Below are 57,671 nucleotides of genomic sequence, written 5' to 3' on the forward strand. Positions count from 1 at the left end.
ATCTAAACCTGAAGGGAGGCTCTGATGGCCACACTAGAACAAATCCAGGCGCGACTGAAAAAGCTCCAGGCGCAAGCTGATGCCCTCATTGCGCGCAAGGCGCAAGTGGCGGTGAACCAGATTCGTGAATTGATGCTGAAGCATGGCTTGACGACTGCGGACATTGAGGCAAAAGCGAAAGCACGACGCGAGGCAAGTGCCTTAAGCGGCCGCGCAGCGAATGGCAAAGCAAAATCTGCTGGCGCTGCAAAGGGCAAACTTCCGCCGAAGTATCGCGATCCGAAAACCGGCGCTACGTGGAGTGGTCACGCACGTCCGCCGGCCTGGATCAAGAACGTCAAAGACCGCACGAAGTTTCTGATTGATGCAGCGAGCGATGCTGCTTCCGCAGTATCGACTGCTGCTGCCGGAGCGAAGGCCGCTGGCAAGCGCGGTGCTGTTGCGAAAAAGGCTGCGGCCAAAAAGGTCGTTGCAAAGAAGACAACGGCCGCAAAGAAGGCCACCGCGAAGAAGGCTGCGGGCGTCAAGGCGGCAGTGAAGCGTACTGCTACCGCCGCGGGTAAAAAGGCAGCTGTCAAAAGGACGGCGGCTAAAAAGGCCGTGGCTAAAAAGGCAACGGCAGCGAAGAAAACCGCGGCTAAAAAGATTGCGGCGACGGCGGGTGCTGTTTCGGCGGCTTGAGCTTCGGGTACGCGTCGTTGGGTGAAAATGTCTCGACGGCGGCGGACACGATCAGGACAGGAAACGGTCTTCCTGTCCTGATCGCGTCCGCGCGATCCGCGTCATTGGTGTTGAAACGCATCCCCGCTCTCTGCAAGCTTGAGCGCCTCGGGACACAGGCGTAGGGCGTCGAACGTATCGATGTCGGGGCACGAGTTCGTCATGTGCGAGCGTCTCGATGCCGGCATTTGCAACCGGCACAGGCGTGCAGCGTTTCGGCGACGTGGCCATCCAGCGCCACCCGATATGCGCCCCGTCGTCCATATTCATTCTTCGATTTCTTGAGCGGACCGCATGCGTCTATGCTGAAGTAAGGCTGAGTGGCGCACGTCGGCAATCCGGTTTGCCGTCCTGCGTAAAACCATGTTCCCGTGGGGGATCGAATGAAGCGCGACGAGACATCCGGGCAGGGCTCGGGACCTGAACCACAGGGAGACGCCGCGGCCGCATTCTCATCGCTCGCGTCGCCTCTGGTTGACGAGGCGATCGCTTTCGCCGCTGAACTCGGCGAGGACGCTGATCCCGAATCGTTTCACAAGCTTCGCGTTTCGCTGCGACGGTTACGCTCGCTCTGGTGGGCGTACAGCCCATTGCTGGATAAAGACAGCAACACGCGTCAACGCGCGCTCTTCAAGTATCTCGCCACGGCCGCCGGCAAAACGCGCGACTGGGACATCCTGCTTCAGCTGCTTTCCGACGAGATCGCTGCCGAATCGGCTTCTTCGAGCGAGTTAAGGGCCGCGCGCGCGCAGGCGCTTGCAACGAGTCGGGAGACCCTTTCCAATGCGAACGTGAAGGACGTCCTGCGCGAAACGCTGTCGAGTTCGACAAAAGCGCTGAACACCGCGCATGACCGCGTATCGATCAGGAAGTTTGCAGAGCGTCGGGTGTCGGCTTCCGAAAAGGCCTTGCGCAAGCGGATGAAGCGTGCGGCGCGCGCGAAGCAGTCGGATTACGCGTCCTTTCACGAGGTCCGCAAGGCGGGCAAGAAGCTTCGCTATCTGCTGGATCTGTTTGGCCCTGTATTGCGTGACAAGCATCGCCAGACGATCAAGCGTCTTAAAAAACTCCAGAAGCGGTTTGGCGCGTTGAACGATGTAGTCGCGAGCGAAGCGCTGCTCGGTCAGAACGCAGATCTGTTTGCGGGCAGCGGTGCCCGCGATTCCGTTTTGCAATGGCTTGAGAAGGAGCGCAAGCGTCGCCTGCGCTCTGCGGGGAAACTGCTGCGCGACGCGTAGACGTACGCGAAACGTACGTCATGCGAAGCGATATGGCGCAGGCTGGATCAGCGCGGGCGCGCTACGTTACGTCGATCACCTGCCCGGTGATATCTCCAGTCAGGCTGCGTTTATACGCGAGCGCCACGACTGCCGCAGGCTTTCCATCGGCAGGGTTGCGACCCATCGATTGAAGCGTTTCCGCGACCCATGGGGGACTGACCGCGTTCACCCGCGCTTTTCCCTTCAATTCGAGCGCAGCGGACCGGCAGAACGCCTCGACGCCCGCATTGACGATACTCACCGCCGCGCTGCCTTCCACTGAGTGCCGGGCGAGTATGCCGCTCGTCAACGTGACGGACCCACCTTGCGAGAGGTGCGCGGCGGCGCAGCGGACCAGATTGACCTGGCCCATCAATTTGTTGGCGAGACTGAATTCGAAATCGGCATCCGACAGCGCGCTCAACGGCGCGAACTTCGCGGCGCCAGCGGTGCAGATAACCGCGTCAACGGTTCCAAGGGTGTCGAACATCGCGACGATGCTCGCCTTGTCGGAGAGATCCACAGGGACTGCCGACCCTTTTCGGCTTGCGGTGATCACCTCATGTTCAGGCGAAAGCAGCCGAACGACGTGTGTTCCGATCAGGCCAGTAGCACCGACAACCAGTACGCGCATAAGTCCTCCGGGCGTCAGCAGCAGGCTTCCCGGGCAAGGACGAATGACGCGGACACGTAAGCTGTCGAGAAGCGGTCAGCACCGTGGTGTGAGTCGACGCACCGCGGCGTCAGCGCGGTGCGGACGGGATGTCTGCGGCGTTGTGCCCGCACAAGCGCACGAACAACCGCCCGGCAGCGACCCGATCGCTGTCGTCAAAGTACGAATGGCCCGCGAGGGCGGGCCATTCGTAGTCGCAAAACCGACCCGTCCAGCTGCTTACAGCGGCTGGATGTTGGCGGCTTGCTTGCCCTTCGGTCCTTGCTTCACTTCGAAGCTAACCTTCTGATTTTCCTGCAGCGACTTGAAGCCGCTACCTTGAACTTCAGAAAAGTGTGCGAACAGATCTTCGCCGCCGTCGTCCGGCGTGATGAATCCGAAACCCTTCGCATCGTTGAACCACTTCACGGTACCAGTTGCCATTTTTAATCCAGTAAAAGTTGTGTTCCATCGCGCCCGCCGTATTTCTCGATCGACAGACGCGAAGATAGAGTTGTACCACGCCTTTATGAAAACCGCCTATCAGCAAGTACACGGGGTCATGAATTTTGCGTGATCCGGGCGGCCCAAAAAGCGTCCCCGGGGGCGAAAAACGTTGCCAGAACGTTACCAGGGTAAACTGGACCCACACATTCCAGGAACTACATGACACATTACTTGCAAGATGAATTAACCGCCTTTTGGGGTCGACTCGCCCCTTATTTCGTGATTCTGGAGTCAAAACAGGGCAATGGAACCGATCCCATCGGGCGGGTTACCATCGATAAAGACGATCATCAGGCCTTCGCGCTTCATACGACTGACGTGAAACCGGAAGGCGATATGTCCGAAAATCCGACCGGCCACAGCGCGACCTACACGCGATTCAAGACCGAAGGCGCCGAATGGGGCCCGTGGCAGCGGGAAGCCTGGCAGTAACGGCGCCTGACGCCAGTCCCACCAGCCGGCGGCGCGCAGCGAGCGAAACTTCGCGCTGCATAGCCGCCTGGCGCTGCAATTCACACGCCAGTTATGTCGACGTTCAAGTTTATTCCCAGCCTGCCCGCCACGTCGGAAGACGATTTCGATGTCTTGGCGACAACGAAGCTCGCCGGCTATCGGCGGTTTTTCGGGGTTTTGAGGGTGGTTCGAAAGACGGACGGGAAGGTGTTGTTTCCGTTCGACGGCGCGCCCGAACTCGGCCCTTTCGCGACGAAAAATGAAGCTTTGGCGGAGGCCCAGGTGCACGGCGAGCATATTGTCGCCGGCGACCTGGCGCATCCTGAGCTATAGCCAGCGGCGCATTGCGCGTCCGCTGGCCGGTCGGGATCAGACAATCCCGGTTGTGTAGTACACCGTGATCACAAAGAACACTGCCAGCGTCTTGATGACGGTGACAGCAAAAATGTCACGATACGACTGACGGTGCGTGAGGCCGGTCACCGCGAGCAGCGTGATCACCGCGCCGTTGTGCGGCAGCGTGTCCATGCCGCCGCTCGCCATCGCGACCACGCGGTGCAGGACTTCCATCGGGATGTGCGCGGCTTCCGCGCCCTTGATGAACAGATCCGACATCGCCGCCAGTGCGATACTCATCCCGCCTGACGCCGACCCCGTAATCCCCGCCAGCGAACTCACCGACACAGCCGCATTGACGAGCGGGTTCGGGATGCTCTTCAGCGCGTCGCTGACGACGAGGAAGCCAGGCAGCGCCGCGATCACGCCGCCAAAGCCGTATTCCGACGCCGTATTCAGCGAAGCGAGCAACGCGCCACCGACCGCCGCCTTCGTGCCGGTCGCGAAGCGTTCACGCACGCGGCCGAACGCCGTCAGCACGACGAGCAGGATGCCGAGCAGCAGCGCGCCTTCCACCGACCAGATCGCAACCACAGCTTTCACCGACGTCGTCACCGGCGCGTGCACGCCCGGCAGGATTTCCGGCGCGACCGTGTAGCTTGCGCCGTACCACTCGGGAATCATGCGCGTCAGCGCGAAGTTCGCGACACCCACGAGGATCAGCGGCGCGACAGCCAGCAACGGATGCGGCAGCGCCTTCGATTCGACCCGCTCCGGCTCATTCACAAGCTCGGTGCCGTAGCCTTCGCCCGTCGCCATGGCCGCACGGCGACGCCATTCCAGATACGTCAGACCGACCACCACGATGAAGACCGAACCGATAACGCCCAGCCACGGCGCGGCCCATGAAGTCGTCTTGAAGAACGTCGTCGGGATGATGTTCTGGATCTGCGGCGTACCCGGCAGCGAATCCATCGTGAACGAGAACGCGCCGAGCGCGATCGCGCCCGGCATCAGGCGTTTCGGGATGTTGCTCTGGCGATACAGTTCAGCGGCGAACGGATATACCGCGAACACGACCACGAACAGCGACACGCCGCCATAGGTGAGCAGTGCGCACACGGCAACGATCACCGCATTCGCCCGCGAGCGGCCGATGTAGCGGATCGCCGCTGCGACGATCGATTCGGAGAAACCCGATAGCTCGATCACCTTGCCGAACACGGCGCCGAGCAGGAACACAGGGAAGTAGAGCTTGACGAAGCCGACCATCTTTTCCATGAAGATGCCGGAAAAGACGGGCGCGACGGCAGCGGGATCGGTCAGCAGCACGGCGCCGAGCGCGGCGATCGGCGCGACCAGGATCACGCTGTAGCCCCGATAGGCGGCGAACATCAGAAACACCAGGGCGGCGAGGACGATTACAAAGGACATTAAGTCTCCAGAGCTTGGTTTGTTGTACGCACGCGCGCCCGGCGGTCAAACCGGAAGCGAAGCGAGCCGGCGCTCGCGTACGCAGCTTTTGTGCCACCCGCCATTTGACGGCGTGTTGGCCGCGTGATCGGCCCTCCGTCCAGCGCGCGGTGCGACCGATTGTACATAAAGTCTCGACTTTGAGACGAAAAGAGGCACGCTGAGGTGCTCCGACTTCAATCACGCCAGAACCGACGGCCTTGCTGGCGATCTCGCCATTGAGATAAGCTGTCCATGATTAGAGACGGCGGCAAACATAAAACGATAATGGGAGACAGCGACACCATGATGAACGACTGGGCGGGCCTGCCCGAGAACTATAGCGACGTACTACGAAGGGCGATGGATTCGCTCTTTCGCACGTTCGAGAACTTCAGCGAAGGGACGTTTATCGTCGACGCCGACGCGCGCGTCGTCTGGATCAACAAACGTTACGCGGCGCGCTTCGGGTTTTCCGATCCGCAGCAGGCGATCGGCCGCGACTGCGAGGCGGTGATTCCCAACAGCCTGATGCGTGACGTCGTTACGACAGGCAAGCCGATCCTGCTCGATATTCTGGAGACCGACCGCGAGCCGCTTGTCGTCACCCGTCTGCCGCTGAAGGACGATGCGGGCGTGACCGTCGGCGCCGTCGGCTTTGCGCTCTTCGACGAACTCAAGGCGCTTACGCCGCTTTTTTCGCACTACTCGCGCGTCCAGCAGGAACTGATCGCGACGCGTCAGTCGCTCGCGCAGGCGCGGCGTGCCAAATATACGTTCGCGAGTTTCGTCGGCACGAGCCCGGCGAGCCTCGAAGTCAAGCGGCAGGGGCGTCGCGCGGCACTGGTCGAGTCGCCAGTCCTGCTGCTTGGCGAGACGGGCACCGGCAAGGAACTGCTGGCGCATGCGATTCATGGGGCGTCGTCGCGGGCGAACAAGCCGCTGGTGACGGTCAACGTTGCGGCGATTCCCGATACATTGCTCGAAATCGAATTCTTCGGCGCGGCGGCGGGCGCCTATACGGGCGCCGATCGCAAGGGCCGGGTGGGCAAGTTCGAACTCGCCGACGGCGGCACGCTCTTTCTCGATGAAATCGGCGACATGCCGCTTCCCCTGCAGGGCAAGCTCCTGCGCGTGCTGCAGGACAAAGAGTTCGAGCCGCTCGGCTCGAACCGGATCGTGCGCGCGGACGTGCGGATCATTGCGGCGACATCGGCGGAATTGCCGGCGCTGGTCGCCGCCGGCCGCTTTCGCGCCGACCTGTTCTATCGCCTCAACGTGCTGACGATCCACGCGCCGCCGCTGCGCGAACGCGTGTCAGATATCGAAGCGCTGGCGTACGCGATACTCGAGGATCTGTCGTTGAACGTGCCGGGCGCGCACTTCGAGTTGCAGGAAGACGCGCTGCGTCTGTTGTGCGTGCATGCGTGGCCGGGCAACGTGCGCGAACTGCGCAACACGCTGGAGCGCGCGGTGATGATGTCCGATAGCGAACGCATCGACGCCCGCGCGCTCGCGCCGTTCCTGGGTCCGGTGAAGGCGCCTGCCATGCCACGCGAAGCCGTAGCCGCGCGCGGGGATGCGACGGTTGCAGACCAGCAAACATGGACTGACGCGATGGCCGCGTTCGAAAAGCGCTTTCTCAGCGATGCGCTCCGCGCAGGCGGCGGCCGCGTGACGGAAACCGCGACGCGAATCGGTATGGGACGCGCGACGCTCTACAAGAAGATCGCGGCATACGACATCGAGGTGTGACATGAAGCACTGGCGATTCGCTGCGGTGCTGCTCACGATGAGCGCATCGCTCCATGCGCAGGGAACGGCTGCGCAGGCGGCGTCATCGGCTTTAACCCCATCTGCACCCGCGGCTGCCGCGGTCGAACGCAAAAACTGGTACAACGATCCGTTTTTCACGCTGTCGCGAGCGGCGGCGGATTGTCCGGTGCCGCTCGGCCCACTGATGACAAAGGCGCAGATGGAAGACGACGCGCACTACCGCGTCGAGCGCGGGACGACGTGCTGGCTTGCCCATCGATGCACCAAACCGAATTCCTATATGTACGATCCGGAAATCGCCGAAGCGATCCGCGCGCAGTTCGCCCAGCCAAAGGGCTTCGACGGCGCGAGCATCTGGATCACCGTGCAGCGACGGTTCGTTTATGCGGAAGGCTGTGCGCCGGCATCGTTCGATGTGGGCGCATTGCAGAAGCGTCTCGCAGCGATCCCCGACGTCGAGCAGGTGTTCATGCGCGTGACCGCCAGTCCGCGCGGGCCGCTTCCATACAAGACACTTGCCGCGCCGGACTGACGCATCGTCGCGGTCGCGTGGCAAAATCCAGGGATTGACATAACAAGAGACCAACCGGGGTTTTCAATGAAACGCAATCGTCTGTTCCGCGCGCAGCCTGGCTTTGCCGCACGCGCTGTATTCGCCACTGCCGCCACGTGCGCCGGCATTGCGCTTGCCGCGCTCGCCGGCTGCAGCAGCGCGCCGCCACTGTTCTCGCCCGACGGCCTGCCTACGACACAGGTTCAGTGTTCCGCGGCCGGCGGCGACGGTTGCGAGCAGCAGGCACGCGGCATGTGTGGCGGCCCGTTCGAAATCGTGCGTCAGACGACTGTCAACGGCGTGCGCAACCTGCTCTTCGCGTGCAAGGCGAGTTGAGCCGGGTTGAGCAGGTCACACCGTTACTGCCCGCCGCCGTTTCCCGGTAAATGCAGCAGCAGACGGATCAGATCCGGCTGGCGGTTCGTCGCCGTCTTCTGATAGATCGACTGCAACTGTTTGCGTACCGTGTCGTGCTGTACACCGATGCGCGCGGCGACTTCCTTCGGCGACATGCCTTCGGCCAGAAAATGCGCAACGCGGCACTCGGCTGGTGTCAGGTCGAAAGCGGCGGCGAGCAGGTCTTCGTCGACCGGCGGCGCGGAAGGCGGATGGTAGAAAATCAGCATCACGATCGCGCGCAGCCCGAACACGGCGGACACATCGCCTGGCGGGATCAGGTTGTAGAACGCGTAGAGCGTGTCCTGCGGGAACGGGCTGGTCTCGTCCTGGATGCGCATCACGCGATAGCGCGCCGCATCTGCATGCACGTCCGCGTTGGCGACGCGCAGGTGCGCCTCCGTCGTCGCGCAATCGTCGAGAAAGCGTTGCTGGAACGGCTGCGGCAGTGTCACCTTGCGATCGTTCGTGCGCACCATCATCGTCGTTTGTAACAGCCGCTCGGCGGCGCCGTTGAGCCGGAGCACGTCGCCCTCGGTACTCGCGAGAATGACCGGCTGGCGCCAGCGGTTGACGAGCGCATGTCCGACAAGCGCGTCGGTAGAAAATACGAAGCGCTGCACCTGAAATTTCGCGGCGCGCGCCAGATGCGGCGTCAGCCTTTCGAGCAGCGCCACGGCGTCTGGGTCGAAAGGACCCTGATCGCTGGTTCTCAGGCAGGCGAAGAAGACTGTAACGGTTTCATCGTCAACGAGTTTTACGCATGACGCATAACGTCGTCCGCCTGGTAAAAGGAATTCCTGAAAAAACGGGTTATTGCGAACAAATGCTTCGTCAAAATGCTCGTGACAATGTAACCACTTGAGTACCGGTTGAGACCACACCATCGCAAGTCGCGGATCAATGTGGTGATAACGGCGGATGTAACCGAGTTCCCGGCCTGGAAGCAGATTGAAACCGTCGCTAAATGAAAGCGCGTTATGCTTTTTATCGAAACCGACAAGATGAATGGTTTTCGCGCCAATGAGACCGGCAAGCTCTGCGTAAAGGACGTGCCAGGTTTGCGATTCCGTGACGGTGTCATATATCCGATGCACCAGCCGGTCATACTGTTCTTCGCCCGATTCCACTGCGCCCCCATGTCGTCGCGGCCAGCCGCGGATGACGATTATTCAACCGGCCACGCATTTCATGCTCTTCCGCAAATGAGGAATATACAGTCCAATTAGCCGCCGTTAATCTGGCTTCTCTGCCGCCAATCTCTCGCAAAGAGCGGCTTTTTTCCGTGCGGCGGCTAACGGATGAATGGAAGAGGTACGCTTTATAGTCTTCATCCATGTCGCACGGTATTGCCGTAACATGCGTTTTCCCTGATTTTTTCCGATCGACGCCAGCAAGAGCGCCGGGAAGCAGGATTTTCCTTTTTCAGGTAGAACGCGCGGTTGCGGCACATTTCGTGCGGAGATAGCTGGGACCGAAAACAGCAATTCCGGGGAAAGCAATGAATCATCACCAACTCGAAAAAGACATTGAGCATCTGGAGCATGTCATCTCGCGCCTCACGGATCAGGATCGCATCCCGCTGTCGTACTGGCGGGGCCGGATCGATCGCGTTCTGGGCGCTGCGCTGGTGCCCTCGCAGGCCAGCCGCGTGAAGCGCCTGTGCGAGGCCCTGCGCGCGCTCGAAGCGCGCATGCAGGTCAAATGACAGCGCCGCGGGCCTGGCCGATTCTCCTGCCACGTTGTAGTTTTATAGCTGCGTGACACGCTTCAGGTGGCGCGGCTGCGCGGAATCAGGCCGTTTCTGGCTCGCGTGGGGTCCGCAGGGTCCACGACGATGCAGCAGGCGTCCGTCGCCCGCATCACGCGCGTGCCGCCTCTATCGGTGCAACCAGGACAACCTATGACGCAGGCAGGATTTTCATCCGCGCGGCTGGCCAGGCTGACCGCGGCCATGCAGGGCTATGTCGACCGGGGTGAGGTGGCCGGCGTCGTGACGCTGATCTGGCGGCACGGCGAAATCGCACAGATGGACACGCTCGGCGCGCTCGACGACATGTCGCAGCAGCCGATGGCGCGCAACACGCTGTTTCGCATCGCGTCAATGACGAAGCCTGTGACCAGTGCGGCGATCATGATGCTGGCCGAGGAAGACCGGCTGACGCTCGATGCGCCCGTTACGCGCTGGCTGCCGGAACTGGCTGACCTGCGGGTGCTGCGCGATCCGGCTGGCCCGCTCGACGACACCGTGGAAGTGCGAGCGCCGATCACGATCCTCGATCTGCTGACGCATCGCGCGGGCTTCGCCTATCACTTCACCGCGCTCGGGCCGCTTGCGGAGGCCTATCTGACCGCCTTCAACGGTTTCGAGTCGGCGGTCGGCCCGGACGGGTGGATCAAGCGCATTGCCACGTTGCCGCTGATGTTCCAGCCCGGTTCGCGCTGGCACTATGGTGTTGCGACCGACGTCCTTGGCGTATTGATCCATCGCATCACGGGCATGTCGCTGGGCGAGTTCTTCCGTACGCGCATCTTCGGGCCGCTTGGCATGCGCGATACGGCGTTCTGGGTGCCCGAGGCGCAGCTTCCGCGCCTCGCCACCGCTTACGCGATCGATCCGGCGACAAGGCAGCGTGTGGTCGAAGATCATCCAGACCGTAGCCGCTGGGCCAATCCGGAGCGGTTTCACAGCGGTGGCGGCGGGCTTGTCTCAACCGCTGAAGACTATCTGCAGTTCGCCCGCCTGCTGCTGGGGCGTGGCCGCGTCGGTGAAACGCGCCTGCTGTCGCATCGTTCGGTCGACCTCATGCGCTCGAATTTCCTGAGCCGCGACCAGCGCAGGCTGCCGTCGTTCGGACATATCGTATGGGCTGGACAGGGCTTTGGTCTGGGACTTGCAATCGTCGACGATCCCGCGCAGCAGTTGCCGCTCGGCTACCGGTCGGCCGGATCGTTCAGCTGGCCTGGCGCTTTCGGCACCAGCTGGCTCGCCGATCCGGTCGAAGACATGATCGCGATGATGCTGATCCAGCGGCGTGGCATCGAGCCGTTCCCGATGTCGGTCGAGTTCGAGCGCCGGCTGTACGACGCGATCGACGACTGACGCTCGCAGCGGCGGCTAGCCGCGCGCAGGCAGCACGGCACGAGTGCGCTGTCCGGGCACCACGTGGCCGGCACTTTTTCGGACTGGTAGAGTCACACCGTCGTCGTTACCGATACTGACTGGAGACCTTTCCTCATGGCCAGCTACAAGCAGTTGACTGCGCAGCTCGAGAAGCTCCACAAGGAGGTGGAGGTGGCGCGCGAAAAGGAGATGGCGCAGGTCATCGCGGAGATCAAACAACTGATCGACGAATTCGACATCACGGCCGAAGAGCTCGGGTTTGCGACGGCCGGCACGAAAGGCGCTAAAACAAAGGGCCGCAAGTCCGCCTTGCCGCCGCGCTATCGAAATCCGAAGACGGGCGAAACGTGGAGTGGACGTGGCCGCTCACCAGGGTGGCTGGCCGGCAAGAACCGCGAACGGTTTTTGATCGAAAGCTGATGCGCCTGTTGCGGGTGGCGTGTTCGCGCTGACGTCGAATTGTCGTTCCGACGCAGGTGAGTCTCGATGCGTCGTATCTCGCACCGCTCCTCAAGTCCCGAAAACTCTCACCTTTCGTCGTTCGGACGTCTCCGTTCAAACAGATGTGACGTTGTTTTGTCGAACGTCCATGTCGTGGTGACCCCATCTCCCTCTTTCAGGCGACGCCGCCCGGCGTGCAAGTGTCGATGCATGAAGCGTCGCGTTGAGAATGCCTTCACGAAACGACGGAAAGCCTTATACAGGAAGGCTTTTCGGCGATCTTGAAGATTCACTTTCAGGAGCCGCAAGCGGTGTCGCGAGGTTGTCTATCGACATCGCTTCGCCTGCTGATCGTGTGCTGACGCGGGATGTGGCAAGCATTGCGAATCACAGAAAGATCACGTTGCGATATACCTCGCGCAACAGGTCCCGAAAACCCTCACCCTTCGCGCGCCGGGCCCCGGGTCAGCAGTTGCCCTCGGTGGAAACCCGGAAATGAGTCCGTCTCATACCCCGGATCAAAAATCATCGATTCATGGTCCCGCGTGGCTCGCCGCACAATCAGCCATCGACTAACCCCCACTTCCGACGGGACAGACCATGAGCGCAACAGCGGACAAGCAACTCTATATCGGTGAAGGATTCGAAGGCCCGGGCGTGAACCTCGCGCACATCAACGTGCTGGTCGGCCCGCGCAGTGGTCCCGCGGGTCAGGCCTTCGCAACCGCGCTTGCCACGCCTTCCAGCGGTCATGCGCCGTTCGTCGTGATCGCCCGTCCGGGTGTCCCGACCAAGCCGCTCACGCTGTATGTGAACAAGGCGCAGATCGATGGCGACTTCCACGGCAACGCGACGTGGGGCGCTTCGCAGGCCGGCATCGCGCGTGCGGTTGCCGAGTCGCTCGAAAACGGCACGTTGCCGCCGGAAGCGGAAAACGACTGGGTCGTTGTGTCGGCGAACTGGGTCAATCCAGAGACCGATGACCTCGACGCCGTCTACGAAAACAACTATCACGCATGCCGGAACGCGATTCTCGCCGCCATGAAGGGCTTGCCGCATCGCGACGAAGTATTCGCTGCCGCGCGCGACGTCTCGAATCCGTTCTACACGCCGAAACAACGCTAATCGATATCACGTGATCCGCGCGCCACGACGGAGATCTGACGTCGCGCGATCCCGAACTCAGGAGACAGATTCATGGAATACGTTCGTCTGGGCCAGTCGGGCCTGAAGGTGTCGCGTCTGTGCCTTGGCACGATGAACATGGGCACGCCGCAATGGAAGCCCTGGATTTTCGACGAAGCGCAAAGCGAACCGATCGTGCGTCACGCGCTGGAAGCGGGCGTTAACTTCATCGATCTCGCCGATTTCTATTCGACCGGTGCTGGCGAAGAGGTCGTGGGCCGCATTCTCAAGCGCCTTGCGCGCCGTGAGGAAATTGTCGTGACGACCAAGGTCGGCTACGACATGGGCACGTATCAGAACGCGGGCGGCCATTCGCGCAAGCACATCATGGACGGCATCGACGGGTCGCTTACGCGGCTCGGGATGGATTACGTCGACGTCTACATGCTGCACTACTTCGATGTGAACACACCTGTCGAAGAGACGATGGGCGCGCTCAACGACATCGTGCGTGCGGGCAAGGCGCGCTATATCGGTGTGTCGACGATGTACACGTGGCAGTTCGCGAAGATCATGCAGGTCTGCGACCGCAACGGCTGGCACAAGCCGGTCAACATGCAGTTGCAGCTGAACCTTGCATATCGCGAGGAAGCGCGCGAGATGATTCCGTACTGTATCGATCAGGGCGTCGGCGTGTCGGTGTTCAGCCCGCTCGCACGCGGTCTGCTGACAGGCGATCCGGGTTCGACGCGTAACCAGACCGACTTCTTCACCGCGCAGATGTATGGCGACGTGGCATCGCGAGAGATTGCCGCTTCGGTGGCGCGCGTCGCCGCGCGGCGCGGCGTGAGCGCCGCGCAGATCGCGCAGGCGTGGGTGCTGGGTCATGGCGGCGTGTCGAGCATGCTGGTGGGCGCGGATACGCCTGCGCAGTTCGACAGTGCGCTTGCCGCACTCGATACGAAACTAGACGCCGACGAACGCTACGAACTCGAACGCAACTACACGCCGTGCGATCTGATCAACGATTACACGGCGGGCCGCCGCGTTGCGCGTGAGCCGCGTGCCGCACAAGGCGTTTTCGTCGACACATTGGGAAAGGCAGCATGAGTCAGTTTCTGCGTGAAGGACATTACATCGGCGGTGAGTGGCATGACGCCGGCGCCGGGGAAACCTATGCCGTGTGCAATCCGGCTACGGGCGATGTAATCGCGAACGTCGCGAAGGGCGGCGCGGCCGAAACGGCACACGCCATCGCGGCTGCGGCAAAAGCGCTGCCCGCGTGGCGTGCATTGACCGCGAAGGAACGCGCGGCCCGCGTGAAGCGCTGGGGCGAGTTGATGCTCGAAAACCGCGATGCGCTTGCTGAGCTCATGGTGCGTGAACAGGGTAAGCCGCTCGCCGAGGCGCGGGGTGAAGTCGGCTACGCGGCGAGCTTCTTCGAATGGTTTGCCGAAGAAGCGAAACGCAGCTACGGCGACGTGATTCCGAGCCCGAATCCGAAGGCGAAGATCATCGTGACGCGCGAGCCGGTTGGGGTCGTCGCGGCGATTACACCGTGGAATTTCCCGCTCGCGATGATCACGCGTAAAGCGGGCCCGGCACTCGCGGCAGGGTGCACGATGGTGCTTAAGCCTTCGGAAGAAACGCCACTGTCGGCATTTGCACTGGCGATTCTCGCTGAACAGGCTGGCATTCCGGCAGGCGTATTCAACATCGTTTCCGGCGACGCCGTCGCGATCGGCGGCGCGCTCACGCAATCGCCGGTCGTGCGGAAGCTGTCGTTCACCGGCTCGACGCGTGTCGGCAAGCTCCTCGCGAAGCAATCGGCCGACACGCTCAAGAAGCTGTCGCTCGAACTCGGCGGCAATGCGCCCTTCATCGTGTTCGACGATGCGGATATCGATGCCGCCGTGCAGGGCGCGATGGCATCGAAGTTCCGCAACACAGGGCAGACGTGCGTGTGCGTGAACCGCTTCTACGTGCAGGACGGCGTCTACGACGCGTTCACGCAGGCACTCACGAAGGCGGTGAAGGCGATGCGTGTCGGCAATGCGCTGCAGGGCGAAGTCGAACAGGGTCCGCTGATCAACGAAGCCGCGCTGAAGAAAGTCGAAACGCACGTCGCCGACGCGCTGCAGAAAGGCGCAAAGGTGCTGACGGGCGGCAGCCGTCACGCGCTGGGCGGCACGTTCTATGAGCCGACGGTACTGGTGAACGCAACGAAATCGATGCTGATCGCCGGGGAAGAAACCTTCGGCCCCGTCGCCGCCTGCTTCCGCTTTACGACTGAAGAAGAGGCGGTCGCTGCGGCGAACGATACGCCGTTCGGTCTGTCCGCATATTTCTACACGCGTGATCTGGGCCGCTCTTGGCGCGTCGCGGAAGCGCTGGAAAGCGGCATGGTCGGCATCAACGAAGGCATTGTGTCGACCGAAGTCGCGCCGTTTGGTGGCGTGAAGGAATCGGGGCTCGGCCGTGAAGGCTCGAAGTACGGTCTCGATGAATACACCGAACTGAAGTACATGATGATGGGCGGTCTCGGCCGCTGACCCGCAAGGGTGCTCGCCCGCCCGTGCCATCGATGCACGCGGCAGGCGGATCTGTTACACGCGTTTGCCCGACCACGGGCAACGCATCGCCCAAAAAACAGGGAGACACATGAGCAATCAGGATATCCAGGCGGGCACGCTCGGGCTTGCACCGGCTTCTTCCAAATCGCGCGCGGCAACCGCTGGCGCCCCGGCGCCGGCGCAAGCCCGTGTTGGCCTTGACGACGTGCCGCTCAACGCATTCCACGTCAAGATTGCGGGGCTCACCTTTGGCGCGCATTTCACCGAAGGCTATGCGCTCGGCACGATCGGCTACGCGCTCGCCTCGTTGAACCGGCAGATGCCGCTCGACGCGTTCTGGACCGGCATGATCGGCAGTTCGGCGCTGATGGGGATTTTCGTCGGCAGCCTGGTGTTCGGCTGGCTGTCGGACCGCCTTGGTCGTCAGAAGATCTTTTTGCTCAGTTTCCTCATCATCACCGTGGCCGCGTTAGCGCAGTTCTATGTGGCTTCGCCGTTCGCACTGTGCGCGTTACGGGTGTTGATCGGCTTCGGGATGGGCGGCGATTTTGCTGTTGGCCACGCGATACTCGCGGAATTTTCGCCGCGAAAACATCGCGGCACCCTGCTGGGCTCGTTCAGCGTGATCTGGACGATTGGCTATGTCGTCGCGAATGTGCTTGGCATGCACTACGCGGATGCTTCGCCGGATGCGTGGCGCTGGCTGCTCGCATCGGCGGGTGTGCCCGCATTCCTCGTGCTGCTGATGCGTATCGGCACGCCTGAGTCGCCGCGCTGGCTGGCCGGTCATGGACGGATCGCCGAAGCGAAAGCGATCGTCCTGAAGCACTTTGGTCCAAATGTCACGCTCGACGGCAGCGTCGAAGAACACCGTCACAGCGGCTTTGGGCGGCTGTTTAAAAAGGACATGATCCGTCGCACGGTTTTCAACTGCGCGTTCTTCGTGTGCCTCGTGATCCCGTATTTTGCGATCTACACGTTCTTGCCGGGCATCCTCAAGGTGATTCACCTGAACGAAGGCTTCGGCGCGGATTTCCTGCTGAATGGTTTCCTGGTGCTTGGCGCGCTGATGGGTATCTGGCTCACGATCAAGCTGCCGCGCCGCACGTTCCTGATCGGATCGTTCGCCGTCACCTGCCTGTCACTGGTCGCGCTGAGCGTGCTGCCCAATTCGGCGACGGTGGCGATGATCGTCGCATTCGCCGTTTTTACGTTGACGATGTCGGCCTTCTCGAACCTGGTCGGCGTGTTTCCGCCGGAGTGCTTCCCGACTGAAGTGCGCGCGTGCGGCGTCGGTCTTGCGATCGCGTGCAGCCGGCTCGGTTCGGCGGTGGGCACCTTCCTGCTGCCGCTCGGCATCGCGCAACTCGGCTTCCACGCGACGATGATGGTGCTCGCGGCGGTGCTGCTGATCGGCATGGTGGTATCGATTGCGTGGGCACCCGAGACGAAGCACCTGACGCTCAACGAAGCCAGCCGGAGCTGAAATTCCGTTCGGCGTCCCTTCCAGGGGGGCCGCCGTCCGTCCGACCCGGGCGCCCCGTTTCCCGACGCGGGCGCCCATGACGTGTATCATTCGTCCCGGCGCTGTTCTGTGCCGGGAATTCGCGTTTTTCGACCAGTTCCCCGCCTTCGCCGCCGCGTCAGGCCGAGCCGACGCACCAGCCCGCGCCGGTCACAGGCCTTTGCGCGCGCTCGAACCCCTACCGTGATTCCCAGCACCGATGTCAGTCTCCGAACTCAAACGCCGCCGTACCTTTGCGGTCATTTCCCACCCCGACGCGGGCAAGACCACGCTTACCGAAAAGCTGCTGCTGTTTTCGGGTGCGATCCAGATCGCCGGCACCGTGAAGGGCCGCAAGAGCAATCGCTATGCGACGTCGGACTGGATGGAGATCGAAAAGCAGCGCGGCATTTCGGTCGCGAGCTCGGTGATGCAGTTCGAGTACGGCGACGCGGTCATCAACCTGCTCGACACGCCGGGCCACGAAGACTTCTCTGAAGACACGTACCGCGTGCTGACGGCGGTCGACGCGGCCGTGATGGTGATCGACGGCGCGAACGGCGTCGAAGCGCAAACGCTGAAGCTGCTCGAAGTGTGCCGCAGCCGCAAGACGCCGATCGTCACCTTCATCAACAAGCTTGACCGCGAAGTGCGCGAACCGCTCGAACTACTCGATGAAATCGAGGAACACCTTGGCGTGGCGGCGGTGCCGTTCACGTGGCCGATCGGCATGGGCAAGGAGTTCCAGGGCGTCTACGACATCCAGCGCGACCAGGTACGCGTGTTCCGCGCGGGTCAGGACACGGCCGGCGGCGCGGTGGAAACGCTGCACAACATTTCCGACGAAGACGGCGAAAAGCGCTTCGGCCAGGCATGGACGCGTGCGAAGGACGAAATCGAACTGATCACCGGCGCGTCGCCGGAATTCGATCGCGAAGCGTTCCTCGCAGGTCAACAGTCGCCGGTGCTGTTCGGCTCGGCGATCAACAACTTCGGCGTGAAGGAAATTCTCGACGCGCTCGTCGACCTCGCGCCGCCGCCTTCGATGCGCATGGCGGTGCAACGTCCGGTCATGCCGGACGAGCCGAAGTTCACGGGTGTCGTGTTCAAGGTGCAGGCCAACATGGATCCTTCGCACCGCGACCGCGTGGCGTTCATCCGCGTGTGCTCGGGGCATTTCGAGCGTGGCATGGCACTGAAGGTGACGCGCTCGGGCAAGACGTTTCGCGCGAGCAATGTGGTGACGTTCCTGTCGCAGCGTCGCGAGACGGTGAGTGAAGCGTATGCGGGCGACATCATCGGCATCCCGAATCACGGTACGCTTTCGCTCGGCGATACGCTGACCGAAGGCGAGATGCTGCAGTTCGTCGGCCTGCCGTTCTTCGCGCCGGAGATTTTCCAGACGGTCGAAGTGGTCGATCCGATGCGCGCCAAGCAGCTTGGCGAAGCGCTGAAGCAGCTCGGCGAAGAGGGCGCGATTCAGGTATTCCGTCCGGACCTGGGCGGCCTGACGATTCTCGGCGCGGTCGGGCAACTGCAGTTTGAAGTGGTGTCGCACCGGCTGTCGACCGAATACAAGGTCGACGTGCGGATGGCGCCGGCGCGTTACCGCATGTCGCGCTGGGTGACGTGTGACGATCCGGCGGAACTGCGTCGCTTTACCGATTCGTACGCGGCGCGGATCGCGCTCGACGCATCGAACGCGCCGACGTATCTCGCTTCGCACATCTCCGAGATCGAAGTCGCGCAAAAGGCGTGGCCGAAGATCGTTTTCAACGAACTGCGCGAGCATTCCGGCGCGCCGTTCAAGAAGGCGATGTAACGCGGTTCTTCCACGCGAAGGCGCGCAAAGCCGGGCGCAGGCGGGCCCGGCTTTTTTTATTCCATCTTTAGCACTTCTTCCCGCAGCCAGCTGGCAAACGCCTGGACATGCTCCAGCGCGGCGTGCCGCTGCTCGATGTCCAGCCAGTAACCAAACGGCCCGTTGACTTCGACCGTGGACAATGTCACGAGACTTGCGTCGGCCAGCTCGTCGACGATCATGTTGCGATCGACGATCGCGAGACCGACGCCTTTGCGCGCCGCGTTGATCGCCTGTTGCAGGTTCGAAAATTCGATACCGTTTTCGGCATGACGCTCGGGCAATCCTGCTGTGGCGAGCCACGCGGGCCACAGGTTGAGTCGCGTTCCGTTATGGAGCACATGCAGTGCGGGCATTCTATCGAGCAGCGCTTCCAGGGATTCCCCGGCGAGCCTGGGCGCGCCAACCAGCGTGTGACGCTCGATCATCAGTAGCGCGGAGTGCGCGTCAGGCAGGCCATCGCGGCCGAAGCGGATGTTGCAATGGCAATCGTCGGTTGGCTCCGTGCGTACCGACAGTTCGACGTCCGGTAACTCGACAGCGAGCGAGCCCAGCCGCGGCGAGAACCACTGCGTGGCGAAGGTCGGCGGCACAGAGAGTACGAGCCGCCGGCGTCCGCTTGCGGTGGTGATCTGGCGCGTGCCGTGTTCGATGGTATCGAACGCGTCCGATACGCACGGCAGCAGATGCTGGCCCGCCACCGTCAGCCTGATGCCCTTGTGGTCGCGCTCGAAGAGCTTCGCGCCGAGCGACTCCTCGAGAATCTTGATCTGCCGGCTCACTGCACCCTGCGTGACGCATAGCGCCGTCGCCGCCCGGTTGAAACTCAGGTGGCGGGCAGTCTCCTCGAAGAATCGCAACGCGATCAGCGATGGCAGGCGTCGCATGGTCTGGTCCTTCTGTCTTTTCTGGTGTTTCGTCGGCGCGCTGTCAGGGGGTGTCTCCGGAATCTGTACCCGTCCTGATGTTGCCGCGGCCTGTCTGTCATCCGACGGGCGCCGCCTTGTCAGTGGCGCCCGTCACAGGGCCGAATGTTACCGCCAGTTGAGCCAGAATTCAGCGCCGCGCAGCGACTTTTCTTGACGCGGCGCGGCGAGGGCGTTTGCCGTCGCGCAGTGGCCGCGTCTCGTAAACATCCGGTTACCGCTCATATATAAGCGGTAATCTATTTATCGGAGTGCGCAACTGCGCAGGACCATGGGATGCGCGCTTCGCGTTCGCCGGGCTGGCCGGATTCGCGCGAGCCACCCGCGCCGACTTCGCCTATCCTGTGAGTTAATGCGGGCCCACCATGCGGCTGCTCGCGCCATTCAGACCTTGCCCCGCGGAGTACCTGTGACCGTTCGCAATCTCGACGCGCTGTTTCGACCGGAATCCGTTGCCGTCATCGGCGCCTCGAAGCGGCCGGGCAGCATCGGCGAGATGGTGTGGACGCGCGTACTCGACGGGGGTTTCGGCGGCACGCTGTGGCCGGTCAATCCGAAGTACGACGAACTCGACGGACATCGCGTGTTTGCTGACGTCGGCGATCTCACCTTGCCGCCGACCGTCGCATTGATCTGCACGCCGCCTGCAACGTGGGCCGCGATCGTGCACCGGCTCGGTGGCATGGGAACGCGCGCGGCGATCATCGTCGGCGAAGTGCGTTGCGACGACGACCGGACGGCGCTGCGTCATACGCTGGCTGCTGCGAGGCCGCATCTGTTGCGTATCGTCGGGCCCGGCAGTATCGGTGTCATGACGCCTGCGCTGGGCGCGCATCTCGGCGCGCCGTCGTCCACCGTGAAGGCGGGCGGTGTCGCCTGGGTATCGCAGTCGAATGCGTTGACGAACGCGGTGCTCGGCTGGGCGCATGCGCGCGGGCTCGGCTTCTCGCACGCGGTTGCGCTTGGCGACGAAGCGGACGTCGATGCGGGCGATGTTCTCGACTATCTCGCGAGCGATCCCGGCACGCGCGCGATCCTGCTCGAACTCGATACGGTGCGCGCGGCGCGCAAGTTCATGTCGGCGGCACGCGCGGCGGCGCGCAACAAGCCAGTGCTCGCGCTGCGCCCAGGCCGCGCCGATCCCTCCGACGCGCTTTACACGGCCGCGTTTCGTCGCGCGGGGATGGTGCGCGTCGATTCGCTCGACGATCTGCTCGACGAAATCGAAACGCTCGGCGTGGGCCGCGTCGCAGCCAGCGATACGGCGACGCTCATCACCAGCGATCGCGGCGTCGCGGCGCTCGCATGCGACGCATTCGTCGCGGCCGGTGACACGCTCGCGCGCTGGCCCGACGGCGCGACCGAAGTCGTGAGACAAGCGTTGCCGAATGTGACGCCGGGTAACCCGTTGCTGCTTGGCGATGACGCGCGTCCCGAACACTTCGGCACGGCGCTCGAAGTGCTGGCGTCGCAGCGCGCAACTGGCACCGCATTCGTTGTCCACGCGTCGACGCACAGTGCGCCCGCTGCGCAGGTCGCGCGCGTGCTGATCGCACAGCACAAGTTTGCGTATCGCGGGCTGCTGGCGTGCTTCTTTGGTGGCGTCGATACCGCAACGCGCGACGCGTTGCACGCGCAGGGCATTCCGGTGCACACGACGCCGCAGCGTCTTGCAAGCGCGTTCGCGCGTCTGGTCGATTACCGGCTCGGCCGTGAATTGCTGATGCAGACGCCGGAAGGTTTGCCCGCGCGGCTTCCCGAATCGATCGACGCCGCGCAGGCCGAAGCATGCGCTGCATTGGCAGCGGCCGAAGCGGCACACGCCGGCGAATCGACGGGAGTGAAGTTAACGGGCGAGGGCGCTGCGCGTCTGCTGGGACACTTTGGGCTGGTCGTCGAGCCGAAAGAATCGGCGGAGCGGGTGGTGGTCGATATCACGGTCGAATTGCATGATGACGAGAACTTCGGACCGGTGTTTCTGTTCACGGCGCCGTCGCCCGATGATGTGTCGCCGCCGATGCGCACCTATGGCCTGCCGCCGCTCAATCCGATTCTCGCGCGCGACATCGTCGGGCGTTCGCCGTACGCGCGGTATGTGCCCGCTGAGCCGTCGTTGATCGCGTTGACGGCGCTATCGCAGGCGGTGTGCGACGTCCGCGAGATTGTCGGCCTTTCGCTGACGTTACGCGTGTTCCAGTCGCGCACGGTGGTGGTCGCGCCGTGCGTGAGGCTGGCGCGCAAGCGCAGCCGGCTTGCGATCGTGCCTTATCCGCGGCGCTTCGAAGAGACGCTCGACTGGCACGGCCTGCGCGTGACGATCCGGCCGATCCGGCCGGAAGATGAAGCCGCGCACAGCGAGCTGGTGAAGGCGATGACGCCCGATGATTTGCGGCTGCGTTTTTTCGGGGCGGTGCGCAGCTTCGATCACTCGCAACTCGCGCGGATGACACAGATCGATTACGACCGGGAAATGGCGTTGATCGCAACGATCACCGACGAGCACGGCTCGACGCACACCATCGGCGTGGTGCGCGCGATCGCCGATCCCGACAACGAAACGGCCGAATTTGCGGTGGCGCTTCGTTCGGACCAGAAGGGACGCAAGCTGGGGCGCCTGCTGATCGAACGGATCATCGCGTATACGCGGGCGCGCGGCACGCATTGGCTCGTCGGCGAAGCGCTGCGGGAGAACACGCCGATGATCCGGCTCGCGCAGGCATGTGGTTTCACAGTGACGACGACAGAGGATCCTGGGGTGGTGGGGTTCAGGCTGGCGCTGGAGGAGTCTTCATCGCCTGCGCCAACATAATCATGCCCCCAGCTTCGCCGCCTGCTCCTCAACCTGCGCACGCGACACCGCCAGTTCTTCGAGCCACGCTTCCGCATACACCGCGCCGGTTTCCTTTTCCAGGCGCGCGATCGTCGCCGCACAACGCACCGCATCCTTCGGCGTCGCGATAAAGCTCTTCACCGACTCGCCGCCCGAGAACGCCTCGAACAGCGGCACGCGGATTTCTTCCGGCAATGCACGTGTCCATTGATACGGCTTGCCATTGAACGTGAACGAAGGCGGCAGCACGCGTTCCTTCTTCGCAGCCGGAATCAGGCCGTACGTACGCGCCGCATCGGCGATCTGTTCGGACGAGAAAAGCTCGTCGGGGGTGATGTCGAACTGCTGGATATGCGCTTCGATAGCCTGCATCGCAGCCGCGCGATCGTCGCGTTTTTTCTGCGCGCGCGCGACGATATCGCGTAACTCGTCGGCTTCCTCGCTCGTGATCGTGAAGCTGGCCTGCTTTTGCTGAAGCTCGGAAAAACGCTGGAATTCGTGATCGTTCAGAAGTTTAGCCATGACGTATGCAAAGGGCGCGCACGACACACAATCGTGCGGCGGTTTCGGAAAGGGCCGCTATTCTAACGCGTCTCCGCTATCGCACAAGCCCGTTCCGGTTTCCGCGCGCGCATGCACGTGCGCCCTCACACACGCTCACGAAACATCGAAAGCGCCTCGACCGTTTCGCGCAACATGTCGGTCACCGCTTCGAGCGTCGGCGCGACGTATTCGTCGATACGCCGCAGATACGGACACGTCATCACCGCAATCGCCTGACCCGATGGTCCGAGTACCGGGAATGTCAGATCGGTGACGCCGAACGTCTGCTGGCTGTCCTTCTTCGAAAAGCCCGCCTTACGCGTCTCCTCACACACACGCTCCAGCGCGTCGCGATCGATCGTCACTTCGCCTTTTACCTTCGTATGTTCCGCGAGCAGATGCGCGCGCTGCTCGGGCGTCTGGAATGCGAGCATCACGCGGCCGGATCCGGTATCGATCAGCCCGACGCGCGAACCCAGCCGCACGGAAATGCCCCACGTGCCCGGCCCATCGACCTGCGCGATCACGAGCAGGTTGCCACGGTCGTACACGACGAGATGACACGATTGCTCGGCAGTATCGGCGAACCGCTGCATCAGCGGCAGCGCTTCGGAAATCAGCCGGTTCATCGGCGGATGTCGATGCCCGAGCGCATACAGCTTCAGGCTCAGCGAATAACGGTCGCCACCCGGAGAGCGCACCACGTACTGCCGCGCGACGAGCCGCTCCAGCATCCGGTACATCTCGCTCGCGTTGCGGCCGAGCAGCTTTGTAATCTCCGCGCGCGTCAATCCGCCTTTCTGCTCCGCGAGCAGTTCAAGGATGTCGAGGCCCTTGTCGAGTGCGGGCGCGCGGTAGCGGTCGGCGTCGTCCTTGTCTTCCAGATCGGTTTCCATCGTGATTCAGGTCCTCATGCAATTCATCGGCTGCCTGGCGCGTGAGTGTAGATCGTTACGCGCGGCGAGCCGCCAGGGAAAACACGGACGGATGGTGCAGTGCACTTTCCCTTGACTTAAAAAAGTCCGTATATGAATAATACGTTCATTGGTGAATGAACGACCACCAATTTATAAGAAAGCGCAGGGCAACGTGCCGGACGCCGACCATTGGCTTCCGGCGGTTCAACAACGCAGATCCCGGAGACAGGCATGACGTTCGCAAAACGGCCACACACGGCCCGCCGTTTCATCCAGAAGACTTTATCGGTCAGCCTCGCCGCAGCGTGCGTCGCAGGCGTGGCGCTGGGCACGACCGCGCACGCCGCGGACGCCGGCAAGGTCGGCCTCGGCCTGCCGCTGCTGACTTCGCCGTTCTGGCAGTCGTACAACAATTACCTGCCGAAGTACGCGAAGGACATGGGCATCGACATTCTCGCGCCCGTGAATTCGAACGGCGATCCGGTGCAGCAGATCACCGACATGAACAACCTGCTGAACCTCGGTTCGAAGGGCATCGTCGTCGGGCCGCTGGATTCGGCGGCGATCAGCCGGGCACTGGACGCCGCTTCGGCGAAGAACGTGCCGGTCGTCGCCGTCGACGTCGCGCCGACGCAGGGCAAGGTCGCGATGGTCGTGCGGGCCGATAACCACGCGTACGGCGAGAAGGCGTGTACCTACATCGGCGAGCACGTGAAAGCGGGTAAGGTCGTGCAGATCATGGGCGATCTCGGCTCGGTGAATGGACGCGACCGCTCGGAAGCGTTCCGCACATGCATGAAGAAATTTCCGGCGCTGACGGTGCTGGAAATCCCGGCGGGCTGGAAGGGCGACGTCGCGGCGACCGGGCTTGACAGCCTGCTGACCGCGAACCCCGACGTGAAGGGCATCTACATGCAGGCGGGTGGCGTGTATCTGTCGCCGACACTGCAGACGCTGCGCCGCAAGCAGATGCTGTATCCGGCGGGTGATGCGAAGCACGTCGTGATCGTCAGCAATGACGGCATCCCGCAGGAATTCGACGCGATCCGCCGCGGCGATATCGATGCAACGGTCTCGCAGCCGGCCGACCTGTACGCTAAATACGGCCTGTACTACATCAAGGCCGCGCTCGCCGGACAGACGTTCAAGCCGGGCCCAACGGATCACGGCAGCACCATCATCGAGCTGGCGCCGGGAAGACTCGAAGACCAGTTGCCCGCGCCGCTCGTGACGAAGGCGAATGTCGACGACAAGAACCTCTGGGGCAACACCGTCAAATGAGTGAAACGACGTCCTCCGCTGTGTCCGCCGTGGTTGAAGCGCTTGGTGTGACGAAGCGCTTCGGCTCGACGGCCGCGCTGAAAGACGTGAGCATCCGCGTGATGCCCGGCGAGTCGCATGCACTCGTCGGGCGCAACGGGGCCGGGAAATCGACGCTGGTGTCGATGCTCACCGGCCTGCGCAGGCCGGATGCGGGCGAGATCCGCTTCGGCGGCGCGGCTGCGCCGCCGATCGCGGACCGCGATGCGTGGCGCGAACGCGTCGCGTGTGTCTATCAGCATTCGACGATCATCCGCGATCTGAGCGTCGCGGAGAATCTGTTCATCAACCGGCAGCCGGCGCGGCGTGGCGTGATCGACTGGTCAGCGATGCGGCGCGATGCGCGCGCGTTGCTGGACCACTGGAAGATCGACGTACGTGAAGATGCCCGCGCGGGCGATCTGTCGGTCGAGGCGCGCCAGCTGGTGGAAATTGCGCGGGCGCTTTCGTATGGCGCGCGCTTCATCATCCTCGATGAGCCGACGGCGCAGCTCGATGGCGATGAAATCAAACGCCTCTTCAAACGTATTCAGGAACTGCAGCGCGAAGGCGTGACGTTCCTTTTCATCTCGCATCATCTGCAGGAGGTGTACGAGATCTGCCAGGCGGTGACGGTGCTGCGCGATGCGCGGCATATCGTCAGCGCACCGGTTTCCGCGCTGCCGCGTGAACAGTTGATCGAAGCGATGACAGGCGAACGCGGCGGCCTGAACGTCGCCGACGCGGCGGCACGCGAAGCATTGCCACATGACACGAAGACCGCGCTCGAAGTCGCGAATCTCGTGGGCGCAGATTACGACGACGTGTCGTTCACCGTGAAGCGCGGCGAAGTCGTCGGCCTGACGGGCGCGACGAGCAGCGGACACACGAGCGTCGCCGAAGCGATCGCCGGTTTGCGCAACGTAAAGAGCGGCGAGATCCGCGTGGACGGCAACGCGTTGCCTTCGGGCGACGTCCCCGCTGCGTTAGCCGCAGGCGTCGGCTGCGTGCCGAAGGATCGCCATCACGAAGGTTTGGTACTGACTCAATCGATAGCGGAAAACGCATCGATGACGATTACACGCCTGCTCGGCAGATTCGGTATCGCACCGCCCGCGAAGAAAAACGCCTTCGGCCAGAAGATGATCGACGCGCTTGGCATCGTCGCGCAAGGGCCGGAACACGTTGTGTCCGGCCTCTCGGGCGGCAACCAGCAAAAGGTCGTGATGGCGCGCGCACTCGCCACCGATCCGAACGTGCTTGTCCTGATCGACCCCACCGCGGGCGTCGACGTGAAATCGAAGGAAGCGCTGCTGTCCGTCGTGGACCGGGTGCGCGAGGACGGCAAGGCCGTGCTCGTCGTCTCCGGCGAACTCGACGATCTGCGCACCTGTGACCGCGTGCTGGTCATGTTCCGTGGACGCGTCGCCGCCGAATTCCCGGCCGGCTGGCAGGACCACGACCTTATCGCCTCAGTTGAAGGAGTCAGTCTCCATGAAGAATAGTGCGCCCACGCCCGCCTTTGCGACGGGTCAGGCACAGGTCAGCGCGGTTGCTGCGCAGCGCCGCCGTCCGCGTATCGAATTCGCACGTCTGCGCGATCTCGCGCTGGTGCCGGCGATCGCGCTGCTGCTTGTGATCGGCGCGTTTGTCAGCCCGAGCTTTTTGACGAAAGCGAATCTGATCAGCGTACTCGGCGCATCGGCGGCGCTCGCACTCGTCGTGCTCGCCGAATCGCTGATCGTGCTGACCGGCAAGTTCGATCTTTCGCTTGAATCGACGGTAGGCATCGCGCCCGCGGTCGGCGCGATGCTCGTGATGCCCGCTGCGTCCGCCGGTTTTGGGCTGCAATGGCCGACGGCGATGGGTCTCTTCGCGATCCTCGTGGTGGGCGCGGTGATCGGCTTTATCAACGGCTTTCTCGTCGTGCGGCTTCGGCTGAACGCGTTCATCGTCACGCTGGCCATGCTGATCGTGCTGCGCGGCATGCTCGTCGGCGCGACCAAGGGCGGCACGCTGTTCGACATGCCGCCGTCGTTCTTCACGCTCGCCACCACGATCGTGCTCGGCCTGCCGGTTTCCGTGTGGCTCGCCGCAGCCGCGTTCGCTGTGGCCGCGTTCATGTTGCGCTATCACCGCATCGGGCGCGCGTTGTATGCGATCGGCGGCAATCCGGAGGCGGCGCGCGCGGCGGGTATTCGCGTTGAGCGCATCACGTGGGGCGTGTTCGTGCTCGGCAGCATGCTCGCTGCGACTGGCGGCCTGATCGTGACGGGCTACGTCGGCGCGATCAACGCCAATCAGGGCAACGGCATGATCTTCACGGTGTTCGCGGCGGCGGTGATCGGCGGCATTTCACTCGACGGCGGCAAGGGCACGATGCTCGGCGCGCTCTCGGGTGTTTTGTTGCTCGGCATCGTGCAGAACCTGCTGACGCTCGCACAGGTGCCGTCGTTCTGGATCCAGGCGATTTACGGCGCGATCATTCTTGGTTCGCTGATGGTGGCGCGCCTCGCGGGTGGCGAAGGCCAGAACTGACCCGAACCATCACGGAGACAACATCTTGAGCAGTCCAATGACAGACCCGCGCCTCATCCTGCTGACACCGCAGGATAACTGCCTGATCGCGGCGGCGCGGCTCGAAGCCGGATCGCAGGTCGAGATCGAAGGCGAACGCATCACGCTCGCGAAAACGATCGACCTCGGCCACAAGGTCGCGCGCCGTGCGCTGGTCACGGACGAGAAGGTGCTGCGCTACGGCGCGGTGATCGGCCACGTGACGGAGCCGGTCGCTCGCGGCGCGCATCTGCATACGCACAACCTCGAAAGCGACTACCTGCCGACCTACACGCACGACGCCGGCCACGCATTCGTGCATCACTGACCGCGGCTTTTTCGCCGTGCTGGAACGAACGATCATGACTGATACTTCTGTTGCATCCGTTGTCATCCAGCCTGCGCAGGCTGTGCCACCATCGCTGCAAGGCTATCCGCGCAGCGATGGCCGCAAGGGCATCCGCAATGTCGTCGCGGTGGCGTATCTCGTCGAATGCGCGCATCACGTCGCGCGCGAAATCGTCACGCAGTTTCGCGAGCCGCTCGATGCGTTCGACGATCCGTCAAGCGAGCGCGAGCCGCCCGTCCATCTGATCGGTTTCCCGGGCTGCTATCCGAACAGCTACGCCGAGAAGATGATGCAGCAGCTCACCACGCATCCAAACGTCGGCGCAGTGCTGTTCGTATCGCTGGGTTGCGAGAGCATGAACAAGCATTACCTCGTGGATGTGGTGCGCGCGAGCGGCCGGCCCGTCGAAGTGCTGACGATCCAGGAAAAAGGCGGCACGCGCAGCACGATCCAGTACGGCGTCGACTGGGTGCGCGATGCCCGCAAACAGCTTGCGGCGCAGCAAAAAGTGCCGATGGCGCTCGATGAACTCGTGATCGGCACGATCTGCGGCGGTTCGGACGGTACGAGCGGCATCACCGCCAATCCCGCCGTGGGCCGCGCATTCGATCATCTGATCGATGCGGGCGCGACCTGCATCTTCGAGGAAACCGGCGAGCTGGTCGGCTGCGAATTCCATATGAAGAGCCGTGCGGCCCGGGACGACCTGGGCGATGAAATCGTCGCTTGCGTTGCGAAGGCGGCGCGCTACTATTCCATCCTCGGACACGGCAGCTTTGCAGTCGGCAATGCGGACGGCGGGCTGACGACGCAGGAAGAGAAATCGCTTGGCGCCTATGCGAAAAGCGGCGCATCGCCGATTGTCGGCATCGTGAAGCCCGGCGATGTGCCGCCCACAGGCGGCCTTTATCTGCTCGACGTCGTGCCCGATGGCGAACCGCGCTTCGGCTTTCCGAACATCAGCGATAACGCGGAGATTGGCGAACTGATCGCGTGCGGTGCGCATGTGATCCTGTTCACGACCGGACGCGGATCGGTGGTCGGCTCGGCGATTTCGCCCGTGATCAAGGTTTGCGCGAATCCGTCGACGTTCCGCAATCTCGCCGGCGACATGGATGTCGACGCCGGGCGTATTCTGGAGGGCCGCGCGACGCTCGACGAAGTCGGCCGCGAAGTGTTCGACCAGACCGTAGCCGTAGCGCAGGGCGCGGCGTCGAAGTCGGAAGCGCTTGGGCACCAGGAGTTTATCCTGACGTACAAGACGTTCGAGCCGGTTGGGCCGGCGTGCCTGCCGTCGAGTGCAGCGCAGCATCGCGTAGTTGAAATCGCGTCGATTTGAAACGCGGGCAATGAGGAGGCTTGTGAATGACAACAGCGGCGAATCCGAAGGTCAGCCAGCGGCGCGGCATTGGCCGGCGTGACCTGAAAGTGACCGGTCTCGGTCTGGGCACGGCGCCGCTCGGCGGCCTGTATCGCGACCTCTCCGACGAGGAAGCGCAGGCCACGATCGACGCCGCGTGGGACGCCGGCGTTCGCTATTTCGACACCGCACCGCACTACGGACACACGAAGGCCGAACATCGGCTTGGTCACGCGCTACGCAACTATCCGCGTAGTGAATACGTGCTGTCGACCAAAGCCGGCCGGCGCTTCGTGCCGCGCACGCATCCCTACGACGGCAGCGAAGGCTGGCAAAACCCGCTGCCATTCGAGGCAATCTACGACTACACACACGACGGTATTCTTCGCTCATTCGAAGACAGCCAGCATCGGCTTGGCATGGTCGATATCGACATCCTGCTGGTTCACGATATCGGCCGCTATACGCATGGCGATCGCAACGTGCACTACTGGAAGCAGTTGACCGAAGGCGGCGGCTTCAAGGCGCTCGACGAACTGCGCGCCAGCGGCGCAGTAAAAGCGCTAGGCCTCGGTGTCAACGAAGGCGCGGTCATTCTCGAAGTAATGGCCGAATTCGATATCGACTGCGCGCTGCTCGCCGGTCGCTATACGTTGCTGGAGCAGGACACGTTGAACGATCTGCTGCCGGCATGCGAAGCACGACACGTGAGCATTCTGCTCGGCGGCGCGTTCAATTCGGGCATTCTCGCGCGTGGTGTGCAGGGTGATCTGAAATACAACTACGGCAATGCGCCGCAGGATGTGATCGATCGTGTCGCGCGTCTTGAAGCGATTTGTCGCGTGCACGGCGCACCGCTTGCCGCGGCCGCATTGCAGTTTCCGTATGCGCATCCGGCGGTCGCCACCGTGCTGACGGGCGCGCGGAGCGCCGCTGAGTTGCGCGAGAACGTCGCATCGTTCGAACGTGAATTGCCGCTCGCGCTGTGGAAAGCGCTGCGCGAAGGTCTGCTCGATTCGCGTGCGCCGGTGCCCGGAGACTGACGTGGCCGCGCGCATCGATGCTCACCAGCACTACTGGAACCCGGATCGCGGCGATTACGGCTGGTTGACCCCGGAGCTGACGTCGCTGTATCGCACGTTTGGTCCCGCTGATCTCGCGCCGTTGCGTGCTGCTACGCGCGTCGATGCAACGGTTGTCGTGCAGGCTGCGCAGACTGTCGATGAAACGCGTTATCTGCTGGACATTGCGCGTAACGAACCGTCCGTTGCGGGCGTAGTGGGCTGGGTGCCGCTGCTCGATGACGATGCGCCTGCGCTAATCGCCGAACTTGCGCGCGATCCGAAGTTCAAGGGCGTGCGTCCGATGCTTCAGGATCTTCCCGACGATAACTGGATCGCGAATCCAGCGCTGAAGCCCGCCATCGAAGCGTTGATCGCGCATGATCTCGCATTCGATGCGCTGATCTTCGCGCGCCACGTCGATGCGCTGGAAACGTTCATCACGCGCTTCCCGCAGCTACGCATCGTGATCGATCACGGCGCAAAGCCGCCGATCCGCGATGGCGCGTCGGGCTGGCAGCCGTGGGCCGATGGCATCGAGCGGCTTGCGCGTCTGCCGCATGTTCACTGCAAGCTGTCCGGTCTCGCAACCGAAGCCGCGCCCGGCTGGAACGAAGCCACATTGCGGCCCTATGTTGACCATCTGCTTGCGCACTTCGGACCGTCGCGTCTGATGTGGGGCAGCGACTGGCCGGTGCTGAACCTGAATGGCGACTACGAGAGGTGGCACGCAGCGGCGAACACATTGCTTGCGTCGCTGTCAGAGACGCAATGCGCTGCGGTGCTCGGCGGCAACGCGTCAGCCTTCTATCGACTATGAATTCATGGAGCGCGTGCAGACACTGTGTCAGCGCGCGCTGCAATACCCGGTATGACTCAAACGCCATTTCAACTGGAGCCGTAGATGATACAAAGACTGGCCGGCAAGACGGCCCTGATCACCGCCGCCGGGCAGGGCATCGGACTCGCGACCGCGGAGCTCTTCGCGCGCGAAGGCGCACGTGTGATCGCCACGGATATCCGCATCGATGCGCTCGCCGGGAAGCCCGTCGAGGCACGAAAACTGGACGTGCGTGACGACGCCGCGATCAAGGCGCTCGCCGCCGAACTCGGTGCGATCGATGTGCTGTTCAACTGCGCGGGATTCGTGCACGCAGGCTCGATTCTCGAAGCGAGCGAGGAAGACTGGGATTTCGCCTTCGATCTGAACGCGAAGGCGATGTACCGGACGATTCGCGCGTTTCTGCCTGCAATGCTCGAGAAAGGTGGCGGCTCTATCATCAACATGTCGTCGGCGGCATCGAGTATCAAGGGCGTGCCGAACCGTTTCGTGTATGGTGCTTCGAAGGCGGCCGTGATCGGGCTTACAAAGGCGGTTGCGGCAGACTTCGTCACACGCGGTGTGCGCTGCAACGCGATCTGTCCGGGCACGGTGGCTTCGCCGTCGCTCGAACAGCGGATCGCCGCGCAGGCACAGGCGCAGGGCGCGACAGTCGATGCCGTGCAGGCGGCCTTCGTCGCGCGCCAGCCGATGGGCCGTGTCGGCAAGCCGGAAGAGATCGCAGCGCTCGCGCTGTATCTTGCATCGGATGAATCCGCGTTCACCACCGGTCACGCGCACGTGATCGACGGTGGCTGGTCGAACTAGCTGCACCCTGGCCGAGGCCGGGTTCGCTTTGCACGTTTTTTTACTGAACACCAGGGAATGCCACGATGAAACTGCTTCGTTATGGACCGAAAGGTCAGGAAAAACCGGGTTTGCTCGATGCACAGGGCAAGATTCGCGATCTGTCGAAAGTGGTCGCCGATATCGGCGGTGACGTGCTGACCGACGCTGGTCTTGCGAAACTGCGCGCGGTCGATCCGGCGTCGCTGCCGGTGGTCGAAGGCAATCCGCGGATGGGCCCGTGCGTGGCCAACATCGGCAAGTTCGTGTGTATCGGGCTGAACTATGCCGATCACGCGGCCGAATCGAATCTGCCGGTGCCGGCCGAACCGGTCGTCTTCAACAAGTGGACGAGCGCGATCATTGGCCCGAACGACGACGTCGAAATCCCGCGCAACTCGAAGAAGTGCGACTGGGAAGTGGAACTTGGCGTGGTGATCGGCAAGCCGGCCAAATACATCGACGAAGCGAACGCGCTGGATTACGTGGCGGGCTATTGCGTGATCAACGACGTGTCGGAACGCGAATGGCAGATCGAGCGTACGGGTACGTGGGACAAGGGCAAGGGCTTCGACACGTTCGGACCGATCGGCCCGTGGCTCGTCACGCGCGATGAAGTCGCCAACCCGCAAGCGCTTGATCTGTGGCTGGAGGTGGACGGCCATCGTTACCAGAACGGCAACACGAAGACGATGGTGTTCACGGTCGCGAAACTCGTTTCGTACCTGTCGCAGTGCATGAGCCTGCAACCGGGCGACGTGATTTCGACCGGCACGCCGCCGGGCGTCGGCATGGGCGTGAAGCCGAATCCGGTGTTCCTGAAGCCGGGCCAGACGATGCGCCTTGGCATTCAGGGCCTCGGCGAGCAGACACAGCGGACGTACGCAGCAGAATAAGCGTGGTAGCTGCAGGCGCGGCCCGTATGGGCCGCGCGCCGCGGGCGACCTGTTTCTCCATCAGGCGCCCGCTTTACTTCTCCATCAAGCCGGCGCCGCGACTTCCGTGCCTTCCGCCATGCGGTTGATCGTGCCCTGCGCCACTGCGATGAGCTTCTCCGAGCCGTCGTCCATCACGAAGATACTGCACTGGCAGGTCGCCTGATTGCGGCCGGCGTGGACGACCTGCGCGCGCGCCATCAGCGTGCCGTTTATCGCGGGCCTCAGATAGTTGATCTTGTATTCGCCCGTCACGACGCGTGGCCCGAGCGTGAGCGCCCCGGCAAACGTCAATGCGTTGTCCGCCAGATAACTGATCACACCGCCGTGTACGAAACCATGTTGCTGCCTCAGTTCATCGCGAATCGGCAGGGAGAGCGTCAGTTCGTGTGCGCCGGTGTTCATGAGTTCGGCGCCAAGCAGCATGCTGAATGGCTGCGCGTGCAGTGCGCCACGTGCGCGATCGAGTAGATCAGTCATCTCGGTTCCTTCGGGCGTCGCCCGGCTGGTTCCTGTCCACTCTAGGAAGCGGTTGCGCACTGCGTCAAGGTGATTTGAAGAAATTGACCTCGGATTGTTGTGGAGATCAAAGGCAATTCGCCAGATGCGTGGGGTACACGGCGCATCTCAACTCTTTTCGCGCATTGCACCTCAAGCCTTCGCGGGTATTGCCGTAAACCCGTAGTCAATCCCGTCATTCCCTTGCAATTCAGGTGTTCTCGATGTTCAGCAAAATCAAGGTCGCTTCCGGCCTGTTGTGCGTTCTAGTCGCTTTCTGCGTATTCCAGCTGTTGACGGAGGGTCTGGGTTTCTGGTCGTTGACCCGTACGCACGATGACGTCGGCGACCTGTCCAACGTGGCGCTGAAGCAGATGAATGCTGTCGGCGAAACCACACAGCATTTGATGGACGCGCGTATTAATCTGTCGCGCGCTGGCACGCGGATGGTTCGCGGCGGTGCCGAACCGGCCGAAATCGTCCAGCACGCGCGTGACCAGTTGAAGGAGGCGGAGCGTTCGTTCGGCGCCTTCAACAGCGCGCCGAAGATGAATGACGAAAACAGCGCGCGCGCCGCCGCGCTCACCGAGCGCTATACGAAACTGCACGCGGCGTTGAGCGAGCTCGTCCAGTTTCTCGATTCCAACAACATCCAGGCCTTTCTCGATCAACCGACGCAGTCGTTCCAGGACGCGTATCTCGCCGAGCAGCACAACTTCGTGCAGTTCGCCGACGCGGCCAGCCGCGCGTCGCTCGATTCGATCGACGGACGTCTTGCGCTCTTCCGCGGCGTCGGTATCGCGATTCTGGCGTTGCTGCTGGCCGGCACGACTGCGGTCTTTATCGTGCTGAAACGCGGCGTCGTGGCGCCGCTTGAAGAAGCGGGCCGTCACTTCGACCGCATCGCGCAGGGACGTCTTGACCAGCCGATCGCATCGCGCGGCACGAATGAAATCGGCCGTCTCTATTCGGGTCTTTCGATCATGCAGGCGAGCGTCGCGCGTACGGTGAAGACCGTGCGCGATTCCGCCGATTCGATTCACCTCGGCGCGGACGAAATTGCGACGGGTAATGCGGACCTGTCGGCGCGCACGGAGAACCAGGCCGCTTCGCTGGAAGAAACCGCATCGAGCATGGAAGAGCTGACCGCCGCCGTGCGCCAGACCGCCAGCCACGCCCGCGAAGCGAACGCGCTTGCGGAAAATGCACTCGACGCGACTTCGCGCGGCAGCGACGTCGTGAACGAAGTGGTCGAAAAGATGCGCGGTATTGCGCAGAGTTCGGACAGGATCGCGGAGATCATCAGCGTCATCGATGGCATTGCGTTCCAGACGAACATCCTCGCGTTGAACGCGGCCGTCGAAGCGGCACGCGCGGGCGAGCAGGGGCGCGGCTTCGCAGTGGTGGCGGGCGAGGTGCGCGGACTCGCGCAACGCAGCGCGCAGTCGGCGAAGGAGATCAAGACGCTGATCAGCGAATCGGTCGCGGAGATTCAGGGTGGCTCGGCACTCGTCGAGCGGGCGGGCGATGCGATGCGCAACGTGTCGGCATCGATTTCGCGCGTGACGCAGATGATGGCTGAGATCAGCGCGTCGTCGTCGGAACAGAGCACGGGCATCGAGCAGGTCAATCAGGCTGTGGTGCAGATGGATGGAATGACCCAGCAGAACGCGGCGCTTGTCGAAGAAGCGGCTGCAGCTGCGGCGTCGCTGCACCAGCAGACGCAGCAGTTGAAGGACGCGGTCGCGGTGTTCGAGATTTCGGACGCGGTGCTGGCGGCCGAACAGAACGGCGGTTACCCGTCACCGCGCGCGGGCAGATTTGCAATGACCCCGGCGGTATGACTGCATATGGTTTGAAGGCCGCAAACTGAAAAGCCCGCAGGAACAACGTTATGTTCCAGCGGGCTTTTTCGTTCTGTAGCGAAGCCGTCGTTAAGCGCGCTCAAACAGGCAGCGATGCGTACGAAGTAGCCAGATGATAGGGGGTAGTCGATGGCATTTCGGCGCGCGTGATGTCACCCGTCGCCGTCATGCTTTCGATCCATCCGTACTCGCGCAGAAAGCGTTCGCGAAAACGTTCGATCTGCTGCGGCAATAGTGTGCTTGCCGCTGCGTCGTCGCTCGTTGCCAGTGCGCGCAGATATTCGGTCTGCGCCCAGATACGCTGCGTGCTGTCGTTGATGATGCCCGCTTCGTCGAGCGAGGCATACACGCCGCCCGTCGCGTGATCTACGCCGTGCTGCTGCGCGAAGCTGAAGGCACGCGACAGCGCAACGTACAGGCCTGATTGCCCCAACAGGCCAGCGGCGCGACGCGCGAGATAAAACCATTCGAACTGATGACCCGGCTCCAGCCGGTTATCCGCCGAACCGAGCGGCAGCTCCGCGATGCAGCCCGTCGGCTGGTGCAGGAACGTGCGCGCCACGCCTTCGACGAGGCCCGTGAGCGAGGTCGCAAACGCCGCATCTTTCGTTGCGTCATGTGCGGCGAGCCACGCTTCGGTCAGATGCATCAGCGGGTTTTGTATCGGCGTGCCAGTGACGGTCGAGAAATCCGCATCGAGCGCGGCATTGAGCAATCCGCCCGGTGCAGCGAAGCGCTCAATGATTTGCGCCGACGTTTCATTCATCACGTCGAGCGCGTCGCGATTGCGCGAACGTGCAAAGTACTCCGCGCATGCAAACACGACGAATGCGTGCGTGTACAGATCCTTCGTTGTGTCGAGCGGCGCGCCTTTGCCATCGACGCTATAGAACCATCCGCCATTCTGTGCGTCATGAAAATAGCGACGTAATGTGTCGAACAGCGTATCGGCGTGGGAGATATCGCCGGCCTGCGAGAAAACGAAAAGCTGGCGCGCGCACGCCATCGCGCGATAGCGTGTGACAGGCAACGGCCGATGGTCGTGACCGATGGCTTCGTAAGGCAGCTTGAGCGCGGAATTGAAGCCCGGTCCGCGCCATACCGGCAGGACAACCTGTGCGAAATGAGTGCGTAGCAGGGCGGCGGGAGCGGCCGTGGAAGCGGATGATGTCATGCGGCTGGCGTGTCGTGCAGATCAGAAAACGGGAGAACCGGGCGTGTCGCGGCGCAGCGTCGAAGCGCGCCGTCGCGCCGGCTGTGCGCAAGGATAAACCAGAAGGACAGTGGCGGCACGTTACACGTATTTCCCGGCGTATTTGCACGAATTCCCGGCGGCTGCCTCGCGCGGCCGTGCGACAATGCGGGCTCGAAAAACGAAGATGGCATTTTGCAGCGGCGACCCGCGGCCGGCGAGCGCCGGCTGACGACCAGAACGACCGCTCCTTTCCCCATGGCAGATTCCGCAGATTTCGCAGCATCCCCGAATTCCCGCCCGCGTCGCGCCCGTTCGACAAAGCCACGCGAGGCTACCGTCTCCACCGAAACCGAAAACAAGCTGGCCCGCGCCGCGCGCTCCGCGCAGCGGCTCGCGCAACTGAGCGACGTGCCGCGCGACGACAGCACGCTCGACCTGTTCCCCGACGATCCCACGCGCGCCACGCTCGAAGCCATGACCATCGACGTCCGGCAAGGCACGCTGACGGGTTTCGAACTGCCGCCCGAGGTGCTGGCCGCTGTGGGCGTCACGAACGGCGGCGATGCCCTGGCCAGCGATGCGAAGTCGACGCGGCGCGTGACGCGCGCGGCGAAGGTGGACGAGGCGGCGTCGCTGTCGATGCAGGCGAGCGTGCTGGACGAGCGCGTGGAGCCGTCTATTGATGATGCGGTTGAAAGCACAACAGAACGCGCGACCGGACACGCCGATGGTGCGCCCAGCGCGACCGACGCCGCGACGCAAAACAATCGCGCGGAACTGAACACGACGGCAACCGCGACGCGCGAGGCCCGCGACGTGGATGCTAAACCCGCGACCCCTGACGCGTCCGCCCGCGCAGCCGTTGATGCCGGCGCCGCAACGGCCAGCGCATCAGCGAAACCGGCAAACGCCGATCGAGACGTATCCAGCCAACCGGGCGCGCCGCAGACATCCGCCTTGACGCATGCCGCCGCGCCGGAACTCGACCGCGCTCGCGCGACGGCCTTCGCGGACACCGTCGATGCGCTGTACGGCGTGATCGCCGACCAGCGTCGCGCGGCCACCGATCATTCGCGGCGAATGAAATGGATGCTATCGATCGTCGTCGCTGCGCTGCTCGTGACAGTCGCGATCGGCATCACGCAGACGATGCTCCTGATGCGGCTCACGCGCGATTCAACCGCGCAGCAGCAGCGCATCGAACAGATGATGCTGAACCAGCAGGCGACGCTGTCGACACTTCTCGACACCGATTCGGCGACTGTCAGCGTACCCGCCGTCGTGCCCGTGGCGCCGGACACGCCCGCTGCCGACGCCGCACCACGGTCCGCTTCGCCAGCAACCACGGCCAGGCACACGGCCAGAACCCAGCACGGACACAAGCCGAAAACGGCGCCGTCGCACTGATCTGGCACTGCAGTTGTTGTAATGATGCAACGCACCAAACCGCCCGGAGCGGTGCGGCAAAGCGCCCGGTGAATGAAATGCTGCATTGCACTAGATTTTACTCAGGGATAACCCTATAATGCTTCTTAAGGGAAAACCCTAGCCATTCATTCAACCGGGAGTCGCCATGAGCTTGATCCTTGCACTGCTTCAAAAGGTTAGCGACCTCTTTGCGTCGCCGTTTCTTCCGCTGGACTCTGACTACTCGCACGAAGCGCGTTATCGCGAAGCCGAACGCGTTCGCAAGTCGCAGCGCGTCGCCATTTTCGGCTTCCTGCGCGGCTAACCAGCCAGCGCGGCGCGCGGTTCGTCCGCGCGTCATGGCGTGCGCTTAACGCGCATGTCCCGAATCAAGGCCCGATGTGGAAATTCCGCATCGGGCCTTTTTTCGTCTGTGTGGACTGCAATGACGAAATTCCGCCGCCGAAGGTTTTCGATCGAAACGCCACCTTCATTCTCCAAAAGCATCTTTGGACCGACCGACATCCTCGCCCCCAGAAAGCGCCAACCTTTTGATTTCCTTTCATTTTCCCCTGGATTTTCCAACTTTCACCAGGCGGAATATTTCTCAACCCGAAGGGATGTAACGGCAATTGACGTAATCGGCTGGCCGTCCCGGGTTGAAGTTCAGCGCAGGCCTTGATCCTGCTGGAATTTTTTGGCGCCAGACCGCGCCGCGCCGCGCCAGGCAGTGAAATGCGCGCTTACAAGTCCTCACGGTTGTGAGCGGGTCACGTCGCTAAAGTGGGTTTCAAGCGCAACACGCCGGGTTTCCCAAACCAGCAGCAAGAGGCAGTACAAGCTTCGCACCCGGCGCGCGTTGAACCTAAAAAGGGAGATTCATTATGAAAATCTTGAGCCGTACGACCCGTTCCGTGATCGCCACCGTACTCGCAGGTGGCGCGTTGCTCACCGCAAGCTCCGCCTTCGCGCAGCACGATCCGATGATGCGCGACGGCGTGCCTGCGGCCAGTTACGGCCAGCCGCACATGATGCCGGTTGGCGTCAGCATCAACGTCGGCTGGCATGGCGACCGCTATTACGACGGCCACCGTTACTGGCAGCACGACGAATGGATGCGCCATCACCCGCATGATCGGGATCCGTACCATCACGACGAGCATCATCAGCCAGAGCACTATTGAAATCGATCGCGCGTTGATGGCGCGAACCGCATGACGCCCGCAACACCGTCATGCGCGCAAAGGAGGCCGGCGCTCTCGCAAGAGAGGCCGGCCTCTCTACATCCAGGCGCCGCCACGCGAAACGCTTCGCTGCGCTATGCTTCAAAGCTTTCATCGATGTCGCAGGAGAGTGGCTTGAACGACGATAGGGCAGTAATGGGCGTGGTCGGCACGGGTTTGATGGGCGTCGGCATCGCGACGCAATGCGCGTTGCACGGATACCGGACAATCGTCCACGATGTCGACGCTGCGCGTCTCGCGAGCGTCGCGCCGAAGGCCGAAGCCGTGCTCGACGAACTGATCGACGCTGGCCGTATCGACCGCGCGGCGAAAGTGGCCGCGCTTGCGCGCATCGAGACGCATGACTCGCTCGACGTGATGGCGTCGGCGCAGTTCATCATCGAAGCGATCCCTGAAGTGCTTGCGCTCAAGCATCGCCTGTACGAAGCGCTCGACAAAATTCTCGCACCAGACGCGATTCTTGCCAGCAATACGAGCGGCTTTCCGCCCGACGCTTTGAGCGGCCCGCTGCGCGCCAAAGCGCGCTTTGTGATTGCGCATTTCTGGAATCCGCCGCATATGATTCCGCTCGTCGAGGTGGTGCCGGGCAGTGAAACGACCCAGGAAGTCACGGCGAAGACCGTCGAACTGATGTCGGCGATCGGTATGGAGCCGGTGCTGCTCGCGAAGGCGATTCCTGGTTTTGTCGGTAACCGGCTGCAGTTTGCCGTGCTGCGTGAAGCGCTCAACATCGTGCGCTCGGGCGCCGCCACGCCGGATGAAGTCGATCGTGTGATGAAGGCGTCGCTCGGACGACGCTGGGGCATCGTCGGTCCGTTCGAAGGTGCGGATATGGGCGGCCTCGATACGTTTGTCGATATCGCGTCGCATCTGATGCCGGAACTCGCGAAAGACGAGAACGTCATCGATCTGCTGCGCGAACAGGTGAACGCGGGGCGCGTCGGTGTGCGTAGCGGTGCCGGGTTTTACGACTGGGACGATGCGCACCTGGCGCAGGTGAAGGAAGGGCGCAAACGCGTGATCAGCCGCGGTTGAACGCAGTGAACAGCACGGCATCAACAATCATCGAGACATGCTCATGAACCCCGACGTCCACTTCTACGACCCCGCCGAAGGTCATGGCCTGCCGCACGATCCGTTCAAGGCGATCGTCGCGCCGCGCCTGATCGGCTGGATTTCGACCCGCTCGGTCGAAGGCCGGCTGAACCTCGCGCCCTACAGTTTCTTCGGCGCGTTCGCGACGTTTCCGTCGATCATCGGATTCAGCAGCGAAGGCTACAAGGACAGCATCCGCAACATCGAAGCCACCGGTGAATTCGCCTGGAATCTCGCAACGAAGCCGCTGGCGGAGCGGATGAACCAGTCGTCCGCCCCGGTTGGACCCGAGGTCGACGAATTCGAACTATCAGGGCTGACGCCCGCGGCGGGCCGTAACATCGCGGCGCCGCACGTCGCGGAAGCGCCGGCCGCGCTCGAATGCAAACTGCTGCAGATCGTCCGGCTGCACTCGCTCGACGGCAAGCCGATGGACAACTATCTGGCGCTGGGTCAGGTAGTCGGCGTGCATATCCAGAAGGCGTTTCTGAAGGACGGCCTGTTCGACACACACGCCGCGCAGCCGGTCATGCGCGCCGGTTATCGCGCTGACTACGCGCAGATCGGCGAGATGTTCCAGATGTTCCGGCCGACCGCCTAGGCGCATTCACGCCTGACAGGCCTGACAGAACTGGCACTCCGGCGCGGGCACGCCGGATCGGCTGGCTTCAACAGCGCCAGCCGGCCGCGCGGTCGACCGAAGCCGACCCGTGCATCACTCCCGCCCGGACGCACCCACCTTGAACACGCTGACCACCTGCGCGAGCCGCCCGGCCTGATCGCGCAGGTCGGCGGCCGCGCGTTCCGCCACGCCCACAATCGTTGCGTTCTGCTGCGTCGCTTCACCGATCTGCGTGACGGCGAGATTCACCTGCTCGATGCCGCCCGACTGTTCGCGCGACGCGACGCTGATTTCGCCCATGATGGCCTGCACGCGTCCCACCTGTTCAACGATGCCGTTCATCGTCGAGCTGGCTTCTTCAGCGATCCGGTAGCCGGATTCGACACGCGCCGTCGATTCGCCGATCAGCGCTTCGATTTCCTTGACCGCCGCCGCGCTGCGCTGCGCGAGCGCGCGCACTTCGGAAGCGACGACCGCGAAGCCCTTGCCGTGCTCGCCCGCGCGCGCTGCTTCGACGGCCGCGTTCAGCGCGAGGATGTTGGTCTGGAACGCGATGCCTTCGATCACGGTCGTGATGTCGGCGATCTTTTGTGATGAACGGCTGATGTCGCCCATCGTCGATACGACGCGCTGCACTGCGCGGCCGCCATCGAGCGCGGCCGCAGACGCGCTCGTGACGAGTGTGTTCGCCTGCGCGGCGTGGGCGGCGTTCTGCTGCACCGTCGACGTGATCTGTTCCATGCTCGCCGCGGTTTCCTCCAGGCTGCTCGCCTGCGTCGCGATGCGCGCGGCGATATCGCCGCTGCCGGCGGCGATTTCCGCCGTACCGTGCGTCATGTCCGCGGAAGCGCCGCGCACCTGCGTGACGATTCGCGCGAGCCCTTCGCCGATGCCGTCGATGGCAGTCAGCAGGCGGCCGATCTCGTCAGTGCGGCCGTTCGCGACACGCACGCTCAGGTCGCCCGCAGCAAGACGTTCCGACGCCTTCGCGGCTTCGTCGAGCGGACGGCTCACCATCCGGCGCACGGCGATGAGGAAGAACGCCGCGAAAGCCGCGACCAGCACGAAACCGGCGATGAGAAAGCGGTTGCGCGTGGCCACGACTTCGTCCATCACTTCGTCGCGCGGCGCAATGCCGCCGACGAGCCATTGCCATTCCGGCACGCTGATAAAGGAGACGTACTTGTCGCGCGAATGCGTTTCGCCGAGCGTCGTGTCCGTCGACGTGTACGCCAGTCGCCCTTCCTTCGCGTCAAGCATCTGTTTGTACGGCGCATTCGCGTCGTCGGCGGCCTGGCCGGTGGCGGCCGGATGGACGATGAACTTGCCGCGGTCCGGCCCGTTCGACGCATTCAGGACGAAGTAGTAACCGCTGTCGCCGATCTTCAGCTGACGGATGCCGTCTTCGATCGACTTGATCTGCGGACCTACGTCGACGCCGACGAAGAGCGCACCGATCACGCGGCCACTGGCGTCCATGACGGGCTTGTATTGCGTGATGAAACGTTTGCCAAACAGCGCGGCAAGACCGGTGTACGTCTTGCCGGCCAGTACCAGCGAATACGCCGGGCCCTTGCGGTCGAGCAGCGTGCCGATCGCGCGTGAGCCATCCTGCTTCTTCAGCGATGTCGTGACGCGCACGAAGTCGTCGCCGGTGCGCGCGAACACGGTTGCGATCGCGCCGCTGCGCTCCAGAAACTGGTCGGGAATCGAAAAGTCGAGATTGAGCGGCTTGTCGCCGGCTTTCATGGTCGGCGTGGCGACGCCGTTGATGTCCACTTTCCGGGTTTCGTCGACCGTATAGTTCGACGGCAGGAAGCTCGCAAAAAGCGTCATCGAACGGCCGACTTCGGCGACGAGGCTGCTGTCGAACAGCGAGATCATCGCGGCGATCGAGCGATCTTTTTCGCCGATGCGGGCCACCACCTGCTCGCTGACCTGGTCGCCGGCGGAACGGGTGACGGCCCACGTGAACGCCGCGAAAATGACCGCCACGATCGCGCACGAGAGCATGGCCAGCCTGGCGCCGACGCTGGCGCGGCGCAGAGAAAGAATATCCATGGATTTTTGGCGTTAGAAGGACAGGACACCGTCTGCGATGTGGCACGCGCGACGGCATGACAGCTATCCCCGTTTATCGGCCACCAATCCTGATTTCTTTAACCTTACACAATAATTGCGGTTTTAGTCCTTGACTCGCCAGGTCCGCAGCAGCAGCGCATTTGTCACGACGCTGACGCTCGAGAACGCCATCGCGGCGCCCGCCAGCATCGGATTGAGCAAGCCGAACGCGGCCAGCGGAATGCCGATCAGGTTGTAGACGAACGCCCAGAACAGGTTCTGCTGGATCTTGCGCCACGTGCGGCGCGAGATATCGATTGCCGCCGCGACCAGCGCCGGGTCGCCGCGCATCAATGTGATGCCGGCCGCCTGCATGGCGACATCGGTGCCCGTCGCCATCGCGATGCCGATATCGGCGGCGGCGAGCGCGGGCGCGTCGTTGATGCCGTCGCCCGCCATCGCGACGATGCCGGCCGTGCGGATCTTGAGATCGCGGATCACGCGGGCCTTGTCGTCCGGCAACACCTCGGCGTGGAATTCGTCGATGCCGAGCGCGGCCGCGACACTTGCCGCGCTGCCACGGTTATCGCCTGTCACGAGTACGCTCCTGATGCCCATCTGTTTGAGATGATTGATGGCTTCCTTCGCGGTCGGTTTGAGCGTGTCGCCGAACGCGATCAATGCCAGCGCGGCGGGCGGCGTATCGACGCTCATCAGCCACGACACGGTATTGCCTTCGGCTTCCAGCTGCTGCGCGCGTTGTGTGAATGCGTCCGGCACGGCAGTGCCGAGTTCGGCGAGCCAGCGTGCACTGCCGATCGCGAGCCTTCGTCCGTCGACATCTGCTTCGACGCCACGGCCCGGCACGGCGCGCGCGCCGCTGGACACCGCATGCCGCGCGCCTTCCGCCCGCCCGTACTCCGCCGTTATCGCCCGCGCCAGCGGATGGTCGCTATGCCGCTGCACGGCCGCAGCGAGCGAGAGTGCCTCGTCGCGCGCCATCCCGATAGCTTCGAACGCGGTGACCGACGGCTGGCCAAGCGTCAGCGTGCCAGTCTTGTCGAATGCCACCACGTTGACGCGATGCGCGATTTCGAGCGCTTCCGCGTCCTTGATCAGCACGCCCTGGCGCGCGGCGACGCCGGTGCCGGCCATGATCGCAGCGGGCGTCGCGAGGCCGAGCGCGCACGGACACGCGATGACCAGCACGGCGACCGCGTTCAAGATGGCGGTCTCGAATCCCGCGCCCGCGAGCAGCCAGCCGCCGACCGTCAGCGCGGCGATCACGAGAATCACCGGCACGAAGATCGCGCTCACGCGATCGACGAGCCGCTGGATCGGCGCCTTCTCCGCCTGCGCCGATTCGACGAGCCGGATGATGCGGGCGAGCGTCGTTTCCGCGCCGATCGCGGTCGTCGTGACGGCAATCGCGGCTTCGCCGTTGATCGAGCCTGCGGTGACGGTGTCGTCCGGCTGCTTCGCGACCGGCAGGCTTTCGCCGGTAATCAGCGATTCATCGATATGCGTACGGCCTTCGAGCACAGCGCCGTCCACGGGCACACGCTCGCCCGGTCGCACGACGACGATCGTCCCGACGCGCACCTGCGCGAGCGGCACTTCGCGTTCTTCCGCACCGACGCGGATGCGCGCCCGGTCGGGCCGCAGCGCGTTGAGGGCGCGGATGGCGTCAGTGGTGTGGCGCTTCGCGCGGGCTTCGAGCCACTTGCCGAAGCGAACCAGCGTGATCACGACGGCGGAGGCCTCGAAATACAGATGCGCGATGTCGCCCGGGTGCGTGACCAGTTGATAGACGCTGATCCCATAAGCCGCCGACGTGCCGAGTGCGACCAGCAGATCCATATTGCCCGCACCGGCGCGCACCGCCCGGTACGCGGCCCGGTAGAAACGCGCGCCGAACACGAATTGCACGACGCTCGCCAGCGCGAGCTGCAGCGCCGCGGGCAGCATTGCGTGCGCGCCGAACCATTCGCCGACCATCGGCACAATGAGCGGCAGCGTCAGCAGCGCGGAGAGCAGGACGGCGTAGAACTCGCGGCGAGTTGTATCGCGGGCACGGTCTGCCACCGCGGAGACAGCACCGGCATCCGCGGTGGCCGTTTCCTCAACGATGGGCGTCGCTTCGTAGCCCGCCTTCCTGACCGCTTCGACCAGCTGATCCGTACTCACGGCTTCGCGCAGATTGACCGTCGCCTTTTCCGTGGCCAGATTGACCGAGACGCTGCCGACGCCCGGCACGCGCGCGAGCGCCTTTTCAACGCGCGCTGAACACGAAGCGCAGGTCATGCCGCTAATCGCGAGTTCGGTCACTTCATGCGCGACCGGAGCGGCTTCATAGCCTGCTTTGGTGACGGCGGCGACGAGTTCGTCAGCGGCGACGGCCGGGGCTGCTTCGATGGTGGCGATTTCAGTCGCCAGATTGACGGATGCACGCGTCACGCCGGGCACGCGTGCGAGGGCTTTCTCGACGCGGTTCGCGCACGAAGCGCACGTCATGCCGCCGATGTCGAGTTCGACGGTGGCAGGCACGATGCGCGGGTGAGTGGAAAGATCGGTCATGGTTGAGTCAGGGTCCGGTGGGGGCAGGGTCGCCGCCCGATAGACCCAGTATCAACATTCCAATGATGGGAAGGTCAAGGGCTAATGATGCGATCTGCGGGCATTCCGGCGCAAAGCCTTATGCGAAAAGGCTCCGCGCGGCATGGGTGCAGGCTCGACGCAGGTTCGACGCGATTAAAATTGGCTCAACCGCGGCTCAGGCAGCCTGAAGTAAGCCCGCGCAAACTGTGAAGCCGCTCAGATCGCAGGCGGCGCCTTCAGCATGGCTTCGGCCACATCCCGCTGCTCGTCGCTGCCGCGTTCGCGCAGCGCCTCGGCGGCGCCGCGGCGATCGGCCGTTTCCTTGTTCTGGCCCAGTTTCCATTTTCCGGTGAGCTTCGTCACCTCGATTTCGATGCCGACAATCGCGCCGACCATCTGCGAAAGGAAATCGGCCGGCGCATCGCCCATCTTCCACGGCTTCGGCTCGTTCGCTTCCATCTTGCGCGTCAGTCGCGCCACCAGACCGCGCACGAAAGTTTCATCGTCGTGGACGACAATCCTGCCGTGCGCATGCACCACCATATAGTTCCAGGTGGGCACCTGGCGATGCGTCTCATGCTTGCTGGGATACCACGTTGGCGATATGTACGCGGTCGACCCCTGAAAGATCACCAGCGCGTCGGGCCTTTCGGCAGCTTCGCGCCACAGGGGATTAGCCCGCGCGACGTGCGCCCGCAACGTGCCAAGCGGCCCGCGCGACGGATCGAACTCGAACGGCACATGGTTCGCGTCGAGGCCGTCTGGTCCGTGGGTGACGAGTGCGCCGAATGGATGACGTTCGATCAGACTGTGCAGTACCTCGGGACGCTTTTCTTCGAAATGGGCGGGGATGTACATACAACGCTCCGGGGCGAAATGACGACTTTTTGAATGTGCGAAAGGTGCCCGGGTTAGTGTAAAAACCGGGTTGGCGAATGCAGAACGAGTCTTTACGCGCCTTTGCGCTTGCCTGGCCGTCAAGGATACGATACAACCCGATGTCGGGATCAGAATCGCGCGGCTTCACAGATAACCCGGGGGGGCGCCTGTGAACAGGATCGCATGATCGTCGGCACCCAATGGACCGTCTGTTCCGCAAGATCATCGAATGATAAAAAATCGACGAGAACTGTTTTCCTTCCACTGGACCTGCGCGTCGCTTGCAGGCCTTGCGTTCCTCGCCGGTTGCGCCTCGACGCCGGCGTCCTCGCCGAAAACCGCCGGCTGGATCAAGGACGAGGTCGCCGATTCCTATGTATTCGGCTATCCGCTGGTGCTGATGGACGTCGCGCGCGAGGCCGCCACCGGCACCGATCCGGGACAGGCGCCCGTTAATACGCTGCGTCACGCGCAGGCGCTGCCGCCTGTCGGCGCGGCCCGCCCGTCCACGCCGAGTATCGACACGCTCGATTCGACCGGCTGGCTCGATGTCAGCGCCGAACCCGTCATCGTCGCGCTGCCCGATTCGCACGGCCGCTATCTCGACGCCCGCGCACTTGACATGTGGACGAACGTGATCTGGTCGACAGGTGCGGATTCGGGTGTGCGCCCGGCCAGTGCAAAATCGCAAACCATTGCATTCGTCCAGAAGGACTGGCACGGCGACCTGCCCGGGAACGCGAAGCGCGTCGAGGTCGCGACGCGCTACGTGTGGTTTACCGCGCGCATCCAGACGAACGGCTCGCGCGACATCACAGCGGTGCGCAAGCTTCAGCGCAGTATCCGCGTGGCGCCGCTCAGCGTGTTTAACGGCGATACGCGTGTGGCCTCGGTCGTGACGCGCAACATGATGCCCGAGATGAGCGCAGCGGGCGCGCCGCCCGCGAAGGTGGCCGCGCTCGACGCCGCCGGCTTCTTCGGCCGTCTGGCGCAGGCGCTGGCGGACAACCCGCCCGCGCCGGACGATCCGCACGCGCTGAAAATCCTCGCGGATCTCGGCGTGACGCCGGGCGCGCCGTTGCAGTTGCCCGCCAGTGCCGGCGACGCCATGGCCGCTGGTCTTGCCGAAGGTCACGACCGCGTTGCAACCGCGCCGTCGAACGTGCTGGCGGCCAACGGCTGGAGCTGGTTCGGCGATGGCGTCGGCAACTACGGCCCGGATTACGCATTGCGCGCGTACGCGGCGTACACGGCGCCGGGCATCGGCACCAGGGACGATGAAGTGCGGGCAGCCGTCGCGCAGGACAGCGACGGCCATGCGCTGAACGGCGCGAACCGTTATGTGGTCCACTTTGCGCCGAACCAGGTGCCGCCGGTGCGCGGATTCTGGTCGATCACCGCCTATACGAAGGACGGCGCGCTCGGCGAAACGACGCCGCCGCGCGTGTCGGTTGGCGATCGAAACGGCGCGAAGCGCAACCGCGATGGCTCGCTGGACGTGACGGTTTCGGCGGCGCGCGTGAAGGCGGCGAACTGGCTACCGGCGCCGCGCGCGGACTTCCAGCTGGTGATGCGTCTGTACGCACCGAAGCCGCAGGCCGGCGACGGTTCGTGGCAACCGCCGGAAGTCGTCCGGCAGTAAGGTGGCAGATGATCCGTCACGTGAGGCGTCAGAAGAGATGACACACGCATGTCCGCAGCGTCTCGACACCCGGACATGCAACACGCATGCGGCCTGATTACGCTGCAAGCGGTTCGTGAACGGTTCGTGAACGGTTCGTGAACGGTTCGTGAACGGTTCGTGAACGGTTCGTGAACGGTTCGTGAACGTTTTGCCAGGTTTGTTTCGCGTGTCAGATCGAAGACGTATACTTCTCGCAGTCTGACCTTCGTCATCGCGGTGGGCCGCCGCCGCATCACCTGCGACCTGGAATGGCAAGCCCCAACAAAGCGTCTCTCGTATCTTCCCTGCAGGCCGTGCGCGGCGTCGCGAACGGCCGCCGTACCCGGCGGGTCATCATCGGCCTGCTGATCTTTCTGGTGCTGTTCGGCCTTCTAGGCTTTTTTGCTGCGCCACCACTGATCCGCCATATCGCCGAACAGCAGTTGAGCAAACAGCTCGACCGTCCGGCCACCATCGGACGCATCGCGCTCAATCCCTATACGCTGAATTTCGAAGCCGACCGCGTTCATATCGGCGAGCGCGGCGGCGCGGGCAATTTCATCGATATCGAGCGGCTGATCCTGCAGCCCTCCTGGTCGTCGCTCTTTCGCGCGTCGCCGATCATCGATGAAGTGAAGGTCGATTCACCCCGTTTTCATATCGTTCGATACGACGCGCAGCGGTTCAATTTCACCGACCTGATCGATAAATTCGCGAAGCAGCCGTCGAAGCCCGACAACAAACCGACGCCCTTCTCGGTGTCGAATATCCGCGTCGAGAACGGCCGGATCGAGTTCGACGACCAGCTGCTCGGCGTGCAGCATCTGGTCGATCGCTGGTCGATCGGTATTCCGTTTATCGCAACATTGCCGTCGAAAACGGACATTTTTGTCGAACCGATGCTGCGGGCGCGCGTCGACGGCAGTCCGCTGGCGATCGACGGCCGCACCAAGCCGTTTGCAACGTCGCGTGAATCGGAAGTCGCGCTGCGCTTCGACGGGCTCGACGTGCCGCGCATCCTGTCGTACGTGCCGGCGAAGCTGCCGGTGATCGTGCAGGCGGGCAAGCTGTCGAGCGACCTGAAAGTGCATTTCGTGATTGCCAACGATACGCCCTCGCTGAGCATTACCGGCACGGCCGATCTCGCCGATATCGACGTGGTCGATGAAAGCAAGGCGCCGTTCTTTGCGGCGCGCGGACTGCATGTGGCGGCGGCATCGCTGGAGCCGTTAAAGAGCGTGTTTCGCTTCGACGATATCCGGCTCGACGGGCCCAACGTGCACCTTTCGCGCGACAGGTCAGGCGTGTTGAGCGTGCAGCGGATGTTCGCGCCGGCTCCGGCTTCGGATTCGGCGGAAAAGGTGGCGACGGCCAAAGGGGCCGCCAGCGCACCCGCTGCGGCTTCAGGTTCCGCTTCCGCGCCGGCGGCGCCCACGCCCGCAGAAGAAAAGGCCGTACCGCCGCTGGATCTGTCCATCAAGCGTTTCGCGCTGAACGACGGCGTGGTGCAGTACCTGGATCAAGGCGTGCCCACACCAGTCACGTTAGGGTTCAAGGACATCCGCGTGTCGCTCGATGATTTTTCGACGCTTGGCAAGCCATCCGCGAAGTACACGTTCGGCACGACGTTCACCGAAGGCGGCTCGCTGAACGCGGCTGGCGCGTTCGGTCTCGCCGCTAGAACCGCAGACTCGAAGATCGACCTCAAGTCCGCGCACCTGCCGCTGCTGCAACCGTACATCAACGGCGTGACGGCCGCCCAGGTCGTCGACGGCACGCTCAGCGCGACCGTGAATGTCCGCGCCAACTGGGAAAAATTGCCGGCTGACTTGCAGGTCGGCGAAACCGAATTGAACCTGCAGTCGCTGAAGCTGGCCACGCAGGGCACGAAAGAGCCGGTCGTCGCGCTTGCGCAGGGTCGTGTCCAGGTGGCGTCGGTCGACGTGTCCGGACGCAAGGCCGATATCACGGGCGTCGACGTGACCGGACTGACGGTGACCGCGCAGCGCCAGAAGGACGGCAGCATCGACCTTGCGTCGCTCGCCGGTCGTCACGAGACGCTTGGCGAGCACACGGCCGTGCGCAAGGTGCAGAAAGCGGAGGAGCAGGGGCCGGCATGGCACTACCGCATTGGCGAACTGAACCTGAAAGACGCCACCGCGAACTTCACCGATAACTCGACTGAGCAGCCGGTCAAGGTCAGCGTGACGCCGTTGCAGCTGAAAGTGCGGCAGATCAGCGACGACCTCTCCAAACCGCTGCCCATCGATCTGCAGGCAACGTTCAACCGTAACGGCACGCTCGGCGTGACCGGCGACGTCACGGCAACGCCGCTCAAGCTCGCGCTGAAGGTGAACGCGAACCGCCTCGATGCCGCGGCGTTCGAGCCGTATTTCGGCAACAAGCTCAATGCGACGATTGCGAGCGCGCTGCTGAACGCGACCGGCGATCTTGCCCTGAGCCAGTCGGGCAAGGCAGATAACGCGTTGAGCGCTTCTTACAAGGGCGACGTCGCGCTCGTCGACGTACGCATGCTCGACAAGGTCACGTCGGACCCGTTCGCCGGCTGGCGCTCGCTCGCGCTCACGAACCTCAAGGCGAACTACGACGCGCGGGGCACCGACGTCGATGCCGGCAAAGTCACGTTCTCGAACTTCTACGGCCGCGTGCTGCTCGATGCACAAGGCAAGCTGAACCTGAAGGATGTCGTCGCCCAGCAATCCGGCGCGGCCAGATCCCTCACACGCGACAAGAGCGGCAAGGAGCCGATTCCGCTGACGCCGCAAGCCGCGTCGGATTCGACGCTCGCATCGGCGCCCGCGCCCGCTTCGACGTCCGCAACGGTCACTGCCGCGACCGCACCGACGAGTCCGGTGAAAATGCACTTCGGCCAGCTCGTGCTGCAAAACGGCCGCGTGACGTACACCGACAACTTCATCAAGCCGAATTTCACGGCGAACCTCGTTGCGATTCAGGGGACGATCGGCGCGTTCGGCACGCAGTCGACGACGCCCGCGCCCGTCGACGTCGCCGCAAAACTGGCGGCGAACGGTCCGCTGTCGATTCGCGGCACGGTCAATCCGTTGATCCCGAAACCGGCGCTCGATCTGACCGCGAGCGCGCACGATGTCGAACTCACGAACCTCACGCCGTATTCAGCGAAGTACGCGGGTTACCCGATCACGAAGGGTAAGCTCAACGTCGATCTGCACTACAAGCTCGACAACGACCAGCTGACCGCGAACAACCATCTGTTCATCGATCAGCTTACGTTCGGCGATCACGTTGACAATGACACCGCGACGAAGCTGCCGGTGCGTCTCGCGATCTCGCTGCTGAAAAACCGGCGGGGTGAGATCGACGTGAACATTCCGGTATCCGGCTCGCTGGCGAATCCGGAGTTCAGTATCGGCAGCCTGATCTGGAGCGCGATCGTGAACCTCGTCGAAAAAGCCGTGACCGCGCCGTTCTCGCTGCTTGCGAATGCATTTGGTGGAGGTAGCGAAGAACTGGGTTACGTCGAGTTCGATCCGGGCTCGGCGAAACTCACGGACGCATCGACCGCGAAGCTCGACACGATCGCGAAAGCGCTCGAAGACAAGCCGTCGATCCGCATCGACCTGATCGGCCGCGTCGATCCGGCTACCGATGAACCCGCGCTGCGCACGTTGTACGTCGACCGTCTGGTGAAGCAGCAGAAGATCAAGGACACGGTTGGCAACGGCGAGAGCGTCGATCCGCTGACGATTACCGTCGACCAGAAAGACTACGACAAGTATCTGACAAAGGCGTATAAGGATGCCGACTTTAAGAAGCCGCGCAACTTCGTCGGTCTGACGAAATCGATGCCGAACGATGACATGAAGAGCGCGATCGCCGAACACGCGCCGATCAACGAAGCGAGCCTGCGCGAGCTTGCACAGCGGCGGGCTCAGGCAGTGCAGCAGTACTTCGACGGCAAGGTCGACAGCAGCCGGGTCTTTATCGTCGCGCCTAAGCTCAACGCCGAAGGCATCAAGGACAAGGGCGCGACGTCGCGGGTCGATTTTGGCCTGAAATAAGCGTTGTTTCCCCGACGCTTTCAGGCGCGCCGTGAGATCACGCGGCGCGCGTCGGCTTGCGCAACGCTGTCTGTTCGATGATGCGCGCGAGCGTCGCGAACGCCGGGCCGATCTTTTCGTTCGGCACGCACGCGTAGCCGAGCAGCAGACCGCGTCGCACCGGGCCCTCGCCGCTGTAGTACGCGGTGAGCGGACGCACGATCACGCCGGCGTCGTAGGCGGCCGCGACAACCTCACGGTCGTTCGCATGATCGGGCAGACCGAGCACCAGATGCAGGCCGGCCTCATCGCCCATGACGGGCAGCGTGCCGCCGAAATGCGCGGTGATCGCGTCGATCAGGATCTGCCGCCGCTCGCCGTACAGCGCGCGCATGCGCCGCACGTGCGATGTCAGATAGCCGTCCATGATGAATTCGGTCAGCACCGCCTGCTGCATCAGCTGGCCTTCGCGATACAGCTCCGCGACGCCCGTGCGGAACGTGTCGACCAGGTGCTCCGGCGCGATCATGTAGCCGATCCGCAGCCCCGGAAACAGCATTTTCCCGAGACTGCCGACGTAGATCACCTGACCCGATTCGTCCAGACCCTGAAGCGAAGCGAGCGGCCGGCTGCCGTAGCGGAATTCGCTGTCGTAGTCGTCTTCGATGATCCACACGCCGTGTTGCCGCGCGAATTCGAGCAGCGTGCGGCGACGCGCGAGGCTCATCACCATCCCAAGCGGGTACTGATGCGACGGCGTGACTAGCGCAAGACGTGGCGGATTCTGCAGATCCTGTTCGCGTGGATTCAGACCTTCCTCGTCGATGGGCACCGGCACCAGTGTCAACCCTGACGATTGCAGCACGCTGCGTGCGCCCCAGTAACAGGGCTCTTCAACCCACGCGCGGTCGCCGACGTCGGTCAGCAGCCGGACCGCGAGATCGATCGATTGGTGAATACCCGTAGTGATGATGATCTGATCGGGCGTGCAGTTCACCGAACGCGCGACCCGCAGATAGTCCGACAGCGCACGACGCAGCGGCCGGTAGCCGCCGCCCGGTGCATACGTCAGCAGATCGGGATTTGCTTCCTTCCACAGCCGCGCCTGCAGACGGCTCCATGTCCGCGCCGGAAATTCGGCGACGTCCGGTACGCCGGGCATAAACGCGCCCCATTGCTTCAGCGATACGCCCGCCTTGTCGATCAGCCGGCTGCCGCGCGACGACAGGCCGCGTCGCTCGCGTGGCGCCTGCGGCGGCAGTATGGCTTCGCCGGCGGCCGTTGCCGGGCTGTTCGCGCCGGCCGGGGCCACCACCGAAGGCGGAATGCGCCGCGCGCTGACGGCCGCGCTATCGGGCCGCGTGTCGGCGACATAGGTGCCGCTTCCGGTCGTCGAGATCACGTAGCCTTCGGCGGTCAGCTGGTCGTACACGTGCAGCACCGTGTTGCGCGCGATGCCAAGGTCGCCGGCGAGCGTGCGCGAACTCGGCAGCTTGGCGCCGGGCGGAAACTGGCCGGTCAGGATGGCCTGCTGCATCAGCCGCAGGACCTGCCGGTAGACCGGTTCGGTGGCCGTCCGGTCGAGCCGCGCGGCAAGCCAGTCCGACAAAATGACGGTGTCCAAGTGGTTCTATCCGGAATAATGAAATGGTTCCATATTGTAGAACCGGAACGGGCTATAGTGGATCACGCGATTAATGCGATGGCCCCTTTTCGGGGGAACCAGCGTGGATGGAGAAGGAGACGTAGACGATGAAATCCGAAGAAGTGATCGTCAGCTTTCGCGGCGTTCGCAAGACGTACGATGGTGAAACCCTCGTCGTCAAACAGCTCGACCTCGACATTTACCAGGGCGAATTCCTGACGTTGCTCGGGCCTTCTGGCTCCGGCAAAACGACCTGTCTGATGATGCTCGCCGGTTTCGAGTTTCCGACGGGCGGCGAGATCTGGCTGGACGGCACGCTGCTCAACACTGTGCCGCCGCACAAGCGCAACATCGGCATGGTGTTTCAGAACTACGCGCTGTTCCCGCATCTGACGGTCGAACAGAACGTCGCGTATCCGCTGACGGTGCGCAGGCTCTCCGCCGAAGAACGCGCTCACAAGGTCGACAACGCGCTGAAGATGGTCCGCATGGAGAGCTTCGCGAAGCGGTATCCGGCGCAACTGTCGGGCGGCCAGCAGCAACGGATCGCACTCGCCCGCGCGCTCGTGTTCGAACCGAAGCTCGTGCTGATGGACGAGCCGCTCGGCGCGCTCGACAAGCAGCTGCGCGAACACATGCAGTACGAACTCAAGTCGCTGCACGAGAAGCTTGGCGTGACCTTTGTCTACGTGACGCACGATCAGGGCGAAGCGCTGACGATGTCGGACCGTGTCGCCGTATTCGACAAGGGCATCGTGCAGCAGCTCGATACCGTTGACCGTCTGTATGAATCGCCGTGCAATGAGTTCGTCGCGAACTTCATCGGCGATTCGAACAAGCTGCGCGGCACGATTGCGAATGTTGACGGCGAGTTCTGCGATTTCCATCTTGCAGACGGCACGCGTCTGAAAGGCCGCAACATCGGCGGCGCGCAGGCAGGCACGCCGGCGGTTGCATGCATCCGGCCCGAACGCATGAAGCTGGCAGGCGGCGCGGGTCGCAATGGCTCCAACGCGCTCGCGGGCGAAGCGCGCGGCCTCATCTATTTTGGCGACCACGTACGCATGCGGTGCGGGTTGCCTCAGCAGGACGAGTGTTTCGTGAAGGTGCCGCTCGGCACTGAAATGCTCGATACCTTTGCGCCCGGCGCACCGGTCGCACTTGAATTCGCGCCCGAGCATCTGCGCGTGTTCGCCTGATCTGCATCCCGTTGCAACGTAAGAAACGAGTACGACAACAACCCTGACAGACCACCAGAAGAGAGAGGACACATCATGTTGAAGTTCGGGAAAACACGCTGCGCTGTCGCCGTCGGTGCGTTCGCACTGGCGCTCGGTTCGGCACAGGTTATGGCTGCGGAGCTGACGGTCGTCAACTTCGGCGGAGCGAACGGCGACGCACAGAAAGCTGCGTTCAACCAGCCGTTCGAAGCATCGACCGGCACGAAGGTCACCGCCGTCGAGTACAACGGCGAGCAGGCCAAAGTGAAGGCGATGGTTGAAGCGAAGCACGTGAACTGGGACGTCGTCGAAGTGGAATCGGGCGATCTCGGCCGCGCCTGCGATGAAGGCATGTACGAAAAGCTCGACTGGTCGAAGATCGCGAAGAAGTCGGACCTGGTGCCGGAATCGCCGCAAACGTGCGGTGTCGGCTTCTTTGTGTGGTCGACGGCGATGGCCTACAACGCCGACAAGCTGAAGACGGGCCCGGCAAGCTGGGCTGACTTCTGGAACGTGCAGAAAATCCCGGGCAAGCGCGGCATGCGCAAGGGCGCACGCTACAACCTCGAATTCGCGCTGATGGCTGACGGCGTCGCGCCGAAAGATGTGTACAAGGTGCTCGGCACGAAGGAAGGTCAGGACCGCGCGTTCAAGAAGCTCGATGAGCTGAAGCCGAATATCCAGTGGTGGGAAGCGGGCGCACAGCCGCCGCAGTTCCTCGTCGCAGGCGACGTGGTGATGACAACGGCCTACAACGGCCGTATCGATGCCGCGCAGAAGGAAGGCAAGAACCTGAAGGTCGTGTGGAACGGCAGCATCTATGACCTCGACTACTGGGCGATTCCGAAGGGCTCGCCGAACAGGGATCTGGCCGAAAAGTACATCGCTTATACCGTGTCGTCGAAGCCGCAGCAGGAATACGCGAAGCACATCGCGTACGGCCCGGTGAACGAGGCGGCGATCAAGGCGCTCGACGCGAAGACGCTTTCGAACCTGCCGAACTCGCCGGCTAACGGCAAGAACGCAGTGCTGCAGAACCCGGCGTTCTGGACCGACCACGGTGACGAACTGGAGCAGCGTTTCGCTTCGTGGGCTTCGAAGTAAATACGTAGCAAACCATGTAGCAAAGTCGTAGCAACCCAGGATGGCGCCGCTTCGCTGCACGAAGCGGCGCCGCATCGAAGCAGGATCGCGCGTTCATGATGATGTACGAAGTTGAATGACGCGCGGTTCGATGCAACGCATGCAAAGCAGCAAACAACTTGCATGGGACCAGAGTAAGCGCTCTGCATCAACTCTGGTCGACCGCAAGCAACTTGCATGGGACCAGAGTAAGTGCTCTGCATCAACTCTGGTCGACCGCAAGCAACTTGCATGGGACCCGAGTAAGACGCTAAAGCGTCAACTCTGGTCGACAGGAGACAGGTGTGACCACCGTGACGATTGCCGTCGATTCCACGCCCGAATCGTCGAACAAACTGAAGCGCGAGCTGAAAGCCGCGGGAGCGAAGAAGCGCGCGATGGCGTTGTTGCTGATCGCACCGCTGGCCATTTTTCTGCTGCTGATTTTCGTCGTGCCGATTGGCGCACTGCTGACGCGCGCGGTACAGAACCCGGAAATCGCAACCGCATTGCCGCACACGGTCGCGGCATTGCGTGACTGGGACCGCAAGTCGCCGCCATCGGATGCTGCGTACGCCGCGCTCGCCACCGATCTGACCGCAGTCTCGGACGGCGAATCGATGGGCGCACTCGCCCGGCGCCTGAATACTGAAATTCCCGGCTACCGTTCGATGGTCGCGAAGACCGCGCGAGCAATGCCGCTCAGCGACGACGCCGGGCACGCACTCGCGCCCGCGCAGGTCCATGCAAAATTCGTCGAAATCGACGAACGCTGGAACGATGTGGCGTACTGGCAGGCGATTGCCAAAAACGGCGGCCTGTATTCGCCGTTCTACGTGCTGGCTTCGCTCGATCACAAACAGGATGCGTTCGGCCATATCGTGCAGACCAATCCTGAGCAGCAGATCTATCTCGCCGTGTTCAGCCGCACTTTTGTGATCGGCGCGGCCGTCACGATTTTCGCGTTGCTGCTCGGCTATCCGCTTGCGTACTGGATTTCGACGCTCTCTGAACGCCGCGCGAATCTTGTGATGATTCTCGTGCTGATTCCGTTCTGGACGTCGATCCTTGTGCGCGTTGCCGCGTGGATCGTGATCCTGCAAAGCGAAGGGCTGGTGAACAAGGCGCTCATGGGCACCGGACTGATTCAGGCGCCGCTCGCGCTGCTGTTCAACCGCGCGGGCGTCTACATTTCGATGACGCACATCCTGCTGCCGTTCATGATCCTGCCGCTCTACAGCGTGATGAAGTCGATTCCGCCGACATATCAGCGCGCGGCGATTTCGCTCGGTAGTCATCCGTTCGCGGCGTTCTGGCGCGTGTATGTGCCGCAGACATATCCA

At 63.1% G+C, this 57,671-nt stretch carries 49 protein-coding genes (1 of these 49 running past the window's edge); 36 read left to right on the forward strand and 13 right to left on the reverse strand.

Annotation, left to right across the window (positions count from 1 at the left end; all coding sequences use genetic code 11):
- Window positions 1–24 precede the first annotated feature (24 nt).
- Both P3T16_RS25655 and P3T16_RS25660 read left to right on the forward strand, forming a co-directional pair.
- Window positions 25–681, forward strand: coding sequence for an H-NS histone family protein (locus tag P3T16_RS25655; protein ID WP_429344408.1), 657 nt, complete (start codon window positions 25–27; stop codon window positions 679–681).
- 422 nt (window positions 682–1,103) lie between these two features.
- Complete coding sequence (locus tag P3T16_RS25660; protein WP_429344409.1) at window positions 1,104–1,958, forward strand: CHAD domain-containing protein; 855 nt, start codon at window positions 1,104–1,106, stop codon at window positions 1,956–1,958.
- A 61-nt stretch (window positions 1,959–2,019) separates the two neighbouring features.
- On the opposite strand, the gene P3T16_RS25665 is transcribed toward P3T16_RS25660, so the two are convergent.
- Window positions 2,020–2,613, reverse strand: a complete 594-nt coding sequence (locus P3T16_RS25665) for a short chain dehydrogenase (protein WP_429344410.1) — start codon at window positions 2,611–2,613, stop codon at window positions 2,020–2,022.
- Window positions 2,614–2,871: 258 nt separating this feature from the next.
- Entirely contained in the window at window positions 2,872–3,075 is a 204-nt protein-coding gene (locus P3T16_RS25670) for a cold-shock protein (protein ID WP_090535384.1), read from the reverse strand.
- Between the two features lie 222 nt (window positions 3,076–3,297).
- Here P3T16_RS25670 and P3T16_RS25675 point away from each other — a divergent pair, with 222 nt between their 5' ends.
- Window positions 3,298–3,570 carry a hypothetical protein gene (locus P3T16_RS25675; protein WP_429344411.1) on the forward strand — a complete coding sequence of 91 codons (273 nt, stop codon included), beginning with the start codon at window positions 3,298–3,300 and terminating at the stop codon, window positions 3,568–3,570.
- A gap of 93 nt (window positions 3,571–3,663) precedes the next feature.
- Window positions 3,664–3,924, forward strand: a complete 261-nt coding sequence (locus tag P3T16_RS25680; protein ID WP_429344412.1) for a DUF6723 family protein — start codon at window positions 3,664–3,666, stop codon at window positions 3,922–3,924.
- A 36-nt stretch (window positions 3,925–3,960) separates the two neighbouring features.
- On the opposite strand, the gene P3T16_RS25685 is transcribed toward P3T16_RS25680, so the two are convergent.
- Complete coding sequence (locus P3T16_RS25685; protein ID WP_429344413.1) at window positions 3,961–5,361, reverse strand: GntP family permease; 1,401 nt, start codon at window positions 5,359–5,361, stop codon at window positions 3,961–3,963.
- Between the two features lie 324 nt (window positions 5,362–5,685).
- Between P3T16_RS25685 and P3T16_RS25690 the strand changes: the two genes are divergently transcribed.
- The 3 genes from P3T16_RS25690 to P3T16_RS25700 all read left to right on the forward strand — a co-directional run bounded on the left by P3T16_RS25690 (window position 5,686) and on the right by P3T16_RS25700 (window position 8,044).
- Entirely contained in the window at window positions 5,686–7,134 is a 1,449-nt protein-coding gene (locus tag P3T16_RS25690) for a sigma-54 interaction domain-containing protein (protein WP_429344414.1), read from the forward strand.
- Between the two features lies 1 nt (window position 7,135).
- On the forward strand, window positions 7,136–7,687 hold the full coding sequence (locus tag P3T16_RS25695) for a BON domain-containing protein (RefSeq protein WP_429344415.1): 552 nt from the start codon (window positions 7,136–7,138) through the stop codon (window positions 7,685–7,687).
- A gap of 66 nt (window positions 7,688–7,753) precedes the next feature.
- Window positions 7,754–8,044 (forward strand): hypothetical protein, encoded by a 291-nt coding sequence (locus P3T16_RS25700; protein WP_429254035.1) that lies wholly within the window; start codon window positions 7,754–7,756, stop codon window positions 8,042–8,044.
- Window positions 8,045–8,067: 23 nt separating this feature from the next.
- On the opposite strand, the gene P3T16_RS25705 is transcribed toward P3T16_RS25700, so the two are convergent.
- On the reverse strand, window positions 8,068–9,234 hold the full coding sequence (locus P3T16_RS25705; RefSeq protein ID WP_429254036.1) for a helix-turn-helix transcriptional regulator: 1,167 nt from the start codon (window positions 9,232–9,234) through the stop codon (window positions 8,068–8,070).
- Window positions 9,235–9,605: 371 nt separating this feature from the next.
- Here P3T16_RS25705 and P3T16_RS25710 point away from each other — a divergent pair, with 371 nt between their 5' ends.
- The 8 genes from P3T16_RS25710 (at window position 9,606) to P3T16_RS25745 (ending at window position 18,693) form a co-directional block, all read left to right on the forward strand.
- A complete protein-coding gene (locus P3T16_RS25710) occupies window positions 9,606–9,812 on the forward strand; it encodes a hypothetical protein (protein WP_429254037.1) in 207 nt (68 codons plus the stop codon).
- A 195-nt stretch (window positions 9,813–10,007) separates the two neighbouring features.
- The gene (locus P3T16_RS25715; RefSeq protein ID WP_429344416.1) at window positions 10,008–11,207 is read left to right on the forward strand and encodes a serine hydrolase domain-containing protein; all 1,200 of its coding nucleotides are present in this window, start codon (window positions 10,008–10,010) and stop codon (window positions 11,205–11,207) included.
- A gap of 135 nt (window positions 11,208–11,342) precedes the next feature.
- Window positions 11,343–11,648 (forward strand): H-NS family nucleoid-associated regulatory protein, encoded by a 306-nt coding sequence (locus tag P3T16_RS25720; RefSeq protein WP_429254039.1) that lies wholly within the window; start codon window positions 11,343–11,345, stop codon window positions 11,646–11,648.
- A gap of 621 nt (window positions 11,649–12,269) precedes the next feature.
- Window positions 12,270–12,794, forward strand: a complete 525-nt coding sequence (fae, locus tag P3T16_RS25725; RefSeq protein WP_429254040.1) for a formaldehyde-activating enzyme — start codon at window positions 12,270–12,272, stop codon at window positions 12,792–12,794.
- A gap of 72 nt (window positions 12,795–12,866) precedes the next feature.
- A complete protein-coding gene (locus P3T16_RS25730) occupies window positions 12,867–13,904 on the forward strand; it encodes an aldo/keto reductase (protein WP_429344417.1) in 1,038 nt (345 codons plus the stop codon).
- Complete coding sequence (locus P3T16_RS25735; RefSeq protein ID WP_429344418.1) at window positions 13,901–15,346, forward strand: NAD-dependent succinate-semialdehyde dehydrogenase; 1,446 nt, start codon at window positions 13,901–13,903, stop codon at window positions 15,344–15,346. The genes P3T16_RS25730 and P3T16_RS25735 overlap by 4 nt, the downstream gene beginning before the upstream one ends.
- 109 nt (window positions 15,347–15,455) lie before the next feature.
- Entirely contained in the window at window positions 15,456–16,853 is a 1,398-nt protein-coding gene (locus P3T16_RS25740) for an MFS transporter (RefSeq protein WP_429344419.1), read from the forward strand.
- Window positions 16,854–17,091: 238 nt separating this feature from the next.
- Window positions 17,092–18,693: a peptide chain release factor 3 gene (locus tag P3T16_RS25745; protein WP_429344420.1), complete on the forward strand. Its 1,602-nt coding sequence runs from the start codon at window positions 17,092–17,094 to the stop codon at window positions 18,691–18,693.
- A 56-nt stretch (window positions 18,694–18,749) separates the two neighbouring features.
- On the opposite strand, the gene P3T16_RS25750 is transcribed toward P3T16_RS25745, so the two are convergent.
- Entirely contained in the window at window positions 18,750–19,619 is an 870-nt protein-coding gene (locus P3T16_RS25750) for a LysR family transcriptional regulator (RefSeq protein WP_429344421.1), read from the reverse strand.
- Window positions 19,620–20,067: 448 nt separating this feature from the next.
- Here P3T16_RS25750 and P3T16_RS25755 point away from each other — a divergent pair, with 448 nt between their 5' ends.
- Window positions 20,068–22,467: a GNAT family N-acetyltransferase gene (locus P3T16_RS25755; protein ID WP_429344422.1), complete on the forward strand. Its 2,400-nt coding sequence runs from the start codon at window positions 20,068–20,070 to the stop codon at window positions 22,465–22,467.
- On the opposite strand, the gene P3T16_RS25760 is transcribed toward P3T16_RS25755, so the two are convergent.
- Together P3T16_RS25760 and P3T16_RS25765 are read right to left on the reverse strand one after the other, a co-directional pair.
- The gene (locus P3T16_RS25760) at window positions 22,468–23,010 is read right to left on the reverse strand and encodes a hypothetical protein (protein WP_429344423.1); all 543 of its coding nucleotides are present in this window, start codon (window positions 23,008–23,010) and stop codon (window positions 22,468–22,470) included. It abuts the gene before it with no gap.
- A gap of 125 nt (window positions 23,011–23,135) precedes the next feature.
- Window positions 23,136–23,927, reverse strand: coding sequence for an IclR family transcriptional regulator (locus P3T16_RS25765; RefSeq protein ID WP_429254048.1), 792 nt, complete (start codon window positions 23,925–23,927; stop codon window positions 23,136–23,138).
- A gap of 252 nt (window positions 23,928–24,179) precedes the next feature.
- On the opposite strand from P3T16_RS25765, the gene P3T16_RS25770 reads away from it, so the two are divergent.
- From P3T16_RS25770 to P3T16_RS25810, 9 genes are all read left to right on the forward strand, one after another.
- The gene (locus tag P3T16_RS25770; protein ID WP_429344424.1) at window positions 24,180–25,229 is read left to right on the forward strand and encodes a sugar ABC transporter substrate-binding protein; all 1,050 of its coding nucleotides are present in this window, start codon (window positions 24,180–24,182) and stop codon (window positions 25,227–25,229) included.
- Entirely contained in the window at window positions 25,226–26,752 is a 1,527-nt protein-coding gene (locus P3T16_RS25775; RefSeq protein WP_429344425.1) for a sugar ABC transporter ATP-binding protein, read from the forward strand. The genes P3T16_RS25770 and P3T16_RS25775 overlap by 4 nt, the downstream gene beginning before the upstream one ends.
- Window positions 26,742–27,785 carry an ABC transporter permease gene (locus tag P3T16_RS25780; RefSeq protein ID WP_429344426.1) on the forward strand — a complete coding sequence of 348 codons (1,044 nt, stop codon included), beginning with the start codon at window positions 26,742–26,744 and terminating at the stop codon, window positions 27,783–27,785. Before P3T16_RS25775 ends, P3T16_RS25780 begins: the two co-directional genes overlap by 11 nt.
- A gap of 37 nt (window positions 27,786–27,822) precedes the next feature.
- A complete protein-coding gene (locus P3T16_RS25785; RefSeq protein WP_429344427.1) occupies window positions 27,823–28,131 on the forward strand; it encodes a UxaA family hydrolase in 309 nt (102 codons plus the stop codon).
- 34 nt (window positions 28,132–28,165) lie between these two features.
- Window positions 28,166–29,491, forward strand: a complete 1,326-nt coding sequence (locus P3T16_RS25790; RefSeq protein ID WP_429254053.1) for a UxaA family hydrolase — start codon at window positions 28,166–28,168, stop codon at window positions 29,489–29,491.
- A 26-nt stretch (window positions 29,492–29,517) separates the two neighbouring features.
- Entirely contained in the window at window positions 29,518–30,555 is a 1,038-nt protein-coding gene (locus P3T16_RS25795; RefSeq protein WP_429344428.1) for an aldo/keto reductase, read from the forward strand.
- A gap of 1 nt (window position 30,556) precedes the next feature.
- Window positions 30,557–31,393, forward strand: a complete 837-nt coding sequence (locus tag P3T16_RS25800; RefSeq protein WP_429344429.1) for an amidohydrolase family protein — start codon at window positions 30,557–30,559, stop codon at window positions 31,391–31,393.
- 84 nt (window positions 31,394–31,477) lie between these two features.
- Window positions 31,478–32,221 (forward strand): SDR family oxidoreductase, encoded by a 744-nt coding sequence (locus P3T16_RS25805; protein ID WP_429254056.1) that lies wholly within the window; start codon window positions 31,478–31,480, stop codon window positions 32,219–32,221.
- 65 nt (window positions 32,222–32,286) lie between these two features.
- Window positions 32,287–33,135, forward strand: coding sequence for an ureidoglycolate lyase (locus tag P3T16_RS25810; protein ID WP_429254057.1), 849 nt, complete (start codon window positions 32,287–32,289; stop codon window positions 33,133–33,135).
- Window positions 33,136–33,219: 84 nt separating this feature from the next.
- Here the strand turns inward: P3T16_RS25810 and P3T16_RS25815 are convergent, their stop codons facing one another.
- Window positions 33,220–33,654, reverse strand: a complete 435-nt coding sequence (locus tag P3T16_RS25815) for a PaaI family thioesterase (RefSeq protein ID WP_429254058.1) — start codon at window positions 33,652–33,654, stop codon at window positions 33,220–33,222.
- Between the two features lie 242 nt (window positions 33,655–33,896).
- Between P3T16_RS25815 and P3T16_RS25820 the strand changes: the two genes are divergently transcribed.
- Window positions 33,897–35,516: a methyl-accepting chemotaxis protein gene (locus tag P3T16_RS25820; protein WP_429344430.1), complete on the forward strand. Its 1,620-nt coding sequence runs from the start codon at window positions 33,897–33,899 to the stop codon at window positions 35,514–35,516.
- A gap of 100 nt (window positions 35,517–35,616) precedes the next feature.
- Here the strand turns inward: P3T16_RS25820 and P3T16_RS25825 are convergent, their stop codons facing one another.
- On the reverse strand, window positions 35,617–36,711 hold the full coding sequence (locus tag P3T16_RS25825; protein WP_429344431.1) for an AGE family epimerase/isomerase: 1,095 nt from the start codon (window positions 36,709–36,711) through the stop codon (window positions 35,617–35,619).
- 276 nt (window positions 36,712–36,987) lie between these two features.
- Here P3T16_RS25825 and P3T16_RS25830 point away from each other — a divergent pair, with 276 nt between their 5' ends.
- The 5 genes from P3T16_RS25830 (at window position 36,988) to P3T16_RS25850 (ending at window position 41,079) form a co-directional block, all read left to right on the forward strand.
- On the forward strand, window positions 36,988–38,139 hold the full coding sequence (locus tag P3T16_RS25830; RefSeq protein WP_429344432.1) for a hypothetical protein: 1,152 nt from the start codon (window positions 36,988–36,990) through the stop codon (window positions 38,137–38,139).
- 166 nt (window positions 38,140–38,305) lie between these two features.
- The gene (locus P3T16_RS25835) at window positions 38,306–38,464 is read left to right on the forward strand and encodes a hypothetical protein (RefSeq protein ID WP_429254062.1); all 159 of its coding nucleotides are present in this window, start codon (window positions 38,306–38,308) and stop codon (window positions 38,462–38,464) included.
- A 559-nt stretch (window positions 38,465–39,023) separates the two neighbouring features.
- Window positions 39,024–39,323 (forward strand): hypothetical protein, encoded by a 300-nt coding sequence (locus P3T16_RS25840; protein ID WP_429344433.1) that lies wholly within the window; start codon window positions 39,024–39,026, stop codon window positions 39,321–39,323.
- A 219-nt stretch (window positions 39,324–39,542) separates the two neighbouring features.
- Window positions 39,543–40,418 (forward strand): 3-hydroxyacyl-CoA dehydrogenase family protein, encoded by an 876-nt coding sequence (locus P3T16_RS25845; protein ID WP_429344455.1) that lies wholly within the window; start codon window positions 39,543–39,545, stop codon window positions 40,416–40,418.
- 43 nt (window positions 40,419–40,461) lie between these two features.
- The gene (locus P3T16_RS25850; protein ID WP_429254064.1) at window positions 40,462–41,079 is read left to right on the forward strand and encodes a flavin reductase family protein; all 618 of its coding nucleotides are present in this window, start codon (window positions 40,462–40,464) and stop codon (window positions 41,077–41,079) included.
- Window positions 41,080–41,193: 114 nt separating this feature from the next.
- Here the strand turns inward: P3T16_RS25850 and P3T16_RS25855 are convergent, their stop codons facing one another.
- From P3T16_RS25855 to P3T16_RS25865, 3 genes are all read right to left on the reverse strand, one after another.
- The gene (locus P3T16_RS25855; protein WP_429344434.1) at window positions 41,194–43,161 is read right to left on the reverse strand and encodes a methyl-accepting chemotaxis protein; all 1,968 of its coding nucleotides are present in this window, start codon (window positions 43,159–43,161) and stop codon (window positions 41,194–41,196) included.
- Window positions 43,162–43,284: 123 nt separating this feature from the next.
- A complete protein-coding gene (locus P3T16_RS25860) occupies window positions 43,285–45,738 on the reverse strand; it encodes a heavy metal translocating P-type ATPase (RefSeq protein ID WP_429344435.1) in 2,454 nt (817 codons plus the stop codon).
- A 237-nt stretch (window positions 45,739–45,975) separates the two neighbouring features.
- Entirely contained in the window at window positions 45,976–46,617 is a 642-nt protein-coding gene (locus P3T16_RS25865) for an FMN-binding negative transcriptional regulator (RefSeq protein WP_429344436.1), read from the reverse strand.
- A 250-nt stretch (window positions 46,618–46,867) separates the two neighbouring features.
- Here P3T16_RS25865 and P3T16_RS25870 point away from each other — a divergent pair, with 250 nt between their 5' ends.
- Both P3T16_RS25870 and P3T16_RS25875 read left to right on the forward strand, forming a co-directional pair.
- The gene (locus tag P3T16_RS25870) at window positions 46,868–48,280 is read left to right on the forward strand and encodes a DUF1254 domain-containing protein (RefSeq protein ID WP_429344437.1); all 1,413 of its coding nucleotides are present in this window, start codon (window positions 46,868–46,870) and stop codon (window positions 48,278–48,280) included.
- Between the two features lie 290 nt (window positions 48,281–48,570).
- Window positions 48,571–52,362: a DUF748 domain-containing protein gene (locus tag P3T16_RS25875; RefSeq protein ID WP_429344438.1), complete on the forward strand. Its 3,792-nt coding sequence runs from the start codon at window positions 48,571–48,573 to the stop codon at window positions 52,360–52,362.
- 37 nt (window positions 52,363–52,399) lie between these two features.
- Here the strand turns inward: P3T16_RS25875 and P3T16_RS25880 are convergent, their stop codons facing one another.
- Window positions 52,400–53,965 carry a PLP-dependent aminotransferase family protein gene (locus tag P3T16_RS25880; protein ID WP_429344439.1) on the reverse strand — a complete coding sequence of 522 codons (1,566 nt, stop codon included), beginning with the start codon at window positions 53,963–53,965 and terminating at the stop codon, window positions 52,400–52,402.
- 128 nt (window positions 53,966–54,093) lie between these two features.
- Here P3T16_RS25880 and P3T16_RS25885 point away from each other — a divergent pair, with 128 nt between their 5' ends.
- The 3 genes from P3T16_RS25885 to P3T16_RS25895 form a co-directional block, all read left to right on the forward strand.
- Complete coding sequence (locus tag P3T16_RS25885) at window positions 54,094–55,185, forward strand: ABC transporter ATP-binding protein (protein ID WP_429254071.1); 1,092 nt, start codon at window positions 54,094–54,096, stop codon at window positions 55,183–55,185.
- Window positions 55,186–55,260: 75 nt separating this feature from the next.
- Window positions 55,261–56,310: an ABC transporter substrate-binding protein gene (locus tag P3T16_RS25890; protein ID WP_429254072.1), complete on the forward strand. Its 1,050-nt coding sequence runs from the start codon at window positions 55,261–55,263 to the stop codon at window positions 56,308–56,310.
- Window positions 56,311–56,633: 323 nt separating this feature from the next.
- Window positions 56,634–57,671 carry the 5' portion of an ABC transporter permease gene (locus P3T16_RS25895; protein WP_429344440.1) on the forward strand. The gene runs 234 nt beyond the window's last position, so only the first 1,038 of its 1,272 coding nucleotides appear in the window; its start codon is at window positions 56,634–56,636; its stop codon lies beyond the right edge, outside the window.

The organism is Paraburkholderia sp. GAS42, from assembly GCF_050436565.1.
GTDB lineage: Bacteria > Pseudomonadota > Gammaproteobacteria > Burkholderiales > Burkholderiaceae > Paraburkholderia.

Bases quoted from the DNA above. Each gene is read 5' to 3' on its own strand.
- P3T16_RS25690 (WP_429344414.1), top strand. From the start codon at position 5,686: ATGATGAACGACTGGGCGGGCCTGCCCGAGAACTATAGCGACGTACTA.
- P3T16_RS25840 (WP_429344433.1), top strand. From the start codon at position 39,024: ATGAAAATCTTGAGCCGTACGACCCGTTCCGTGATCGCCACCGTACTC.
- P3T16_RS25660 (WP_429344409.1), top strand. From the start codon at position 1,104: ATGAAGCGCGACGAGACATCCGGGCAGGGCTCGGGACCTGAACCACAG.
- P3T16_RS25825 (WP_429344431.1), bottom strand. From the start codon at position 36,711: ATGACATCATCCGCTTCCACGGCCGCTCCCGCCGCCCTGCTACGCACT.
- P3T16_RS25715 (WP_429344416.1), top strand. From the start codon at position 10,008: ATGACGCAGGCAGGATTTTCATCCGCGCGGCTGGCCAGGCTGACCGCG.
- P3T16_RS25700 (WP_429254035.1), top strand. From the start codon at position 7,754: ATGAAACGCAATCGTCTGTTCCGCGCGCAGCCTGGCTTTGCCGCACGC.
- P3T16_RS25745 (WP_429344420.1), top strand. From the start codon at position 17,092: ATGTCAGTCTCCGAACTCAAACGCCGCCGTACCTTTGCGGTCATTTCC.
- P3T16_RS25860 (WP_429344435.1), bottom strand. From the start codon at position 45,738: ATGACCGATCTTTCCACTCACCCGCGCATCGTGCCTGCCACCGTCGAA.
- P3T16_RS25655 (WP_429344408.1), top strand. From the start codon at position 25: ATGGCCACACTAGAACAAATCCAGGCGCGACTGAAAAAGCTCCAGGCG.
- P3T16_RS25820 (WP_429344430.1), top strand. From the start codon at position 33,897: ATGTTCAGCAAAATCAAGGTCGCTTCCGGCCTGTTGTGCGTTCTAGTC.
- P3T16_RS25670 (WP_090535384.1), bottom strand. From the start codon at position 3,075: ATGGCAACTGGTACCGTGAAGTGGTTCAACGATGCGAAGGGTTTCGGA.
- P3T16_RS25765 (WP_429254048.1), bottom strand. From the start codon at position 23,927: ATGGAAACCGATCTGGAAGACAAGGACGACGCCGACCGCTACCGCGCG.
- P3T16_RS25695 (WP_429344415.1), top strand. From the start codon at position 7,136: ATGAAGCACTGGCGATTCGCTGCGGTGCTGCTCACGATGAGCGCATCG.
- P3T16_RS25680 (WP_429344412.1), top strand. From the start codon at position 3,664: ATGTCGACGTTCAAGTTTATTCCCAGCCTGCCCGCCACGTCGGAAGAC.
- P3T16_RS25795 (WP_429344428.1), top strand. From the start codon at position 29,518: ATGACAACAGCGGCGAATCCGAAGGTCAGCCAGCGGCGCGGCATTGGC.
- P3T16_RS25710 (WP_429254037.1), top strand. From the start codon at position 9,606: ATGAATCATCACCAACTCGAAAAAGACATTGAGCATCTGGAGCATGTC.
- P3T16_RS25730 (WP_429344417.1), top strand. From the start codon at position 12,867: ATGGAATACGTTCGTCTGGGCCAGTCGGGCCTGAAGGTGTCGCGTCTG.
- P3T16_RS25810 (WP_429254057.1), top strand. From the start codon at position 32,287: ATGAAACTGCTTCGTTATGGACCGAAAGGTCAGGAAAAACCGGGTTTG.
- P3T16_RS25830 (WP_429344432.1), top strand. From the start codon at position 36,988: ATGGCAGATTCCGCAGATTTCGCAGCATCCCCGAATTCCCGCCCGCGT.
- P3T16_RS25685 (WP_429344413.1), bottom strand. From the start codon at position 5,361: ATGTCCTTTGTAATCGTCCTCGCCGCCCTGGTGTTTCTGATGTTCGCC.
- P3T16_RS25815 (WP_429254058.1), bottom strand. From the start codon at position 33,654: ATGACTGATCTACTCGATCGCGCACGTGGCGCACTGCACGCGCAGCCA.
- P3T16_RS25855 (WP_429344434.1), bottom strand. From the start codon at position 43,161: ATGGATATTCTTTCTCTGCGCCGCGCCAGCGTCGGCGCCAGGCTGGCC.
- P3T16_RS25835 (WP_429254062.1), top strand. From the start codon at position 38,306: ATGAGCTTGATCCTTGCACTGCTTCAAAAGGTTAGCGACCTCTTTGCG.
- P3T16_RS25875 (WP_429344438.1), top strand. From the start codon at position 48,571: ATGGCAAGCCCCAACAAAGCGTCTCTCGTATCTTCCCTGCAGGCCGTG.
- P3T16_RS25805 (WP_429254056.1), top strand. From the start codon at position 31,478: ATGATACAAAGACTGGCCGGCAAGACGGCCCTGATCACCGCCGCCGGG.
- P3T16_RS25870 (WP_429344437.1), top strand. From the start codon at position 46,868: ATGATAAAAAATCGACGAGAACTGTTTTCCTTCCACTGGACCTGCGCG.
- P3T16_RS25780 (WP_429344426.1), top strand. From the start codon at position 26,742: ATGAAGAATAGTGCGCCCACGCCCGCCTTTGCGACGGGTCAGGCACAG.
- P3T16_RS25850 (WP_429254064.1), top strand. From the start codon at position 40,462: ATGAACCCCGACGTCCACTTCTACGACCCCGCCGAAGGTCATGGCCTG.
- P3T16_RS25775 (WP_429344425.1), top strand. From the start codon at position 25,226: ATGAGTGAAACGACGTCCTCCGCTGTGTCCGCCGTGGTTGAAGCGCTT.
- P3T16_RS25760 (WP_429344423.1), bottom strand. From the start codon at position 23,010: ATGGCTAAACTTCTGAACGATCACGAATTCCAGCGTTTTTCCGAGCTT.
- P3T16_RS25735 (WP_429344418.1), top strand. From the start codon at position 13,901: ATGAGTCAGTTTCTGCGTGAAGGACATTACATCGGCGGTGAGTGGCAT.
- P3T16_RS25740 (WP_429344419.1), top strand. From the start codon at position 15,456: ATGAGCAATCAGGATATCCAGGCGGGCACGCTCGGGCTTGCACCGGCT.
- P3T16_RS25720 (WP_429254039.1), top strand. From the start codon at position 11,343: ATGGCCAGCTACAAGCAGTTGACTGCGCAGCTCGAGAAGCTCCACAAG.
- P3T16_RS25675 (WP_429344411.1), top strand. From the start codon at position 3,298: ATGACACATTACTTGCAAGATGAATTAACCGCCTTTTGGGGTCGACTC.
- P3T16_RS25750 (WP_429344421.1), bottom strand. From the start codon at position 19,619: ATGCGACGCCTGCCATCGCTGATCGCGTTGCGATTCTTCGAGGAGACT.
- fae (WP_429254040.1), top strand. From the start codon at position 12,270: ATGAGCGCAACAGCGGACAAGCAACTCTATATCGGTGAAGGATTCGAA.
- P3T16_RS25665 (WP_429344410.1), bottom strand. From the start codon at position 2,613: ATGCGCGTACTGGTTGTCGGTGCTACTGGCCTGATCGGAACACACGTC.
- P3T16_RS25890 (WP_429254072.1), top strand. From the start codon at position 55,261: ATGTTGAAGTTCGGGAAAACACGCTGCGCTGTCGCCGTCGGTGCGTTC.
- P3T16_RS25885 (WP_429254071.1), top strand. From the start codon at position 54,094: ATGAAATCCGAAGAAGTGATCGTCAGCTTTCGCGGCGTTCGCAAGACG.
- P3T16_RS25790 (WP_429254053.1), top strand. From the start codon at position 28,166: ATGACTGATACTTCTGTTGCATCCGTTGTCATCCAGCCTGCGCAGGCT.
- P3T16_RS25785 (WP_429344427.1), top strand. From the start codon at position 27,823: ATGACAGACCCGCGCCTCATCCTGCTGACACCGCAGGATAACTGCCTG.
- P3T16_RS25770 (WP_429344424.1), top strand. From the start codon at position 24,180: ATGACGTTCGCAAAACGGCCACACACGGCCCGCCGTTTCATCCAGAAG.
- P3T16_RS25865 (WP_429344436.1), bottom strand. From the start codon at position 46,617: ATGTACATCCCCGCCCATTTCGAAGAAAAGCGTCCCGAGGTACTGCAC.
- P3T16_RS25845 (WP_429344455.1), top strand. From the start codon at position 39,543: ATGGGCGTCGGCATCGCGACGCAATGCGCGTTGCACGGATACCGGACA.